General features: G+C 72.5%; 53 protein-coding genes (1 of these 53 cut by a window edge). 21 read left to right on the forward strand and 32 right to left on the reverse strand.

Annotated features, from left to right (window positions below):
• Positions 1-136 precede the first annotated feature (136 nt).
• Positions 137-1,177: an amidohydrolase family protein gene (locus tag ABZ193_RS16420; RefSeq protein ID WP_354710424.1), complete on the reverse strand. Its 1,041-nt coding sequence runs from the start codon at positions 1,175-1,177 to the stop codon at positions 137-139.
• A 255-nt stretch (positions 1,178-1,432) separates the two neighbouring features.
• On the opposite strand from ABZ193_RS16420, the gene rho reads away from it, so the two are divergent.
• From rho to ABZ193_RS16435, 3 genes are read left to right on the forward strand one after another with little or no spacing between them, the layout of a single operon-like run.
• Positions 1,433-2,482 (forward strand): transcription termination factor Rho, encoded by a 1,050-nt coding sequence (gene rho / locus ABZ193_RS16425; protein ID WP_354710425.1) that lies wholly within the window; start codon positions 1,433-1,435, stop codon positions 2,480-2,482.
• 53 nt (positions 2,483-2,535) lie between these two features.
• Complete coding sequence (locus ABZ193_RS16430) at positions 2,536-3,378, forward strand: GNAT family N-acetyltransferase (protein WP_354710427.1); 843 nt, start codon at positions 2,536-2,538, stop codon at positions 3,376-3,378.
• 18 nt (positions 3,379-3,396) lie between these two features.
• Complete coding sequence (locus ABZ193_RS16435) at positions 3,397-4,209, forward strand: class I SAM-dependent methyltransferase (protein ID WP_354710428.1); 813 nt, start codon at positions 3,397-3,399, stop codon at positions 4,207-4,209.
• On the opposite strand, the gene ABZ193_RS16440 is transcribed toward ABZ193_RS16435, so the two are convergent.
• On the reverse strand, positions 4,197-4,400 hold the full coding sequence (locus tag ABZ193_RS16440; RefSeq protein ID WP_354710430.1) for a hypothetical protein: 204 nt from the start codon (positions 4,398-4,400) through the stop codon (positions 4,197-4,199). The two genes, ABZ193_RS16435 and ABZ193_RS16440, sit on opposite strands and share 13 nt — an antisense overlap.
• Positions 4,401-4,547: 147 nt before the next feature.
• The gene (locus tag ABZ193_RS16445) at positions 4,548-5,597 is read right to left on the reverse strand and encodes a hypothetical protein (RefSeq protein WP_354710431.1); all 1,050 of its coding nucleotides are present in this window, start codon (positions 5,595-5,597) and stop codon (positions 4,548-4,550) included.
• Positions 5,598-5,695: 98 nt separating this feature from the next.
• Between ABZ193_RS16445 and ABZ193_RS16450 the strand changes: the two genes are divergently transcribed.
• The 4 genes from ABZ193_RS16450 (at position 5,696) to ABZ193_RS16465 (ending at position 11,150) form a co-directional block, all read left to right on the forward strand.
• The gene (locus ABZ193_RS16450; protein WP_020419158.1) at positions 5,696-6,151 is read left to right on the forward strand and encodes a Fur family transcriptional regulator; all 456 of its coding nucleotides are present in this window, start codon (positions 5,696-5,698) and stop codon (positions 6,149-6,151) included.
• A complete protein-coding gene (katG, locus tag ABZ193_RS16455; protein WP_354710432.1) occupies positions 6,152-8,428 on the forward strand; it encodes a catalase/peroxidase HPI in 2,277 nt (758 codons plus the stop codon).
• A 171-nt stretch (positions 8,429-8,599) separates the two neighbouring features.
• A complete protein-coding gene (locus ABZ193_RS16460; RefSeq protein ID WP_354710433.1) occupies positions 8,600-10,093 on the forward strand; it encodes an HD domain-containing phosphohydrolase in 1,494 nt (497 codons plus the stop codon).
• Between the two features lie 55 nt (positions 10,094-10,148).
• On the forward strand, positions 10,149-11,150 hold the full coding sequence (locus tag ABZ193_RS16465) for a nitronate monooxygenase (protein ID WP_020419161.1): 1,002 nt from the start codon (positions 10,149-10,151) through the stop codon (positions 11,148-11,150).
• Here the strand turns inward: ABZ193_RS16465 and ABZ193_RS16470 are convergent.
• From ABZ193_RS16470 to ABZ193_RS16500, 7 genes are all read right to left on the reverse strand, one after another.
• Positions 11,065-12,453 carry a 2-polyprenyl-6-methoxyphenol hydroxylase-like oxidoreductase gene (locus tag ABZ193_RS16470; RefSeq protein WP_354710434.1) on the reverse strand — a complete coding sequence of 463 codons (1,389 nt, stop codon included), beginning with the start codon at positions 12,451-12,453 and terminating at the stop codon, positions 11,065-11,067. The two genes, ABZ193_RS16465 and ABZ193_RS16470, sit on opposite strands and share 86 nt — an antisense overlap.
• Positions 12,454-12,689: 236 nt before the next feature.
• On the reverse strand, positions 12,690-13,655 hold the full coding sequence (locus ABZ193_RS16475; RefSeq protein WP_020419163.1) for an ABC transporter substrate-binding protein: 966 nt from the start codon (positions 13,653-13,655) through the stop codon (positions 12,690-12,692).
• A 19-nt stretch (positions 13,656-13,674) separates the two neighbouring features.
• Positions 13,675-14,670, reverse strand: coding sequence for an ABC transporter permease (locus tag ABZ193_RS16480; RefSeq protein ID WP_237335029.1), 996 nt, complete (start codon positions 14,668-14,670; stop codon positions 13,675-13,677).
• Positions 14,667-16,244: a sugar ABC transporter ATP-binding protein gene (locus ABZ193_RS16485; RefSeq protein ID WP_354710435.1), complete on the reverse strand. Its 1,578-nt coding sequence runs from the start codon at positions 16,242-16,244 to the stop codon at positions 14,667-14,669. The genes ABZ193_RS16480 and ABZ193_RS16485 overlap by 4 nt, the downstream gene beginning before the upstream one ends.
• Positions 16,241-17,089 carry an amidohydrolase family protein gene (locus ABZ193_RS16490; RefSeq protein WP_354710436.1) on the reverse strand — a complete coding sequence of 283 codons (849 nt, stop codon included), beginning with the start codon at positions 17,087-17,089 and terminating at the stop codon, positions 16,241-16,243. The genes ABZ193_RS16485 and ABZ193_RS16490 overlap by 4 nt, the downstream gene beginning before the upstream one ends.
• On the reverse strand, positions 17,086-18,033 hold the full coding sequence (locus ABZ193_RS16495; RefSeq protein ID WP_354710438.1) for an aldo/keto reductase: 948 nt from the start codon (positions 18,031-18,033) through the stop codon (positions 17,086-17,088). Before ABZ193_RS16495 ends, ABZ193_RS16490 begins: the two co-directional genes overlap by 4 nt.
• Positions 18,026-19,303, reverse strand: coding sequence for an L-fuconate dehydratase (locus ABZ193_RS16500; RefSeq protein ID WP_354710439.1), 1,278 nt, complete (start codon positions 19,301-19,303; stop codon positions 18,026-18,028). The genes ABZ193_RS16495 and ABZ193_RS16500 overlap by 8 nt, the downstream gene beginning before the upstream one ends.
• A gap of 149 nt (positions 19,304-19,452) precedes the next feature.
• On the opposite strand from ABZ193_RS16500, the gene ABZ193_RS16505 reads away from it, so the two are divergent.
• The 4 genes from ABZ193_RS16505 to ABZ193_RS16520 all read left to right on the forward strand — a co-directional run bounded on the left by ABZ193_RS16505 (position 19,453) and on the right by ABZ193_RS16520 (position 22,563).
• Entirely contained in the window at positions 19,453-20,310 is an 858-nt protein-coding gene (locus ABZ193_RS16505; RefSeq protein WP_354710441.1) for a fumarylacetoacetate hydrolase family protein, read from the forward strand.
• Positions 20,310-21,044 (forward strand): SDR family oxidoreductase, encoded by a 735-nt coding sequence (locus ABZ193_RS16510; protein WP_354710442.1) that lies wholly within the window; start codon positions 20,310-20,312, stop codon positions 21,042-21,044. The genes ABZ193_RS16505 and ABZ193_RS16510 overlap by 1 nt, the downstream gene beginning before the upstream one ends.
• 85 nt (positions 21,045-21,129) lie before the next feature.
• Positions 21,130-21,504, forward strand: coding sequence for a hypothetical protein (locus ABZ193_RS16515; RefSeq protein ID WP_354710443.1), 375 nt, complete (start codon positions 21,130-21,132; stop codon positions 21,502-21,504).
• 9 nt (positions 21,505-21,513) lie between these two features.
• The gene (locus ABZ193_RS16520; protein ID WP_354710444.1) at positions 21,514-22,563 is read left to right on the forward strand and encodes a hypothetical protein; all 1,050 of its coding nucleotides are present in this window, start codon (positions 21,514-21,516) and stop codon (positions 22,561-22,563) included.
• Between the two features lie 15 nt (positions 22,564-22,578).
• On the opposite strand, the gene ABZ193_RS16525 is transcribed toward ABZ193_RS16520, so the two are convergent.
• The 5 genes from ABZ193_RS16525 to ABZ193_RS16545 form a co-directional block, all read right to left on the reverse strand.
• Positions 22,579-23,256 (reverse strand): FadR/GntR family transcriptional regulator, encoded by a 678-nt coding sequence (locus ABZ193_RS16525; RefSeq protein WP_354710445.1) that lies wholly within the window; start codon positions 23,254-23,256, stop codon positions 22,579-22,581.
• Between the two features lie 5 nt (positions 23,257-23,261).
• The gene (locus tag ABZ193_RS16530) at positions 23,262-23,597 is read right to left on the reverse strand and encodes an L-rhamnose mutarotase (RefSeq protein ID WP_354710446.1); all 336 of its coding nucleotides are present in this window, start codon (positions 23,595-23,597) and stop codon (positions 23,262-23,264) included.
• Between the two features lie 52 nt (positions 23,598-23,649).
• Positions 23,650-24,330, reverse strand: coding sequence for a hypothetical protein (locus tag ABZ193_RS16535; RefSeq protein ID WP_354710447.1), 681 nt, complete (start codon positions 24,328-24,330; stop codon positions 23,650-23,652).
• A 37-nt stretch (positions 24,331-24,367) separates the two neighbouring features.
• Positions 24,368-25,999, reverse strand: a complete 1,632-nt coding sequence (locus ABZ193_RS16540; protein WP_354710478.1) for a DNA polymerase ligase N-terminal domain-containing protein — start codon at positions 25,997-25,999, stop codon at positions 24,368-24,370.
• A gap of 437 nt (positions 26,000-26,436) precedes the next feature.
• Positions 26,437-27,615, reverse strand: a complete 1,179-nt coding sequence (locus ABZ193_RS16545) for an MFS transporter (RefSeq protein WP_354710448.1) — start codon at positions 27,613-27,615, stop codon at positions 26,437-26,439.
• 172 nt (positions 27,616-27,787) lie between these two features.
• Between ABZ193_RS16545 and ABZ193_RS16550 the strand changes: the two genes are divergently transcribed.
• The gene (locus ABZ193_RS16550; RefSeq protein WP_237335017.1) at positions 27,788-28,696 is read left to right on the forward strand and encodes a LysR family transcriptional regulator; all 909 of its coding nucleotides are present in this window, start codon (positions 27,788-27,790) and stop codon (positions 28,694-28,696) included.
• A gap of 9 nt (positions 28,697-28,705) precedes the next feature.
• Here the strand turns inward: ABZ193_RS16550 and ABZ193_RS16555 are convergent, their stop codons facing one another.
• Genes ABZ193_RS16555 through ABZ193_RS16565 form a run of 3 tightly spaced genes read right to left on the reverse strand, consistent with a single transcriptional unit; the run spans position 28,706 to position 31,621 of the window.
• Positions 28,706-29,311: a hypothetical protein gene (locus tag ABZ193_RS16555; RefSeq protein WP_354710449.1), complete on the reverse strand. Its 606-nt coding sequence runs from the start codon at positions 29,309-29,311 to the stop codon at positions 28,706-28,708.
• Entirely contained in the window at positions 29,308-30,636 is a 1,329-nt protein-coding gene (locus ABZ193_RS16560; RefSeq protein ID WP_237335015.1) for an aromatic acid/H+ symport family MFS transporter, read from the reverse strand. The genes ABZ193_RS16555 and ABZ193_RS16560 overlap by 4 nt, the downstream gene beginning before the upstream one ends.
• A 37-nt stretch (positions 30,637-30,673) precedes the next feature.
• Positions 30,674-31,621 carry an amidohydrolase family protein gene (locus tag ABZ193_RS16565; RefSeq protein WP_354710450.1) on the reverse strand — a complete coding sequence of 316 codons (948 nt, stop codon included), beginning with the start codon at positions 31,619-31,621 and terminating at the stop codon, positions 30,674-30,676.
• A gap of 138 nt (positions 31,622-31,759) precedes the next feature.
• On the opposite strand from ABZ193_RS16565, the gene ABZ193_RS16570 reads away from it, so the two are divergent.
• Both ABZ193_RS16570 and ABZ193_RS16575 read left to right on the forward strand, forming a co-directional pair.
• Complete coding sequence (locus ABZ193_RS16570; protein ID WP_027936046.1) at positions 31,760-32,884, forward strand: NAD(P)-dependent alcohol dehydrogenase; 1,125 nt, start codon at positions 31,760-31,762, stop codon at positions 32,882-32,884.
• Between the two features lie 3 nt (positions 32,885-32,887).
• A complete protein-coding gene (locus ABZ193_RS16575) occupies positions 32,888-34,333 on the forward strand; it encodes an aldehyde dehydrogenase family protein (RefSeq protein WP_354710451.1) in 1,446 nt (481 codons plus the stop codon).
• Between the two features lie 53 nt (positions 34,334-34,386).
• On the opposite strand, the gene ABZ193_RS16580 is transcribed toward ABZ193_RS16575, so the two are convergent.
• A complete protein-coding gene (locus tag ABZ193_RS16580; RefSeq protein ID WP_354710452.1) occupies positions 34,387-35,853 on the reverse strand; it encodes an NAD(P)/FAD-dependent oxidoreductase in 1,467 nt (488 codons plus the stop codon).
• Positions 35,854-35,867: 14 nt separating this feature from the next.
• On the reverse strand, positions 35,868-36,758 hold the full coding sequence (locus tag ABZ193_RS16585; RefSeq protein WP_354710453.1) for an alpha/beta hydrolase: 891 nt from the start codon (positions 36,756-36,758) through the stop codon (positions 35,868-35,870).
• A gap of 134 nt (positions 36,759-36,892) precedes the next feature.
• Here ABZ193_RS16585 and ABZ193_RS16590 point away from each other — a divergent pair, with 134 nt between their 5' ends.
• From ABZ193_RS16590 to ABZ193_RS16600, 3 genes are read left to right on the forward strand one after another with little or no spacing between them, the layout of a single operon-like run.
• On the forward strand, positions 36,893-38,497 hold the full coding sequence (locus ABZ193_RS16590) for a bifunctional 3-(3-hydroxy-phenyl)propionate/3-hydroxycinnamic acid hydroxylase (protein WP_354710454.1): 1,605 nt from the start codon (positions 36,893-36,895) through the stop codon (positions 38,495-38,497).
• 29 nt (positions 38,498-38,526) lie between these two features.
• The gene (locus ABZ193_RS16595; protein WP_354710455.1) at positions 38,527-39,456 is read left to right on the forward strand and encodes a VOC family protein; all 930 of its coding nucleotides are present in this window, start codon (positions 38,527-38,529) and stop codon (positions 39,454-39,456) included.
• Between the two features lie 7 nt (positions 39,457-39,463).
• Positions 39,464-40,288: a fumarylacetoacetate hydrolase family protein gene (locus ABZ193_RS16600; protein ID WP_354710456.1), complete on the forward strand. Its 825-nt coding sequence runs from the start codon at positions 39,464-39,466 to the stop codon at positions 40,286-40,288.
• A 4-nt stretch (positions 40,289-40,292) separates the two neighbouring features.
• On the opposite strand, the gene ABZ193_RS16605 is transcribed toward ABZ193_RS16600, so the two are convergent.
• The 9 genes from ABZ193_RS16605 to ABZ193_RS16645 form a co-directional block, all read right to left on the reverse strand.
• Positions 40,293-41,084 carry an IclR family transcriptional regulator gene (locus ABZ193_RS16605; RefSeq protein WP_027936048.1) on the reverse strand — a complete coding sequence of 264 codons (792 nt, stop codon included), beginning with the start codon at positions 41,082-41,084 and terminating at the stop codon, positions 40,293-40,295.
• 20 nt (positions 41,085-41,104) lie between these two features.
• Positions 41,105-41,935 (reverse strand): 3-keto-5-aminohexanoate cleavage protein, encoded by an 831-nt coding sequence (locus tag ABZ193_RS16610; RefSeq protein WP_354710458.1) that lies wholly within the window; start codon positions 41,933-41,935, stop codon positions 41,105-41,107.
• Between the two features lie 13 nt (positions 41,936-41,948).
• A complete protein-coding gene (locus ABZ193_RS16615) occupies positions 41,949-42,722 on the reverse strand; it encodes a cyclase family protein (RefSeq protein ID WP_020419195.1) in 774 nt (257 codons plus the stop codon).
• 12 nt (positions 42,723-42,734) lie between these two features.
• A complete protein-coding gene (locus ABZ193_RS16620) occupies positions 42,735-44,030 on the reverse strand; it encodes an MFS transporter (protein WP_354710459.1) in 1,296 nt (431 codons plus the stop codon).
• A gap of 34 nt (positions 44,031-44,064) precedes the next feature.
• Positions 44,065-45,090: an amidohydrolase family protein gene (locus tag ABZ193_RS16625; RefSeq protein WP_354710461.1), complete on the reverse strand. Its 1,026-nt coding sequence runs from the start codon at positions 45,088-45,090 to the stop codon at positions 44,065-44,067.
• A 97-nt stretch (positions 45,091-45,187) separates the two neighbouring features.
• Entirely contained in the window at positions 45,188-46,147 is a 960-nt protein-coding gene (locus ABZ193_RS16630) for a LysR family transcriptional regulator (RefSeq protein ID WP_354710462.1), read from the reverse strand.
• 18 nt (positions 46,148-46,165) lie between these two features.
• Entirely contained in the window at positions 46,166-46,861 is a 696-nt protein-coding gene (locus ABZ193_RS16635) for a VOC family protein (RefSeq protein WP_354710463.1), read from the reverse strand.
• On the reverse strand, positions 46,785-48,044 hold the full coding sequence (locus tag ABZ193_RS16640) for an MFS transporter (protein ID WP_354710464.1): 1,260 nt from the start codon (positions 48,042-48,044) through the stop codon (positions 46,785-46,787). Before ABZ193_RS16640 ends, ABZ193_RS16635 begins: the two co-directional genes overlap by 77 nt.
• The gene (locus ABZ193_RS16645) at positions 48,041-49,537 is read right to left on the reverse strand and encodes an aldehyde dehydrogenase family protein (RefSeq protein ID WP_354710465.1); all 1,497 of its coding nucleotides are present in this window, start codon (positions 49,535-49,537) and stop codon (positions 48,041-48,043) included. Before ABZ193_RS16645 ends, ABZ193_RS16640 begins: the two co-directional genes overlap by 4 nt.
• Positions 49,538-49,680: 143 nt before the next feature.
• Here ABZ193_RS16645 and ABZ193_RS16650 point away from each other — a divergent pair, with 143 nt between their 5' ends.
• Together ABZ193_RS16650 and ABZ193_RS16655 are read left to right on the forward strand one after the other, a co-directional pair.
• Positions 49,681-50,040: an STAS domain-containing protein gene (locus ABZ193_RS16650; protein ID WP_354710466.1), complete on the forward strand. Its 360-nt coding sequence runs from the start codon at positions 49,681-49,683 to the stop codon at positions 50,038-50,040.
• Positions 50,041-50,112: 72 nt separating this feature from the next.
• Positions 50,113-50,547, forward strand: a complete 435-nt coding sequence (locus ABZ193_RS16655; RefSeq protein WP_020419203.1) for an ATP-binding protein — start codon at positions 50,113-50,115, stop codon at positions 50,545-50,547.
• Positions 50,548-50,726: 179 nt separating this feature from the next.
• On the opposite strand, the gene ABZ193_RS16660 is transcribed toward ABZ193_RS16655, so the two are convergent.
• From ABZ193_RS16660 to ABZ193_RS16670, 3 genes are read right to left on the reverse strand one after another with little or no spacing between them, the layout of a single operon-like run.
• On the reverse strand, positions 50,727-51,392 hold the full coding sequence (locus ABZ193_RS16660; RefSeq protein ID WP_020419204.1) for a DNA alkylation repair protein: 666 nt from the start codon (positions 51,390-51,392) through the stop codon (positions 50,727-50,729).
• A gap of 9 nt (positions 51,393-51,401) precedes the next feature.
• A complete protein-coding gene (locus ABZ193_RS16665; protein WP_020419205.1) occupies positions 51,402-52,985 on the reverse strand; it encodes an amidohydrolase in 1,584 nt (527 codons plus the stop codon).
• Positions 52,986-52,999: 14 nt separating this feature from the next.
• Positions 53,000-54,937: a primary-amine oxidase gene (locus ABZ193_RS16670; RefSeq protein WP_354710468.1), complete on the reverse strand. Its 1,938-nt coding sequence runs from the start codon at positions 54,935-54,937 to the stop codon at positions 53,000-53,002.
• Between the two features lie 20 nt (positions 54,938-54,957).
• Here ABZ193_RS16670 and ABZ193_RS16675 point away from each other — a divergent pair, with 20 nt between their 5' ends.
• Positions 54,958-55,545, forward strand: coding sequence for a TetR/AcrR family transcriptional regulator (locus tag ABZ193_RS16675; protein ID WP_020419207.1), 588 nt, complete (start codon positions 54,958-54,960; stop codon positions 55,543-55,545).
• 99 nt (positions 55,546-55,644) lie between these two features.
• Positions 55,645-56,674 carry the 5' portion of an MFS transporter gene (locus tag ABZ193_RS16680; protein WP_020419208.1) on the forward strand. Its footprint extends 350 nt past the window's final position, so only the first 1,030 of its 1,380 coding nucleotides appear in the window; the start codon lies at positions 55,645-55,647; its stop codon lies off the right edge, out of view.

Genomic DNA, 56,674 nt, shown 5'->3' on the forward strand with positions numbered 1-56,674 from the left:
CGCTCCGGCGCGAACGGGAACTCCGCCTGCGGGCCGAACACGTGGCAGTGCGCGTCCACGGTGCCCGGCGGCAGCCGGAAGCGCGGGGTGGACGGGTCGGCGTGCCAGTCGAGCCAGCCCGGGGTCTTGGGCGCGGTCACCGGCCCTGGCCCTTCAGCAGCGCGTCCAGCCGGGGGTAGACCCGGCGGGCGTTGTGTTCCCGGATGGCGGCCCAGTCCTCTTCGGACAGCTTCGCGGCCTCGGCGTAGCGCCGGGTGTCGTCGAAGTGGTGGCCGGTGCGCGGGTCGACGCTGCGCACCGCGCCGATCATCTCCGAGGCGAACAGGATGTTGCGTGCCGGGACGACCTCGAAGAGCAGGTCCGACCCCGGCTGGTGGTAGACGCAGGTGTCGAAGAAGACGTTGTTCAGCACGTGCTCCTCCAGCTCCGGCTTGCCCAGCGCCATCGCCAGGCCGCGGAATCGGCCCCAGTGGTAGGGCACCGCGCCGCCGCCGTGCGGGATGACCAGCCGCAGGTCCGGGAAGTCGCGGAACAGGTCGCCCTGCACGAGCTGCATGAACGCGGTGGTGTCGGCGTTGAGGTAGTGGGCACCGGTGGTGTGGAAGGCGGGGTTCACGCTCGTGCTCACGTGCACCATGGCCGGGATGTCGTACTCGGCCATCTTCTCGTAGACCGGGTACCAGGAGCGGTCGGTCAGCGGCGGGGCGGTCCAGTGGCCGCCGCTCGGGTCGGGGTTGAGGTTCAGCGCGACGGCGCCGTACTCCTCGACGCAGCGGGTGAGCTCCGGGATGCAGGTCGCCGGGTCGACGCCCGGGGACTGGGGGAGCATCGCGGCCGGCACGAACCGCTCCGGGTAGAGGGCGCTGACGCGGTAGCACAGCTCGTTGCAGATCGCGGCCCACTCGGCGGAGGTCTCGAACCCGCCGATGTGGTGGGCCATGAACGACGCGCGCGGGGAGAAGATCGTGACGTCGATCCCGCGCTCGTCCATCAGCCGCAGCTGGTTGGGCTCGATCGTCTCCCGCAGCTCGTCGTCGCTGATCCGCAGGCCGGTGCGGGCCGGCGCGGGGCCGGAGCCGTCCAGCGCGGCGATCTGCTGGTCGCGCCACGCCGCGAGGGCGGGCGGGGCGGTCGTGTAGTGGCCGTGGCAGTCGATGATCAAGATCGTTCCTCGCACGTCGTCGTTCGCTGCCGAGTAGCCTAACCGTCGACGAAATTGTTGACAATCTCTTCGTCAAAATTGGTGCGACGGGCTTGTCTCTTGCGGAGTGAGCCGAGCCTGGGCTACAGTGCGCTTGATCTCCCGGATGCCGGCCCAGCCGCCCGCGGGATCGTCCTTCCTCTCTCTGCGACTCCCTCTCCCGGCGAACCGCGAGTCCGGGTCGTCCCGTTCCGGCGCTTTCCGCGCCGTCTTCCCTTTTGGAGCACCACCATGCCCAGTCACGGCATTCTCGACATCCACGGCAAGACCGCCACCCTCGGCGGCACCACTGTCCCCTTCGGACTCGTTCGCGCGCACGGCCTCCGGCGCGGCGACGAGATCCTGCTGGAGGGCCAGGAACTGATTTCGGTCAACGGCGCCGATCCCAGCGGCCGGCGTCCGGAGTTCGACCGGCTCACCCCGGTCCACCCGGACGAGCGGCTCGTGCTGGAAACCGGCCGCCACCAGCTCACCACCCGCGTGCTCGACCTCGCCGCGCCGATCGGCAAGGGGCAGCGCGCGCTCGTCGTCGCGCCGCCGCGCACCGGGAAAACCTCTGTCCTGCAAGCGATCGCGCACGCCGTCGCCACCAACCACCCGGACGTGCACCTGATGGTGCTGCTGGCCGACGAGCGGCCGGAGGAAGTCACTGACCTCCGCCGGTCCGTGCGAGGTGAGGTGATCGCGTCCACCTTCGACCGCGCGCCGGCCGAGCACACCGCCGTCGCCGAACTGGCTCTGGAACGTGCGAAACGCCTGGTGGAGACCGGGCGCGACGTCGTGCTGCTGCTCGACTCGCTGACCCGCCTCGGCCGGGCGTACAACCTGGCCGGACGGGCCTCCGGGCGCATCCTGTCCGGCGGTGTCGACGCGGGCGCGCTGAACCCGATGAAGAAGATCCTCGGCGCCGCCCGCAACGTCGAGGACGGCGGCTCGCTCACGATCATCGCCACGGCGCTGGTCGGCACCGGTTCCCTTGCGGACACGGTGTTCTTCGAGGAACTCAAGAGCACCGGCAACGCCGAGCTCCGGCTCGACCGCGCCCTCGCCGACCACCGCGTCTACCCGGCGATCGACCTGTTCGCGTCCGGCACCCGTCGCGACGAGCTCCTGCTGTCGCCCGCGGAACTGACGGTGATGACGGAGGTCCGGCGCGCGCTGGCCGGCCAGGATCCGCGGCGCGCCACCGAACAGTTCCTGGAGCAGCTCCGCACGACGCGGTCGAACGCGGAGTTCGTCGCGCGGGTGTCGGCGACCCTGCGCACGCCCGCGGCGGCCTGAGCGCGCCGGAAATGGGAGGAACTCCGGCGGGCCCGCCCGCTACGCTCCCGGCCGTGAGCGCACTGTTCTGTGATTTCCCGCTGGCCGAGCGCATCGAACGCGCCGAAGCGCGGCGGATGGCCGAAGCCACCGAGAAAGCGCGGAAGCGGCCCGGTTCGGCCGCGTTCGTGCTGCCCGTCGCCGGGGGAGTGGCGACTTTCGCCGAGGCCGGGTCGCCGTTGAACAAGGTCGCCGGCCTCGGGTTCGGCGGCGTGCCGGACGCGGAGACCCTGGCGGGCGTCGAAAAGGCGTTCGCCGCGGTGGGGAGCCCGGTGCAGGTCGAGCTCGCGCACCTCGTCGATCCCGGGATCGGGGCGGCGCTCACCGCACGCGGGTACCGGCTGGAGTCCTTCGAGAACGTGCTGGGCCGCGACCTCCGCGGCGCCGCGGACCGGGTCCTGCCGGAGGGTGTGGAGATCCGGCCGAGCGGTGACGAAGACTTCGCCGCCTGGCTCGATGCCGCGACGGACGGCTTCGGCCACCCGGACGACCAGGATCCGCCATCGGACCACCAGTTCCCGCGCGAGGTCCTCACGCGGGCGATGCGTGACCTGTCCGAGGGGAACGTGCGTCGGTACGTGGCGCTGTGTGACGGGGTCGTCGCCGGTGTCGCCAGCATGTGCGTGGTGGACGGCCTGGCCCAGTTCACCGGGGCCGCGACCCGGCCCGGCTACCGGCGGCGGGGCGTGCAGACCGCGCTGTTGTCCGCCCGGCTCGCCGACGCGGCCGGGGCGGGCTGCGACCTCGCCGTCGTGACCACCCAGCCGGCGTCCCGGTCGCAGCACAACGCCCAGCGGCAGGGGTTCGAGCTGCTGTACACCCGCGCGGTGCTGGGTACAATCTTCACAAACTTGTGAAGTGTCTGAAGGAGCGCGATGCCCGGGGTGCGGTTCACCGAAGAGCAGTCCACCAACCTGGCCACCCTCTACGGGCGGGCCCTCGACGCGCGCTCGGCGAACCCGCTGCTCGGCGACACCGCCGCGGCGGAGGCGCTGGAGCGCATCGACTACGACTTCGGCAAGTTCGGGATGAACCGGAACCTCGCCCTGTCCGTGGCCGCCCGGGCGAAGGTGTTCGACGACCTGTTGCGCGACTTCCTGCGCTCGCACCCGCGCGCGACCGTGCTGCACCTGGGCGCGGGCATGGACAGCCGGGTGTTCCGGCTGGACCCGGGCCCGGAGGTGGCGTGGTTCGACATCGACTACCCGGACGTGATCGCGCTGCGCGAGCAGGTGTACCCGGCCGGCCGGCCCGGGTACCGCACGATCGGCTCGTCGGTCACCGACACGCGCTGGCTGGCGGAGGTGCCGGCGGACCGCCCCGCGGCGATCGTCGCGGAGGGGCTGACGATGTACCTCGACCCGGACGAGGGCAGGGCCATGTTCCGGGCGATCGTGAACCACCTGCCCACGGGCGAGGCGATCTTCGACGCGTTCAGCCCGCTCGGCATCCGGCTGCAGAAGCTGAACCCGGTGGTGCGGCGGTCGGGCGCCCGGCTGCGCTGGGGAATCGCCGACCCACGCGAGCTGGAGGCGACGGGCTTGGAGCTGGCGCAGGTGCTCTACGCGCCGGAAATGGCCGCGCCGATGCGGGACCGGGCTTCCCTGACGGTGCGGGCGCAGCTCGCCGTCCTCGAACGGATCCGCCTCTTCCGCGAGATGGGCAGGCTGCTGCGTTACCGCTTTTGAGCGGATGCCGCTTCGGCGGGCGCTGCCGGTGGCGGCGCCCAGGGCACCGGCTGCCCGTCGCCCGCCCATCCGCCGGGGCCGAGGACAGCCTGGTAGGAGCCGGTGTAACCGAGCCAGTGCAGGATGAGGAGGTTGAGGTAGTGCCGGGTGAGCAGCCAGGTGTCCCGGACGAGACCGTCGAGGTGGTACACCTCGTCCTGAGGCGCGTTCGGGTGAACGAGCCTGTTGCGGATGGTGCTGATCGCGCTCGGCCCGTCCAGTGGCGCGCCCGTTCTTCTCTCCGCTCTGGCGAAGGCGGCAATGGCGGGTTGGCGCCGCTCGTCGATACGCGTGTCAATTCACGCCGCCTCGAGCATCGTGCGGATGCGCCCGTGCGCGCGGAGGGCGCCGTACTGGTTTTTGCTCATTCCGCCGGTGAGTTTGAGGACGACCCAGGTCAGCAATTCGAGAGCGGAGAACGCGGTCATCGTGCGTTGTTCGACCCGGCCCGCACGATTGACCTCGACGGCCATCGACAACAGCAGTTTGAGGGTGTGACTGCGATCGGGATCGGCGAACGCATCGTAGGTGCGGGACAGAAAATCGCCGAGGTCGTGGCTGTCGGGGTAGTGCAGCCACGCCAGGCCGCCGTCGCGCCCGGGCTCGCAGAAGACGCTGGCCCAGTGCCGCCAAACCATCGCCCCGGCGGAGTCGAATCCGACCGGAGCGGCGGGCGCCACCCAGCGCCCGAAGGCGAAGGACATCCCGAAGTGCAGAGCGAGCTGCAAGGGTTCCAGTTCTTCAACGGTGAAGTCGGCACCGTCGGCCCTGCTGACCTGCATGACGTGGGTCATCGCGAAGTTGTGCTCGCTAGCCAGCGTTTCCCAAATCCTCGGGTGGTCGCTTCGCCTGTCGAGGGTGAGCTGCCACGGACCCAGTTCGAGACGCGATCGGCCGGTCCATGTCGATCTGCCATCACGGCCGCGTCGCCGCAGCAAACCCGGGCTGTGGACCGGTGGGAGGTTCATCCAGTGGTAGAGCACCCGGCGCAGGGCCGTCTCGTCACTGCCGATGGACTGGGCGTGCAACGTTCCCTCGGTCAGGGTTCGCCGTAACCCGGCCACTTCGTGACGGTCAGGCCCTTGCCGGATTTGCAGGTGGACGTCGGTTTCCCTCAGCGCGTTCCATGCCCAGCGGTCGGAGGGGATCTCGTCGAGTCGCCAGACGACGGCGAGGCGGGATCCGCACGTCAGCAGGATACGGCCGCGCCACTGCTGATCATCTGCTTCGACCAAGGGACCGGCGTAGAGCTGGATGTCCGCACCCGGCTCGTTGTACGGGTAGACGGGAACCAGTGGTTCCTCACCCTGGTCGTCCGTCGGGACTGTGGGCATGGTCCATCGAACCACGGCCCGATCCCCGCGAACCGGACACCGGCCGACCCCCTCCCGCACGGAGGTGGACCCTAACTTGATTTGTTCCAGACAAGTGCTCTAGGGTCTGCCGCGTGACGTCGGAGGACTTCGAGGCGCAGCTGCGGGCTGTCTCGTTGCGTGTGACCCGGCCCCGCCTGGCGGTGCTGTCCGCGCTGCGCGACCACCCGCACGTCGACACCGAGAAGGTGATCGAGCTGGTGCGCGCCGACCTCCCGACCGTCTCGCACCAGGCCGTCTACGACGTCCTGCGCGCACTCACCGACGCCGGCCTGATCCGGCGCATCCAGCCGGCCGGCGCGAACGCCCGCTACGAGTCCCGGGTGGGCGACAACCACCACCACGTCGTCTGCCGCTCCTGCGGTGCGATCGCCGACGTCGACTGCACCGTCGGCCACGCCCCCTGTCTCACCGCCTCGGACGACCACGGCTTCGTGATCGACCAGGCGGAGGTCGTCTTTTGGGGCGTGTGCCCCGACTGCTCGGCCGCCGCAGTTCCCAACGAAACCGCCAGCTCGGAAGGCAAGTAGATGAGCGACACCCAGGACAACACCCCCTCGAGCGCGCAGGGGGTGGACAAGAAGGCGGCGGCCGGGTGCCCGGTCGCGCACGACTCGGTGACCTCGCACGGCAGCGAGAGCGAGAACCCGGCCATCGACTCGCCGACCCCGAAGTCGAGCGGGCGTCCGCGGACCAACCGCGACTGGTGGCCCAACCAGCTCGACCTGTCGGTGCTGCACGCCCACGACTCCAAGAGCAACCCGCTGGGCAAGGACTTCAACTACGCCAAGGAGTTCGCCAAGCTCGACGTCGACGCCCTCAAGCGCGACATCGAGGAGGTGCTCACCACCTCGCAGGACTGGTGGCCCGCCGACTTCGGCCACTACGGCGGCCTGATGATCCGCATGAGCTGGCACTCCGCGGGCACCTACCGCATCCACGACGGCCGCGGCGGCGCCGGTGACGGCGCGCAGCGCTTCGCCCCGCTGAACAGCTGGCCGGACAACGCCAACCTGGACAAGGCGCGCCGCCTGCTGTGGCCGGTCAAGCAGAAGTACGGCCAGAAGATCTCCTGGGCCGACCTGCTCGTGCTCGCAGGCAACGTGGCGCTGGAGTCGATGGGCTTCAAGACCTTCGGCTTCGGCTTCGGCCGCGAGGACGTCTGGGAGACCGAGGAGGTCTACTGGGGCCCCGAGGACGACTGGCTGGGCGACGAGCGCTACGTCACCGACTCGGAGATGGTGCCCGAGCTCGGCGCCACCGAGATGGGCCTCATCTACGTCAACCCGGAGGGCCCGCGCGGCAGCGCCGACTACATGGCGGCGGCGCACTTCATCCGCGAGACCTTCGGCCGCATGGCGATGAACGACGAGGAGACCGTCGCCCTCATCGCCGGTGGCCACACCTTCGGCAAGACCCACGGCGCCGGCGTCGCCGACGACCACGTCGGCCCGGAGCCGGAGGCCGCCCCGCTGGAGGCGCAGGGCCTCGGCTGGCTGAGCACCCACGGCAGCGGCAAGGGCCCGGACACGATCACCAGTGGTCTCGAGGTGACGTGGACCGACAAGCCGACCCAGTGGAGCAACCGCTTCTTCGAGATCCTGTTCGGCTACGAGTGGGAGCTCACCACGAGCCCCGGCGGCGCCAAGCAGTACGTGGCGAAGGACGCTCCGGAGATCATCCCGGACCCCTACGACCCGAACAAGAAGTACAAGCCGACCATGCTGACCACGGACCTGGCGCTGCGGTTCGACCCGGTCTACGGCAAGATCTCGCGCCGGTTCCTGGAGAACCCGGACGAGTTCGCGCTGGCGTTCGCCAAGGCCTGGTACAAGCTGCTGCACCGCGACATGGGCCCGATCAGCCGCTACCTCGGCCCGTGGGTGCCCGAGCCGCAGCTGTGGCAGGACCCGGTGCCCGCCGTCGACCACGAGCTCGTGGGCGAGTCCGACATCGCCGCGCTGAAGGCGAAGGTCCTGGAGTCCGGCCTGACCACCCAGCAGCTGGTCACCACCGCGTGGGCGTCGGCGGCGAGCTTCCGCTCCACCGACAAGCGCGGTGGCGCGAACGGCGCCCGCATCCGGCTCGAGCCGCAGCGCAACTGGGAGGTCAACCAGCCCGAGCAGCTCGCGCCGGTGCTGGAGAAGCTCGAGGCCATCCAGCGCGAGTTCAACGAGGCGGGCGGCGCGAAGATCTCGCTGGCCGACCTGATCGTGCTGGCCGGCTCGGCCGCCGTCGAGAAGGCCGCGCGTGACGCGGGCGTCGAGGTGACCGTGCCGTTCCACCCGGGCCGCACCGACGCCAGCCAGGAGCAGACCGACGTCGAGTCGTTCAAGGTGCTGGAGCCGCGCGCCGACGGGTTCCGCAACTACCTGCGGGCCGGGGAGAAGCTCCAGCCGGAGGTGCTGCTGGTCGACCGCGCCTACATGCTGGACCTGACCGCGCCGGAGATGACCGTCCTGGTCGGCGGCCTGCGCTCGCTGGGCGCCAACTACGGCGGCGCCAAGCACGGTGTGCTCACCGACCGGCCGGGCGTGCTCACCAACGACTTCTTCACCAACCTGCTCGCGCCGGGCACCCGGTGGAAGGCGTCGGAGTCGGAGGAGAACGTCTACGAGATCCGCGACGTGGCGACCGACGAGCTGAAGTGGACGGCCACCCCGGTCGACCTGATCTTCGGCTCCAACTCGCAGCTGCGGGCCCTCTCGGAGGTCTACGCCAGCGACGACGCGCGCGAGAAGTTCGTCAACGACTTCGTCGCGGCCTGGACGAAGGTCATGGAACTGGACCGGTTCGACCTGGCCTGATCCGGTCTCCGCAGCGGCGAGCCCGGCTGATCCTCCGGATCGGCCGGGCTCGTCCCGTTGTGCCGAGGTTCGCCGGACCGGGCTGGGCGAGGTCGCCCCCCGACGGCCGGCCCGTCGTCACCTCAAGCGCAGAAGTAGCGGACCGGCGCCCCGGCGCGTCAAGCTGGGGGAGTGACGGACGGGCGGATCCGGCTCGCGGAGGTCCTGGCGGCGTTGTCGATCGCCACGGACCTCGGGCTCGGGCAGCCCGCCGGGCACGCCGCCCGCACCTGCCTGCTCGCGATGCGGCTCGCCCGCGCGCTCGGCGTCGGCGGCGCCGAACTGTCCGATGTCTACTACGTGTCGCTGCTGCGGTACATCGGCTGCACCGCGGACGCGTTCGAGGTGGCGGCGCTGGCCGGCGACGAGATCGGCATCGCCGCGGCGGTGGGCCCGGCCGTGATGGGGGAACCGGCCGAGGAGGCCGCCGCCGTCGCGCTGCCGGGCGGGAACGCGGCCAAGGCCGTGGTGATGGCGACGCACTGCGAGGCCGCCGAGTTGCTGGCCGGACGGCTGGGGCTCGGCGCCGGGGTGCTCACCGCCCTGCGGCACGCGTTCGAGCGGTGGGACGGCCGGGGCAACCCGGCCGGGCTGGCCGCGGAGGCGGTGCCGCTGCCGGTCCGCGTCGCCGTCGTCGCCCGGGACGCGGAGCTGTGGCACCGGCGGGCCGGGTACGCGGCGACAGCCGAGGTGCTGCGTCACCGTCGCGGCCGCGCCTACGACCCGGCCGTGGTCGACGCGATCCTCGGCGGCGGCGAGCCGATGCTGGCCGGGACCGCCGTGCCCCCGTGGGAGGAGGTCCTGGCGGCCGAACCGGCTCCGGTCCACATCGGAGGCGACCGGCTGGACACCCTGCTGGCGGTGGCCGCCGACTTCGCCGACCTGAAGATCCCCTACGCGCTCGGGCACTCCCGCCAGGTGGCGCGGCTGGCCGAAGCCGCCGCCCGCGACGCGGGACTCGGCGACGAGTGCGCGGTCCGGCTACGGCGCGCGGGGCTGCTGCACGATCTCGGCCGCACCGGCATCAGCAACGTCGTCTGGGACCAGCCCCGGCCGCTGTCGGCCGACGAGTGGGAACGCGTCCGCCTGCACCCCTACCTCACCGAACGCATCCTGGAGCGCACCGCGTTGCTGCGCCCGCTGGCCCGCCTGGCCGGGGCCCACCACGAGCGGCTCGACGGCGGTGGCTACCACCGCGGCAGTCCCGGTTCCGCGCTCGGCATGGCCGAGCGGGTCCTGGCCGCCGCGGACTGCTACCAGGCGATGCTCCAGCAGCGGCCGCACCGGCGGGCGCGAACCCCGGCGGAGGCGGCGCGGGAGCTGGCTGCCGAGGTCGCCGGCGGCCGGCTCGATCCGCGGGCGGCGGCCGCGGTGACGGCGGCGGCCGGGCAGACCTCGGTGCGGCTGCCGTCCCGCTGGCCCGGCGGCCTCACCGACCGGGAGGTGGACGTGCTGCGGCTGGCCTGCCGCGGACTGTCCAAGCCGCAGGTCGCCCAGGCGTTGTGCATTTCGGTCAAGACGGTGGGCCGTCACCTGGAGAACAGCTACGCGAAGATCGGGGTGTCCAGCCGCGCCGGAGCGGCCCTCTACGCCGTGCACCACGGCCTCCTCGGCGAGACCGGGTGAAAGATGGGGCGATCGCCCGAGGCGAAGACCGGGCCGCCCGCGCAGACTTTCCCCCATGCGAACCACACTCTGCGATCTGCTCGGCATCGAGGTGCCGATCATCAGCGCCCCGTTCGGCCCGTTCGACTCGGTCGGCCTCGCGGCCGCCGTGTGCGAGGCCGGCGGCCTGGGCAGCCTGGGCACGGCGATCCGGCCACTGCCCGACCTGCGCGAGCAGTGGCGCCGGCTGCGGGAACGCACCGCGCGGCCCTTCGCCATCAACCACACCACCCGGCCCTTCGACGAGGAGGTGTTCGCCGCGAGCCTGCGGGCGCGGCCGTCGGTGATCTCCTTCCACCTGGGCGACCCCGGCGACCTCGTGAAGCGGGCGCACGACGCCGGTTGCGCCTGGGTGCAGCAGGTCATGGACGTCGACCAGGCGCGCCAGGCCCTCGACCGCGGCGCCGACGTGCTGATCGCCCAGGGCACCGAGGCGGGCGGGCACAGCGGCTTCATCGGAACACTGGCGCTGGTCCCGCAGGTGGTGGACGTCGCGGGGGCGGTGCCCGTGGTGGCCGCGGGCGGGATCGCCGACGGCCGCGGCCTGGCCGCGGCGCTCGCGCTCGGCGCGCAGGGTGTGGCGATGGGCACCCGGTTCCTCGCCACCACCGAGATGGCGATCAGTCCCGAGTGGAAGCAGCTGCTCGTCGAGGCCGGTTCCCGCGACGCGGTGCACGAGGACCTGCTCGACGTGCTGCTGCCGCCGTACAACCGGCCGCGCCACCCCGCGCAGGGGCGCCTGCTGCGCACCCCGTTCCTGCGCGAGTGGGCGGACCGGCGGGACGAGCTCCCCGAACGGATCGGCGAGATCGGCCGCGAGGTGGTCGCGGCCGTCCTGACCGGGCGGGGCCACGAGTACCTGCCGTTCGCGGGGCAGTCCGTCGGCCTGATCGGGGATGTCCGTCCCGCGGCGCAGGTCGTGCGTGACGTCGTCAGCGAGGCTGAAACGATCCTGTCCGCGCTGGGGCGGGACCGGGCACCGCGGCCGGCCGCGGGAGCGCCCGTCCCGTCCCGGTGACGCGTGCCAGGATCGACGGCCGCATCAGGGCGGACGGCGGGTCCAGGAACGCGCTCACCCGCATGAACTGCGCCGCCACCACCGGATCCTCTTCGGCGGCGGTGAGCACCTTCGCCACGTACCGGTTGACCAGCCGCACGGGCAGCGGTCGCGGCGCCTCGATCTGCGGCAGCGCCAGGTCGCTGCCCACCGACAGCTTCCACGCCACGCCGATCGGTTTCGCCGCGGCGCGGAAGAACCGCCGGGCCAGGTGCCGATCGCCCTGGCGCAGGCCGTCCCGCAGCGCCAGCGCCTCCAGCGCGGCGACGGACATGCCCTGCCCGTAGATCGGGTTGAAGCTGCAGATCGCGTCGCCGAACACGAGCAGGCCGTCCGGGAAGCGGCGAAGCTTGTCGTAGCGGCGCCAGCGGCTCGCCGGGAAGGCGAAGGTGGCCACGTCGGACAGCGGCTCGGCCGTCCGCAGCGCCTCGATCAGGTGCGGGGGCGCGCACTGGGCGGCGAAGTCGACCATGGCGTCGTACCGGGGTGACGGGTGGTCACCGGCGTAACCGGCGACGGTGAACAACCAGGTGTCGTCCTCGTAGGCGAACAGCGCCATGCCGTTGGGCCGCTCCGGGGTGGCGCCGACGACGACCAGCGTCTCCGGGACCGCACCGGGCCGCAGCCGCACCAGGCGGCTGGTGTACCGCAGCTGCACCGGGACCTCGACCTCGGCCGGCCGCCGGTAGCCGAGCTCGGCCAGCCAGGCCGGCGTGCGCGCGCCGCGGCCGAGCGCGTCGACCACCAGGTCCGCGCTCAGAACCTCCTCGGGGCTGCCCGGCACCCGACGCTGGAGGCGCACGCCGGTGACGCGGTCACCGGCCGCGGTGGCGGTCAGGCCGGTCACGTCGCAGCCGTCGCGAAGGTCAACAGTGGACAGTCGCCGGACCCGGTTGCGCACGTGGGTCTCGAGGAACGGCCTGCTCGGCTGGTGCATCGGCGGCAGCTCCATCTCCGGCGACAGCCGGTGCCCGCCGGGGGAGAAGTGCAACCGCGAGTAGTCGGTCAGCACCGTGCCGCCGTCGGCGACGAGCTCGCCGAGCAATCCGGGGAACAACTCCTCCACGATCTCCCCGCCGCGCGGCAGCAGCGCGTGGACGTGCCGGCCCTGCGGGATGCCGCGCCGGTGCGCCACCGTCTCGCCGAGGTGGTCCCGCTCGACCACGGTCACCCGGTCGTAGAACCCGGCGAGCACGCGGGCCGCGAGCAGCCCGCCCATCCCCGCGCCCAGCACCACCGCGTGCGTCCGCTCCTGCGTCGTCATCGTCCCGCGCCTCCTCCGTGGTCGCCCGTTTCCTCCGGCCAGCGTGACCGGATCGCCGGGGCGATGCATGGAGGAGAGGTGGGGAAAGTGTGGAGACTCCGCGGTGGCCGTCGTCCACACCGGACTCGCCGAACTCGCGGGTTTGTTGTCCACGCGGTGCGGCCGCGACCTGGGGGGCGCCCACGGCGAGGGCCGTGGACGGCCCCGTCGTCACCGTCCACGGCCCTCGCCCGCGGTCACTGGTACAGCGCCGCCTGGATCTTGGGGTCGTTGATGTTGCTCTTGTCGTACCAGTAGTACGCCGTGTCGATCCGCTTCGGCAGCTGCTCGCCGTTGATGGCCTTCAGCGAGGCGTCCACCAGCTGCCTGCCCATGTCCACCGGGTCCTGCGTCACGGCGCCCGCCATCAGGCCGCTGTTGATCGCGTCGATCTGGGCCTTCCCGGAGTCGAACCCGACGATCGTCAGGCCCTGCCGCCCGCTCTCCTGCACACCCTTGATCACGCCGATCGCCGAGCCCTCGTTGGAGGCGTAGATCCCCTTCAGGTCCGGGTTGGCCGCGATGATCGACTTGGTGATGTTGGCCGACTCCAGCTGGTCGCCGCCGCCGTACTGGGGCGCGAGCACCGTGATGCCCGGCGCGTTCTTCGCCATCCAGTCCAGGAACCCGTCCCGCCGGTCCTTGCCGGACAGGCTGGTCTGGTCGTGCACCACGAGCGCGACCTTGCCCTGCCCGCCGATCTGCTCGGCCAGGTGCTTGGCCGCCTCCGCCGCCGCGGCCTTGTTGTCCGTGGCCACCGTCGTGACCGGGATGTCACTGTCCACACCGGAGTCGAACGCCACCACCGGGACGTTCTGCGCCTTCGCCTGCTGCAGCAGGGGAGCGGCGGCGCGGGAGTCCAGCGCCGCGAACCCGAGCGCCTGCGGCGACTTGGCCAGCTCGTTGGTGAGCATGTTGACCTGCTGCTCGACGTCCTTCTCGGTGGCCGGGCCGACGAACGTCGTGCGCGCGCCCTTCGCGGCGGCCTCGTCCTCCGCGCCCTTCTTCACGGCCTGCCAGAACTGGTGCTGAAAGCCCTTCGACACGATGGCGATGAGCGGCCCGTTCCCGCCGCCCGCGGTGCCGCCGCCCTGGCCGCACGCGGTCATCGTCAGCGCCAGCACGGCGCCGGCGACCGCCGCGACGATCTTCTGCGTCCTCATCAAGAACTCCTTTGTTCTCTCAGGCTTCCCGTTTCCGGATCCGGTCGGTGTAGACGGCCACCAGGATCACGCAGCCGAGGATGACGTTCTGCCACTCCTGCGGAATCGACATGATCTGCAGCCCGTTGTTGAGCACCGAGATGATCAGCGCGCCGATCAGGGTGCCGATGATCGACCCCTTGCCGCCGGACAGCGACGTCCCGCCGATCACCACCGCGGCGATGGCCTGCAGCTCGTAGCCCATGCCGGTCGCCGGCTGCGCCGACCCGAGCCGGGCGGAGATCATCACCCCGGCCAGGCCGGTGAACAGCCCGGCGAACGCGTAGATCCCGACCTTCCACTTGCGGACGTCGATGCCGGACAGCGCGGTCGCTTCCTCGTTGCTGCCGATCGAGTAGGTGTAGCGGCCGAGCACCGTCTTGGTCAGCAGCACCCCGGCGATGATCGCGATCGCGGCGAGGATCAGCACCGCGTTCGGCACGTTCGGGATCAGGTTCCCGGCCGAGATCTCGATGTAGCCGGGCGAGTCGCTGAAGTAGATCGGCGTGCTGTTGGACAGCACCAGCGCCAGCCCCTCGGCGACCAGCATCATCGCCAGCGTCGCGATGAACGGCGGGATCTTCAGCAGCGCCACGTTGATCCCGTTGACCAGCCCCATCAGCCCGCCGAACAGGATCGCCAGCGGCACGCCGATCCCCAGCGGCAGCCCCGAGTTCACGATGAACACGCCGGACATCACCGCGCACAACGCCATGCCGGTGCCGATGGACAGGTCGATGCCGCCGGTGATGATGACGAACGTGGTGCCGATCGCGAGCGTCCCGATCACCACCGTGGAGAACAGGATCGCGATGAAGTTGCCGTAGGAGAAGAAGAACGGGCTGACGATCGAGAAGAACGCGTAGATCACGATGAGGCTGGCGAACGCCAGCAGCTGCTGCAGCCTGCTCCTGATCGCGCCGGTGACTCCGCCGGCCCGCTGCCGCTCCGTCACCGGAGCCTTCACCGTGGTCATGACCGACCTGCCTTCTCTTCGGGGGCGAGACCGAGCTCGGCGGCGTCGGCCGGGTTTTCGTCCGGCCGCAGGGTGGCGTAGTGCATGATGTTCTCCTGGGTCGCCTCGGCGGCGTCGAGCACGCGGGTCACGCGGCCCTCGCTCATCACCACGACGCGGTGGGACATGCGCAGGATCTCCGGGAGCTCCGAGGAGATCATGATGATCGACTTGCCCTGCCCGGTGAGTTCCCGCAGCAACTGGTAGATCTCCTCCTTCGCGCCGACGTCGATGCCGCGCGTCGGCTCGTCGAAGATGAGCACGTCGCAGTCCTTGGCCAGCCACTTGGCGATGACGACCTTCTGCTGGTTGCCGCCGGAGAGGTTCTTCGTGGTCTGGTCGAGCGACGGGGTCTTGATGCGCAGCGCGCCGATGTAGCGGCCGGCGGTCGCGCGCAGCGCGCCGTCGCGCACGAACCCGGCCCTGGTGAACTGGTCCCGCAGCGCCGACAACGCGATGTTGGCCTTGACGTCCTGGTCGAGCAGCAGGCCGAACCGCTTGCGGTCCTCCGACAGGTAGCCGATGCCGAGCTTCGCGGCGTCGGCCGGGTTGCCGATGCGGACCGGCTTGCCGTGCAGGGTCACCGTGCCCGCCTCGGTCTTGTCCGCACCGACCAGCGCCCGCGCGACCTCGGTGCGGCCGGCGCCCATCAGCCCGGCGAAGCCGAGGATCTCGCCCTGCCGCAGGTCGAACGACACGTCCTTGAGCAGGTCCCGGGTGCGCAGGCCGTCGACCCGCAGCACCACCTCGCGGTCCGCGCGCACGCCCTCGGGACGGGCCTCGGTGTCGATGGCCCGGCCCACCATCAGCGCGATGATGTCCGGGGTGGCGGCGGTGGCCATGTCGAGCGTGTCGATGTACTCGCCGTCGCGGATCACGGTGACCCGGTCGGCGATGCGCTTGATCTCCTCCATGCGGTGGGAGATGTAGATGACGCCGGTGCCCGGCCGCACGAACCGGCGGATCAGCTCGTGCAGGGTCGCGACCTCGGCGTCGTTCAACGCGGCGGTCGGCTCGTCCATGATCAGCACACGCGGGTCGTAGGACAGCGCCTTGGCGATCTCCACCATCTGCTGGTTGGCCACGGTCAGCTCTCCCACCACGGCCCGCGGGTCCAGGCGCAGGTGCAGCCGGTCGAGCAGCTCGGCGGCGTCCGCGTTGAGCTTGCGCTCGTCGAGCAGCAGCCGCCCGCGGCGCGGCTCCCGGCCGATGAAGATGTTCTGCGCGACCGTCAGGTGCGGCACCAGGTTGAACTCCTGGTGGATGATGCTGATGCCCAGCTCCAGCGCGTGCCGCGGGCCCGAGGGCTGGTAGGGCTCGCCGCCCAGCCGGAACCGGCCCGCGTCGGCGGTGTGGATGCCCGACAGCAGCTTCATCAGCGTGGACTTGCCCGCGCCGTTCTCGCCGACCAGCGCGAGCACCTCGCCGGAGCGCAGCTCCAGCCGCATGTCGTGCAGCGCGCGCACGCCGGGGAAGCTCTTGTCCACGCCTTCGACTTCGAGCAGTGGTTCCGTCATCGTCGCGACCTCGCTCATCGCACCCGCTCCGGCACCCCGTAGACCGCGCTCGCGGTCCCCGACAGCACCCGCGCCCGGTCGGGCGCGGGCAGTTCGCCGATCAGCGCCGACAGGACCTCCCACGCCCGGCCGTACCCGCCGTGCGGGACGGTCATCGGCCAGTCCCCGCCGTACATCAGCCGGTCCGGGCCGAACAGCTCGACCGCCGCCTCCACCGCGGGCCGCGCGGACTGCACGGTCAGCGGCTCGCCGGGCCGCTGCAGCCCGGAGATCTTCGCGACCGTGTTCGGGTGCGCGGCCACCGTTCGCAGCGTCGCCAGCCATTCGCGAAATTCATCGGGGGCGGCGGGCGGCTTCCCGAGGTGGTCGACCACGATCGTCAGCTCCGGCAGGGCGGCCGCGAGGTCCGCGACCTGGCGGAGGTGCCGCGGCCAGGCGTCGGGGACGTCGAAGGGCAGGCCGCGTTCGGCGAGCAGGGCCAGCGAGCGGCGCACCGCAGGCAGGTCGAGGAAGTCCGCGCGCGGGTCGTCGTGCACCAGGTGCCGCACGCCGCGGAACGCCGGGTGCCGCTGCCGGCGGTCGAGCTGACGGCGGGCGGTGTCCGGGTCGTCGAGGCGGACCCAGCCGACCACGCCGGCGATCCAGTCGTGTTGGCCGGCCTTGGCGAGCATGAACTCGGTGTCGGCCTCGGAGTCCTCGGCCTGCACCAGGACGGCGGTGGCGATCCCGGCGGCGTCCAGTTCCCGCCGCGCCTGTCCGGCGGTGAAGGTCCGGTGCAGCGGGCTGCCGGGCGGCAGCCACGCGTAGTCGCTGACCGTGAGGTCCCACAGGTGCAGGTGGGTGTCCACGACGTGCTCGGTCATGTCCGGATCAGCCCCTTGTCCCGCAGGGTGGTCCACAGGTCGGCGGGCACGGCGGCCGTCAGCCGCGCGGCGTTCTGCCGGACCTCGTCCGGGGTGGCCGCGCCGGCGACCACCGCGCGCACCGCCGGGTCCCGCAGCGGGAAGTGCAGCGCGGCGGTGGGCAGGTCGACGCCGAACTCGTCGCAGATCCCGGCGATTTCCCGTGCGGTGTCGACAACGTGCAGGGGAGCGGTGGCGTACTCGTAGCGGCCGGCGGGTTCGGGCGTGGCGAGCAGGCCCGAGTTGAACACGCTCGCGACCGCGACGCCGATCGAGCGGGTGTGGCACTCGGGCAGCACCTCGTCCAGCGCGGACTGGTCGAGCAGCGTGAACCGGCCGGCGACCATCAGCAGGTCGACGATTCCGGTGCGGGCGGCCGCGGCGAGCGCGGCCACCGATTTGGAGCCGACGCCGATCGCCTGGACGACGCCCTCGTCGCGCAGGGCGGCGAGCGCGGGCAGGCCGGACGCCAGCGCCGGTCCGAGGTCGTGCTCCTCCGGATCGTGCAGGTAGAGGATGTCGACGGAGTCCAGTCCGAGGCGGGTCAGCGAGTCGTCGAGGCTGCGCCGCACCCCGTCGGCGGAGAAGTCCCACACCCGGCGGTGGCCGGCGGGCACGGCGAAGTGGTTCGCCTCGTCGAGGCGGTTCGCGCCGTCCGGATCGGGCACCAGGAGCCGGCCGGCCTTGGTGGACACCACGAACTCGGCGCGCGGCTTGCCGGCGAGGAAGGCGCCCAGCCGGCGTTCGGACAGGCCGAGGCCGTAGTGCGGGGCGGTGTCGAAGTGCCGGATCCCGCTGTCCCACGCGGCTTCCAGCACCGCGTGCGCCTGCTCGTCGCTCATCGGCGCGTACAGGTTGCCCAGGTTCGCGGCGCCGAGCGCGAACGGGCCCGGAACCTCAGCCATGGGCATACTCCCGCAGAGATGCCGCGTGCATCTCGGTGCCCGCGCCCGGGGCCTTCGGCGCGAAGTAACGTCCACTGTGGACGTCGACCGGAGTGACGAAGTGCTCGTGCAGGTGGTCGACGAACTCGATCATCCGGTCCTCGGTGGTGCCGGACACCGCGACGAAGTCGAACATCGCCAGGTGCTGCACCGCCTCGCACAGGCCGACCCCGCCCGCGTGCGGGCAGACCCGGACGCCGAACTTGGCGGCCAGCAACAGGATCGCGATGTTCTCGTTGACCCCGGCCACGCGGGTGGCGTCGAGCTGCAGCACCGACAGCGCCTTGGCCTGCAGCAGTTGTTTGAACAGCACCCGGTTGGCGCCGTGCTCGCCGGTGGCGACCGGGATCGGCGCGACCGCCTCGGCGATGGCGGCGTGGCCGAGGATGTCGTCCGGGCTGGTGGGCTCCTCGATCCAGGCGAGGTCGAACGGGCGCAGCCGCTCGATCCAGGCGATCGCGTCGCCGACGTCCCAGCGCTGGTTGGCGTCCACCGCGATCCGCACGTCCGGCCCGCACACCTCGCGCGCGATCCGCAGGCGGCGCAGGTCCTCGTCGAGGTCGGCGCCCACCTTGAGCTTGATCTGGCGGAAGCCGTCGTCCACCGCTTCCCGGCACAGGCGCGCGAGCTTGTCGTCGTCGTAGCCCAGCCAGCCGGGGGTGGTGGTGTAGGCGGGGTAGCCCTCGCTGAGCAGCCGCGCTTCCCGCTCGGCGCGGCCGGGCTGGGCCGCGCGGAGGATCTCCAGCGCCTCGTCGCGGGTCAGCGCGTCGGTCAGGTACCGGAAGTCGACGAGGTCGGCGATCTCCTCCGGGGTGAGCGAGGACAGCAGCTGCCACAACGGTTTGCCCTCCCGTTTGGCGCGCAGGTCCCACAGCGCGTTGACGGCCGCGCCGATGGCCATGTGCATGATCCCCTTCTCGGGGCCGAGCCAGCGCAGCTGCGAATCGTGGACCAGTTCCCGCCACAGCCCGCCCAGGTCCGCGAGCGTGGTTTCCACGTCGCGGCCGAGGAGGTGGCCCTCCAGTGCGCGGAGCGCGGCTACCTGGACGTCGTTGCCGCGGCCGATGGTGAAGACGAAACCGTGGCCCTCCAGGCCGTCGCCGGCGTCGGTGACCAGCCGCAGGTAGGCGGCCGAGTAGTCGGGGTCCGGGTTCATCGCGTCGGAACCGTCGAGCGTCTGCGACGTCGGGAACCGGACGTCGTGCGTGTGCAGGGCGACGATGCGTGCCACGGACCCACTCCCTTGTACGCCTCGGTGACGACGCCGACGATAGAGATCCGATGTCTGCGCCGTCAAGGCTCGCGCGTGGCGGGAAGGGTGGCCTAGGATCTTGGCGAGCTCGATGAAGAGACCCGACCAATACCGTGAGGAAGTGAACCGTGCACCTCGTCCGCCTCGGTCCCGCCGGCCAGGAACGACCCGCCGTCGTCGCCGGCGGCACGACCTACGACCTGACCGGGCTGACGGCCGACATCGACGGCGCGTTCCTCGCCGGAGGCGGTATCGCGGCGGTCCGGGCCGCGTTGGAGGCCGGCGAGCTGCCGGAACTGCCGGACGCGGACGCCCTGCGGGTGGGCGCGCCGATCACGCGGCCCGGCGCGATCATCTGCATCGGGATGAACTACGCCGAGCACGCCGCCGAGTCGGGCTCGGCGCCGCCGGACGTGCCGATCATGTTCCTCAAGACGCCGAACACGCTCGCCGGGCCGCACGACCCGGTGACGATCCCGCCCGGCAGCGAGCGCACCGACTGGGAGGTCGAGCTCGGCGTCGTGATCGGCAAGCGGGCGCTGTACCTCGACTCGCCGTCGCAGAGCCTCGCGCACGTCGCCGGTTTCGTGCTCGGCAACGACGTCTCGGAGCGGCAGTACCAGCTCGTCGATTCCGGCGGGCAGTGGAGCAAGGGCAAGTGCGCGCCCGGGTTCAACCCGCTCGGGCCGTGGCTGGTGACGCCGGACGAAGTGGACCACGCCGGGCTGCGGTTGCGCAGCTGGGTCAACGGCGAGCCGCGCCAGGACTCCACGACCGCGGACATGATCTTCGGGGTCGAGCACCTGGTGTGGCACCTGAGCCGGTACCTGGCGCTGGAACCGGGTGACGTGATCATGACCGGCACGCCGCAGGGCGTCGCGCTGTCGGGGAAGTACCCGTACCTGCGGCCGGGCGACGTGGTGGAGCTGGAGATCGAGGGCCTGGGCAGGCAGCGGCAGGAGTTCGTCGCGGCGGAGGTGGCGTGATGGGCGAGTTCGACGGGCTCGTCGCCGCAGTCACCGGCGGGGCGTCGGGGATCGGCGCGGCGATCGTGGCGGCGCTGCGGGAGCGCGGCGCGCGGGTGGCGGCGCTGGACCTGACCGAGGTCGAAGACGGCGTGCGGGTCGACGTGAGTGACGACGAGTCGGTGCGGCAGGGGATTTCCGCGGTGGTGGACCGGTTCGGCGGGCTGGACATCGTGGTGAACAACGCGGGCATCGGGGCGCAGGGCACGGTCGCCGACAACGACGACGCCGAGTGGCTGCGGGTGCTGGACGTGAACCTGCTCGGGATGGTGCGGGTGAGCCGGGCGGCGCTGCCGCACCTGCGCCGGTCCCGCGCCGCGGCGATCGTGAACGTCGGCTCGATCGCGGCGACGGCCGGGCTGCCGCAGCGGGCGTTGTACAGCGCGTCGAAGGGCGCGGTGGCGGCGTTGACGCGGGCGATGGCCGCCGACCATCTGCGGGAGGGGATCCGGGTCAACTGCGTGCACCCGGGCACGGCCGACACGCCGTGGATCGGGCGGCTGCTGGAGCGGGCGGAGGACCCCGAGGCGGAGCGCGCGGCGCTGGAGGCGAGGCAACCCCACGGGCGGCTCGTGTCCCCGGCGGAGGTCGCGCACGCGGTGGTCTACCTGGCGAGCCCGCTGGCGACGTCCACGGCCGGGGTGGGCGTGGCCGTGGACGGCGGGATGCAGGACCTGCGGCTGCGGCCGCGCTGACAGGGTTTCCAGGAAACGGCGTACAAGGCCCCTCGGTCGGCGCTAGTCTCCCCTTGTCCGGATTCCGCTGGGGGAGGGGAGTTCCGTGGACCTGGTTGTGGACGCGCCGGAGCTGCGCAGGTACGCCACGAGCGTGCTCGGCGGCGAGGGCGCCGGTGGCGGGGTGGTCGATTTCCTGCGGGACGGTCATGCCCTGCTGCGCGACGTCGCGATCGAGGCGGAGCAGGGTGTCCTGCAGGGCGGGTGGGGCAAGACCGGGCAGTTCCAGGAGGGGCTGCTGCGGTTCGCCCGCGAATTCGCCGCGAAGGTGACGGAGTTCGTCAACGAGGAAGGCGATTTCATCGCGTTCCTCGACGGGCTGCGTGAGCGGATGCTCGCCTCCGCGGACGCCTACGAAGGAGTCGAGGCGGAGAACGTCCAATCGCTGAGCTCGATAGCCAAGGCGCTGAATCCGGAGTAGGGGGACGACATGGCGCAGCGGTGGTACTCCGAGGACGCCGGTGGTCCGGTCGCCGATCTCGACCCGGTGTTCCGCGACGGTTACGCCCCGGCCTTGCACGGCATGCTGAAGGCGCTGAGCGTGGTCGACCCGCAGGGGCCGCCCTGGGGACCGGTGTGGGCGCACACCGAGGACCTGCTGGAGCAGTCGACGGAACTGCGCTCGACGGACAACAACCTGGGGCCCTCGTTCAACTACCGCGTCGCCCCCGGGGTCACCCTCTACCCGATCATGCAGGGCTCGGTGCACGGCGATGGCAGCCGGGACCTCAGCGTGGAGGAGTTCTTCAGCCACGCGGAGATCCTCAGCGGTCAGGACGTCGGCAAGGTGAAGGGCAACGCCGGCCGCGACCCCGCCGCGCTCGCGCTGCAGGACGGCGGCTGGATCGAGCGGGCGGGCAGCGCGCTGGAGAACACCCGGGCGTCCGGCCGATCGCTGTCCGAGTACGGCCGCTTGGAAACCCTGCAGGTGGGCAACGGGTGGTGGGCCGCGCACTGGAGCGGACCGCCGGGCTCGGTGCCGCACGAGGCGCAGGCGCGGTGCTCGACGATCAACGAGTGGTACGACCACTTCCGCGCCTCCGCGCTCACCGTGCTGGCCGAGTCGCTCACCCGGTTCGGCGCGATCGTCCACCGCGCGCGGTTCAACCTGAACAGCCTGATGGGCGCGTGCGTGGAGCAGCTCGAGAAGTTCGACGCGCAGGGCGAGGTGAGCCCGGGCCTGTCGACCGGGTGGAAGACCTACCGGGGGATCGTCGACCTCGCGACCGCCGGCCCAATGGCCCCGTTCACGATCACCGACAAGATGATCGAGGTGCTCCAGGCCAACGGCACGGAGAACCTGGACGGCGGCGGGTTCTACGGCACCCTCTACAGCTTCCTGCAGAAAGCCGACGCGCTGATGCACCGCACGGTGGACGAGGTCGACACCCTGATCAGGGAGATGAACGCGAAGTTCGTCATCGCCGATGCCGACCTGCACGCCCCGTCCTGGACGGGACCCGCGCCGGGGATCGCCTGAGCTGGTCCCCGGCCGCTACTCGACCAGGGTCTGGCGCAGCCACTGCTCCACGCCGGCGATGTGGACCGTCGCGGCGGCGCGGGCGACGTCGGGCTGCCGGGCGGCCAGTGCGTGCAGGATGGCGCGGTGCTCGGCGAGCGTCCGCTCCGCCACGCCCTCCTGCGTGATGCCCCGCCACGTCCGCGCCCGCTGCGTGCGCCCGGACAGGCTTTCCAGCAGCGAGGCCAGCACGGAGTTCCCGCAGCCGCCGGCGATGCGGCGGTGGAACTCCAGGTCGTTCTCCACCAGCTGGTCCACCGTGGGCCGGTCGCCGAGCGAGTCGAGCAGCTTCGCGAGGTCCTCGAGGTCGGAGTCGGGCATGTTCCGCGCCGCCATCTCGGTCACGGCGGGCTCGATGACGCGGCGCGCCTCCAGGAACTGCAGCACGGTGTCGTCGCGGTGGAAGTCCACCACGAACCCCATCGCGTCCATCAGCAGCGACGGCTCCAGGCTCGTCACGTACGTCCCGTCGCCGCGGCGCACGTCGAGCACGTGGATCAGCGACAGCGCGCGCACCGCCTCGCGCAGGGAGTTGCGCGACAGGCCGAGCCGGTCGGCGAGGTCGGCCTCCCTGGGCAGGCGGTCGCCGGGGCGCAGCTCGCCGTCCACGATCATTTGCTTGATCGCCTCGATGGCGTCGTCGGTGACGGACATGCCGCTCAGCGGTCCTTCCCGGCCAGCTGCCCGGCGAGGCTCCACACCATCGGCAGCCCGTCGTCGGCGCCGGAGTAGTCGTCCGGCGTGGCGTGCAGTGGCCCGACGGTCTCCTGCCAGCGGACGTTCGCCGGGTGGTCGCGCAGCGCGTGCCGCATCCGCCGGTAGTCCTCGACCTCGACGAGGTGGAACAGGTGCGTGCCGTCGCGCCAGATCCGCCAGTTCCGGACGCCGCTGCCGACCAGCGCGGCCGCCACATCGGAGGGGATGGACCGGTGCACGGCCTCGTAGTCCAGCTCCGAGCCCGGCTTCAGCTCCGTGTGCAGCGCGATCTCCGGCATACCCGCTCCTTGTCCACGACGTAGAGGCAGGATACATCGGATCTTTCGCGGATCAGTGCAGGATGTTCACGGCCCGCGCGACGACCAGCACCACCAGCACGAGGGACACGACCGACTGGGCCAGCATGGTGAGCTTCGCCCACGGCCTCAGCGGCAGCACGTCGGTGGGGCTGAACGCGGTCGCGTTGGTGAAGGCCAGGTACAGGTAGTCCACATAGGCCGGTTCCCAGTCGCGCGGCGCCAGCCCGGGGCTGGTCATCTGGGGGAACAGCAGGTCCGGGTACTCCTGGGTGCCTGCCGCCCGCGCGGCCGGGCCGCCGCGGTCGAACTCCCAGTACCACAGCGAGAACACCACGACGTTGGTGAGGTACACGCCCGCCCCGGCGGCGAGCAGCGGGCCCGCCTGGTCGCCGATCGAGCCGTCGAGGATGTGGCCGACCAGCAGCACCGCCGAGCCGGCGTTGCCCGCGCTCACCACCAGCAGCAGGGACAACGCCACCTTGCGCGCGTGCCGGTGGTCCCCGGCCGCGCGGCCGGGCCCGAGCGCCACCAGTGTCAGCAACAGCAGCGCCGACAACCCGGGCAGCAGCCAGTCCGGCTGGATCACCAGGCGGTCGGGCAGGAGCACCTGGACGCCGATCACCGCGCCGATCGTGACCGCGGCAGGCCACCGGTGCGCCCCCGCGGTGGCGCGCCGCCACGCCGGCGGTTCACCGCTGTCGTGCGAACTCATGCGCGGATCATCCCCCACCGGCCGCGGTGGTTCCGGTTCAGCTCTCCAGTTCGGGCAGCTGCTGCGGCAGGCCGATCAGCGGGGCGAGCGGGTCGCCCGCCTCGGCGACGCGGTCGAGGACGGTGCGGACGGTCCAGCGGTCCGGGCGCAGCGCCGGGTCGTCGAGCTCGTCCCAGGTGATGGGGACCGAGACCGGCGCGCCGGGAGCCGGGCGTGGGCTGAACGGGGCGACCAGGGTCTTGTTGATCGCGTTCTGGGTGTAGTCGAGGCGGGCGAGACCGCCGCGCTCGTTCTTGTACCACCGCCAGCTGACCAGGTCGGGCAGCACGCGGCCGACGACCCGGGACAGCGTCTCGACCCAGTTGCGGGTCTCGGTGAAGGTGTAGCCGGGGGCGACCGGCACCCAGATCTGGATGCCGCGCTGCCCGGTGACCTTGGGCATGCCGCGCAGGTCCAGGTGGTCCAGCGCGGTGCGGTAGAGGCGGGCGAGTTCGACGATGTCGTCGAAGCCGGTGGTGGTGCCCGGGTCGATGTCGATCAGCGCCCAGGTGGGCTGGTGCACGTCGGGCAGCCGCGAGGTCCACGGGTGCAGCTCGACGCCGCCGAAGTTGGCCATCCACACCAGGGCGGGCACGCTGTCCAGCACCGCGTAGCACTGGGTCTCGCCGGGGTCGGCTTCGGTGTTGTGCCAGCGGTTGAGCCACTCCGGGGCGTGGCCCGGCACCTCCTTGTGCCAGAAGCCGGGCCGGTCCACGCCGTCGGGGTAGCGGTGCGCGTTCACTGGACGGCCGGCGAGGTAGGGCAGCATGAACGGGGCGATCCGAGCGCTGTAGCGGATGAGGTCCCGTTTGGTCACCGGCGGTTCGCCGCCCGCGCCGGGGAACAGCACCTTGTCCAGGTTGGTGAGCTTGAGGCGGCGCCCCGCGATCGTCCAGGTGCCGGACTTGCCCATCTCGTCCAGCGCGGCGAGCTCCTCGTCCGACGGGGGAGTCCACTGTGGAGCCAGCGGCACCTCGGCCTCGGCGGCGGGCACGCCGCTGCGCCACATCGCCTCCGGCGCGGCGGCGACCTCGTCGTTGGTGCGGCCGGACTTGACCGACCGGGGCAGCTCCTCGGGATCCCAGTCCGGCCGGGCGTCGTCGTCGTGCTTGTGGATCAGCAGCCACTGCTCCTTGCCCCGGCGTTCCGTGCGGACCAGGGCGAACCGGCCGGCGAGCTTCTCCCCACGCAGGTCGAAGTGCAGCTCGCCGTCGTCGATCGCCCGGGCCGGGTCGGCGCCGTCGGCGGGCTCCCAGGTGCCCCGGTCCCACACGATGACGTCGCCGCCGCCGTACTGGCCCTTCGGGATGACGCCCTCGAAGTCGGCGTATTCGAGCGGGTGGTCCTCGACGTGGACGGCGAGCTGACGCACCCCGGGGTCCAGGGTCGGCCCCTTCGGCACCGCCCAGCTCGCGAGCACGCCGTCGACCTCCAGGCGGAAGTCGTAGTGGAGCCGCCGGGCGCGGTGCCGCTGCACGACGAACCGCCGCCCGGACGCGCCGCCCGCCGCGGCCCCGGCAGGCTCCCCGGTGACCGAGAAGTCCCGCTTGGCCCGGTACGAGGCGAGCCGGTCGGTCTTCCGTCGGGCAGGGCTCACGTCAGGTGAGTACCCAGGCCGGGGCGCGCCCATGCTCCAGGCTCCGCGATCAGGGCGAGCATCGGCACCAGGAAGCGGCGCGCGATGTCCCGCAGCTGCTCCCTCGTCGTCCAGGTCGACGAGCAGGCTCGGGGTGACCAGGAACGACGCGGAGATCCGCACCATGCGTTCCGCGACGAGCTCCACCTCGGCCTCAGGGGACACCGTTCCTGCGGCCTGTTCGCGGCGCAGCTTGCCCGCCACGAAGCTCCGCAAGGTCGCCATCGTGCGGCCGCCGTTGCTGACAAGGGGCGGCGCCACGACCTCCGGTTCGACGTCGGCACGGGCGTGGAACGGGCCGCGTCCATCCCATGCCGACCTCCCGCGTGCGGGCGGCCTCTGGACATCGCCGGCTGTCCCGGCGGGGCGGGCGAACTCGCGGCCGTCGCGCCGCGGCCACGGCCGCGCCACCGGGAGGATCCGCTCCGTGATCAGGGCAGCGGCGCGGCGGAGGTGACCACCGGCTCCGGCGGGCGCAGCAGGCCGGGTCGCGCGGCGGCGAGCCCGCACACCAGCTCGGGCACGACCAGCAGGAGCAGCAGCCAGATCGAGGCGTGCCAGCCGCCGGTCGTGGTGTGCAGCAGGCCGAACGTCAGCGGGCCGGTGGCGGCGAGGAGGTAACCACCGGACTGCGCCATGCCGGACAGCCGCGCGGTGATCTCCGCCGTGGGGGACCGCAGGTTGAGCAGCGTGAGGGCGAGCGGGAAGGCGCTGCCGGTGGCGACGCCGAACACCACCGTCCACAGCCACCCCGCCCCGGGCGCCACCAGCAGGCCGCCCAGTCCGAGGACCATCAGCGCGGCCACCGCGAGGACGAGCGGCCGCTGGTCCCGCATCCGGGCGGCGAGGACCGGCACGGCGAACCCGAGCGGGATCCCGATGACGATGATGACCGAGTTCATCGTGCCCGCCGTGGCGGCCGGGAAGCCGTGCTCGCGCATGATCTGCGGCAGCCACGACGTCAGTGTGTAGAACATCAGCGACGCCATGCCCATGAACACCATCACCGACCAGGCCAGCGGCTCGCGCAGCAGCGAACCCGCGGCCTGCTGAACGGGTTCGGCGGCGCGACGGCGGGTGAGCGGGCCCCACGCGAGTGCCGCGACGAGCGCCGGGACCGCCCACGCGACGAGCGCGAGCCGCCAGCCGCCCGCCTGCTCCAGCGGCACCGCCAACCCCGCGGCGGCCGCGCCGCTGACGGACATCAGCATCATCGCCAGGCCGGTGAACGTGCCCGCGCGGCCGGGGAAGGCGTGCTTGACGACCGCGGGCACCAGCACGTTGCCGGTCGCGACACCGGCTCCGGCCAGCACGGTCCCGGCGAACAACGCCGCCCGGCCGGGGATCGCGCGCAGCAGGAGCCCGGCCGTGAGCACCACGAGCGCCGCGGTGATCGCCGCCTCGGTGCCGATCCGGCGGGCCAGCGCGGGCGCGAGCGCGGAGAACAGGCCCACGCACAGCTCCGGCAGGGTGGTGAGCACGCTGACCTCGACGCCGGTGAGGCCGAACTCCTCCCGCAGCTCGCCGAGCACCGGCGGGACGCCGGTGATGGCCGCGCGCAGGTTGAGGGTCAGCAGCACCAGGCCGACCGCTAGCCAGATCGCCCTCACCGGCGGGCGGACCAGCGGACGAGCGCGGCGGCGATTCCGGTCGCCACCACGGTTTCGGCGAACAACGACAACCACACGGTGATCATGCGGGCACCTCCTGGTTCCAGCGTGCGTCGCCGGACCGGGTAGGTCCAGGTTGTGTTTCCGGACATGACCGTGAAGAATCAGCTACATGATCGACCTGCGGCGGCTCCACGTGCTCCGCGCGGTGGACCACTACGGCACGGTGCGGGCGGCGGCGGAGGCCCTGCACTTCACCCCGTCGGCCGCATCGCAGCAGATCCGCCAGCTGGGGCGGGAGCTCGGGGTGGCGCTGCTCGAACCCCACGGCCGCCGCGTGCGGCTGACGCCGGCGGCGCAACGGCTCCTGGCGCACGCGGACGAGATCCAGGCGCGCTGGGAAGTGGCCGAGCGGGACCTGCGCGCCGACGACGACCAGCCCGCCGGGCTGCTGCGGCTGGCCGGGTTCCCGGGCGCGGTGAGCGCGCTGCTCGCCCCGGCCGCCGCCGCGCTCGCCGCCCGTCACCCGCGGCTGACCCCGCGGATCCGCGAGGCCGAGGCCGGGAACTGCTTCGACCTGCTGTTCGACGGCGACGCGGACCTGGCAGTGGTGGAGGCCAAACCGGACGAGCCGCCCCGCGACCGGGCCCGGTTCGACCAGCGTCCGCTGCTGGACGACCCGTTCGACCTGCTGGTTCCGGCCGGCCACCGGCTCGCGGCCCGGGAACGGGTGGAGCTCGCCGAGGCCGCGGACGAGCCGTGGATCGTGCCCGGCGCGCCGTGCACGTGCCGCACCCACGTCCTGTCCGCCTGCGGCGCGGCCGGTTTCACCCCGCCGGTCGCCCACGACGCGGTCAACTGGGAGGCGACGATCGCGCTGGTGGCGCACGGGCTCGGGGTGGCGCTGGTGCCGAGGCTGGCCCGGGTCCCCGAGACCGCCCCGGTGGTCCGGCTGACGTGCGCGGAGGAGCCGCGGCGCAAGATTCTGACGGTCACCCGGCCGGGCGCGCGCGGCGCCGCTGGGGTGGCCGCGGCACTGGCGGAGCTGGAGCGCCTGACGCCCGCCCTGCTCACCCGGTGAGCGGCTGGCTCAGCCCTGACCGGGGTGGGCTGCGATCACGGGGGCGAGCAGCTCGGCCGCCCGTCCCGGGGGGATAACCTCCGCGGGCGTCAGCTTCCGCGTCGTGACGCTGCCCGGATCCTCGTACACGTGCTCGCCTTCGAGCCTGCCCTGCTCGTCGTACGGCCAGATGAAGGCCGCGCGGCAGCTGACCAGGTAGGTCGCCGCCGGATCGTCCACGTCGGCGCCGGTGCGGGCCAGGAAGCGGCCGGGCAGCTGGCGGTGGAACCAGGCCTCGGCGGCGAAACCCCAGTCCGCGACGGCGGGCCGGAGCGCGGTCGTCCACAGCACGAGGGCTTCCGCCCGCCGCACCTCGTCGTAGAACCGCCCGATCTCCTCCAGCCCGGTGAGGACGATGTTCGCCCGGCCCTCGCCCAGGCGGTAGACCGGCTCGGCGGCCATCATCGCCGGTGTCAGGAACTCGTGGTGGCGCCCGGCCACTTCGAGCAGGACGTGCTGCCGGAAGTTCAGCAGGATGCGCCGGTGGTGGGGGTCGGCGGTCCGGGTCAGGAGTTCGTCGACGGCGTCCATCTGGTGCACGAGCTGGTGCTCGTGGCCGGTGAGCACCGCGGTCACGACGCGGCCCGCCCGGGGACGCGGGGCCCGAAGGTCAGCACCAGCGCGGCCACCACGGGGGCGAGCGCGAAGGCCAGGAACCCGGTGGCGGTGCCTGCGCCGGAGGCGACGATGAGGCCGCCGTAGATCGGGCCCACCACCCCGCCGATGCGGCCGAACGCGAGCGCCAGCCCGAGCCCGCTGCCGCGGTTGGACGGCGGGTAGTAGGTGGCCATGTAGGAGTTGAGCAGGTTCTGCGTGCCCGCCCCGCCCGCGCCGACGAAGACCACCAGCAGGTACACCAGGGCGGGCGCGGGCTGCTGGGACAGCGCGGCCAGCGCCAGCGCCGCGGAGCAGAAACCGGCGATCACCACGTACTTGGGGCCGACCCGGTCGGCGACGGCCGCGCCGGCGAGCGAACCGAGGACCGCGCCGAGGTTGAGGAACACCAGGAACGACAGCGCGGAGCTGATGCCGTACCCGGACTTCATCATCAGCGAGGGCAGCCACGTGTTGGTGCCGAACATCAGCAGCAGGCACAGTGCCGTGCCGATCCAGAAGACCACGGTGGCGCGCAGGTGCCGTCGCCCGAACAGCGACCCGGCCGCGGCGAACGGGCGCTCCCGTCCCGTGACCGGCTGCGCGCCCGGGATCTCGGTGAGCTCCAGCGGCAGCCGGAACCGGTGGATCTGCTCGCGCGCGGCCGCGATCCGTCCTTTCGAGACCAGGAACGACACGGATTCGGGCAGCCTGCGCAGCGCGAACGGCAGCAGGATCAGCAGGGGCAGCACCCCGATCCAGAACAGCGCGCGGTAGCCCCAGGCCGGCACCAGCCAGATGCCCAGCAACGCCGAGAGGATGCCGCCGAGCCCCACTCCGACGAGGGCGAGGGAGACGTTGAGGTTGCGCCTGCCCTCCGGCGAGAACTCGACGACCATGGACAGTGCCGTGGGCATGAACCCGCCGCCGCCGATGCCCACGATGAGCCTGCCGACGAGCAGCACTTCGGGGGTGGGCGCCACGGCGCACAGCAGCATGCCGAGCGAGAAGACGGTGACGGTGGCCAGGTAGATGCGGCGGCGGCCGATGATGTCGGTGAACATGCCGGCGACGAGCGCGCCGAGCAGCATGCCGAACACGGCCGCCGAGCCGATCACCCCGGCGTAGCCCGGGCTCAGCGTCCACCCGGGGTGCTGGAGCAGCGAGGGCACGGCGACACCGAAGACGTAGATGTCGTAGCCCTCGAAGATCAGGGCCGCGCCGCACAGCAGCATGATCGCGGGCGACGTCCGGGTCACGGTGACCCTGGCCGCGCCGTGGCCGACGGTGGTGGGCGTGGTGCTCACTTGGACCTCCTTGTGCAAGCGAACAGGTCGGGGCCGGCTAGCGCAGGGCCTTGGTGTTGCGGCGGAACAGATCGAGCCAGCTGCCACCGGCCGGGCAGGCGCCCGCCTTTTCGATCTCGCCGATCCCGGCCAGCACCTGGGCGGGCCGGGTGAAGCAGTAGTCGGTGCCGAAGAGCAACCGGTCGGTGCCCACGACGGAGGCGAGTGTGGACAGCGCGGTCGGCATGGGGGTGCCGGCGCAGTCGAACCACAGCTTGCCGAGCTGTATGCGGGCGCTCTCCGCGGGATCGCCGTCGCCGATGCCGAGCGCCCTGCCGCGGAACAGTTCCACCCGGTCCATCAGCAGCGGCAGGACACCGCCGCTGTGCGTGAACACGAACCGGATGCGCGGGTGGCGGAGCAGGACGCCGGCGAAGATCAGGTCGACGACGGTGCGGGCCGTGTCGAACGGGAACTCGATCATCGGCAGCGGCCGTCCCAGCGCGACCGCGTCGGCGTTGAGCGGTTTCGTCGGGTGCACGAACAACACGGCCTCGTGCCGGTCGAGTTCGGCCCACAGCGGCGCGTACCGCGGGTCGCCCAGGTACACGCCGTGCGCGTTGGACATCACCGAGAACCCGGCGACCCCGCTTTCGGCGCGGACCCGGCGGATCTCGGCGATCGCGCCGTCCACATCGGGCAGCGGCAGGGACGCGAACAGGCCGAAGCGGCCGGGGTGCGCCGCGGCCACCGCGATGCCGAAGTCGTTGACGTGCCGGGCCACGTCCCTGGCGGTGTCGTCGTCTCCGAAGTGGACACCGGGGGAGGAGATCGACAGCAGTGCCTGGCCGATCCCGGCGTCGTCCATCAGCCGCAGGTGCTCCTCCGCCGACCAGGACGGCCACCCGGGCATGCCGTCGGGAACGTCGTGCCCCGCCTGCCGGGCCGCCGCGATGTAGTCGCCGGTGACGAAGTGGGAGTGCACGTCGACGAGTGATGAGGTCATTTCCGCCCTTCCGGGTCAGTGCGCGGACCGGGGAACCGGGTGCGCGGCTGGACATCGACCGCGCTCGCCACAGTATAGTCTCGTATCACAGGATACAAGACCTGATAATCAGGACTCAGCTACTCTGGAGGGGCGACGATGCCCGTAGTGACCTCGGCCGCGGTGGTGTCCGGTCCGGACAGTCCGTTCCGGCTCACCACCGTCCACCTGGACCACCTGCGACCCGGCGAAGTCCTCGTGCGGATGCGGGCAGCCGGGATGTGCCACACCGATCTCAGCGTCCGCTCCGGCGTCATCCCGTTCCCGCTGCCCGGCATCCTCGGGCACGAGGGCGCGGGCGAGGTCGTCGCGACCGGCGGCCACGTCACCCGGGTGCGCCCGGGGGAGCGGGTGCTGCTCACCTTCACCTCGTGCGGCCGGTGCGCCGCGTGCCGGTCCGGCCACCCCGCGTACTGCGCGCAGCACCTGACGGCCAATCTGCTGGGCGGGGCGCGCGCCGACGGCTCGCCCACCGTCCGGGACGCCGCCGGCCGGCCGCTGCACGCGCACTTCTTCGGACAGTCGTCCTTCGCGGAGATGGCGATCGCCGACGAACGCAGTGTGATCCCGCTGCCTCCGGACACCTCCGACGACGAGCTGATCACGCTGGCGCCGCTGGGCTGCGGTTTCCAGACCGGCGCGGGCGCGGTGCTCAACGTGCTGCGGCCGCGGCCGGGCGCCTCGCTCGTCGTGGCAGGCGCCGGCGCGGTCGGGCTCGCCGCCGTCATGGCCGCCGCGTCCACGGCGGCGGAGCGGATCATCGTCGTCGACCGGGTGCCGTCCCGGCTGGACCTGGCTCGTTCGCTCGGCGCGACCGAGACCGTTCACGCGACCGGGCAGGACCTTAGGCAGGACCTGCTCGACCGCACCGGCGGCGCCGGGGTGGACCTCGCGATCGAGACCACCGGCAACGTCGCCGTTCTGGAAGGGCTGATCGGAGCGCTCGCGGTGCGCGGCACCTGCGCGGTGATCGGCGCCCCGCACGCCGGGTCCACCGCCGCCTTCGACGTCAACGCCCTGCTGCCCGGACGGCGGATCGTCGGGGTGACCCTCGGCGACAGCGAGCCCGAGTCGTTCGTGCCGCACCTGATCGCCCTGCACCGGGCGGGCCGGTTCCCGCTGGACCGGCTGATCCGGCGCTACCCGTTCGCCGACATCGAGACCGCCGCGCGGGATGCCGCGTCGGGCGAAACGATCAAGCCCGTCCTGGTCTTCGGAGCGTGACCCGTGCGCACTGACACCCTCACCCCGCTCTGGTACGGCCGAGAGCACCACCCGGCCGCCGGTGGCACCTTTCCCGACATCTCGCCCGTGACGGGCGAACCGGTGGCGACCGTCGCCGCGGCGACCGCGCGCGACGCGGAAGCCGCCGTCACAGCCGCCGCGGCAGCGCAGCGGGCCTGGGCCGCGACCGGCGTCGGCGAACGGCGGCGCGTCCTGCTGACGGCCGCGGACATCCTCGAACGCGACCTAGATGCTCACCGGCACACGCTGGCCCTGGAGACGGGCGCGGTCCGCGGGTGGGCCGACATGAACGTGCGGGAGGCGGCGGCGACCCTGCGGGAGGCGGCGGGCCTGGTCACCGTCGCCACGGGGGAGATCCTGCCCTCCCACGACCCGGGGACCGTCACGTTCTCGCGGCGCGAGCCGGCCGGGGTTGTGCTCGCCCTGGTGCCGTGGAACGCGCCGGTGATCCTCTGCGCCCGCTCGATCGCCATCGCTCTCGCCGTGGGCAACGCGGTGGTGGTGCGGCCCAGCGAGCACGCGCCGATCGCCGCGGGGCACCTGCTGGCCGGCGCGCTGCACGAGGCCGGCCTGCCCGCGGGCGTGGTCGGCGTCGTCACGACCGACGCCGCTGCCGGGCCGGAGGTGACGGCCGCGATGATCGCGCATCCGGACGTGCGGCGGGTGGTGTTCATCGGCTCCACGCCGGTGGGCCGGTCGATCGCGGAACTGGCCGGCAGTGCCCTGACTCCGTCCGTGCTGGAGCTGGGCGGCAAGAACGCCACCATCGTGCGCGCCGACGCGGACCTGGAAGCGTGGACGCCGGCGTTGGTCACCGCGTCGTTCGCCAATAGCGGGCAGGTGTGCATGTGCACCGACCGCATCATCGTGCACGCCGACCGCGCCGGAGAACTGGTGGCGCGCCTGTCCGCGGCGGCCGAGGCCCTGGTGACCGGGGATCCCCGCGACGAGCGCACCGATCTGGGGCCGCTGATCGACGGGCGGGCCGCGGAGCGGTTCCGCGCGCTGGTCGCCGACGCGGTCGGCAAGGGTGCGCGCGTCCGGTCGGGCGGCCCCGACCTCGACGGCGGTCTCGCCCGCCCGACCGTGCTCACCGGCGTGGGCCCGGACTGTCGCCTGTGGACCGAGGAGGCGTTCTCCCCGGTGGTGTCGGTGCATCCGGTGGCCGGCGACGAGGAGGCGGTCGCGCTCGCGAACTCCTCCGAGTACGGCCTCATCGCCAGCGTGATCACGGCGGACGCGGCGGCCGCGGAGCGCCTGGCCGGGCGGTTGCGCACCGGCGCGGTGCACCTCAACGGTCCGTCGGTCGGGGACGAGCCGCACGTGCCCTTCGGCGGGCTCGGCGCGTCCGGGTTCGGCCGGCTCGGCGGTCTGGAGTCGGTGCGCACGTTCACCGAGCAGCGGACGTTCTACCGGCACCAGGCATGACGGAAGGAGCCGCCCAGGCGTGCCTGGGCGGCTCCTTCCGCGTGTTCGCCCGGTCAGGCCGGGGAACCGACCGTGCGGTACTCGGCCGGGTCGAACCGCGCCGTGCGGGCCTTGTACGCGTCGACCGTGCCCCACCAGTTGGTCACCACCCGCCCGCCTTCGCCGACGTACCAGCTCGAGCACCCGGTGGCGAACGCGCTGCGGGCGAGGTCCTGCTGCAGCCGGTCGTTGTAGGCCGCCACCACCTCCGGGCGCACGTCCAGGGCCGGGGCGTCCGGGCCGAGCCGCGCGAAGGCCTGCAGCAGGTAGTCGTACTGCGCCTCCAGCATGGCGATGATCGAGTTGTGGTTGAGGTTGGTGTTCGGCCCGTAGAGGATGAAGAAGTTCGGGAAGCCGGGCACCGCCATCCCGAGGTAGGCCTGCGGCGACTCGCGCCACGCCTGCTCGTGCAGGTCCGTCCCGCCGCGGCCGGTGACGCGCAGCCCGTTGAGGAACTTCAGCGACTCGAACCCGGTCGAGTACACGATCACGTCCACCGGGTGCAGGGCGCCGGTGGCGTCCCGCACGCCGTCCGGTTCCACCCCGGCGACCCCCGCGGTCACGAGGTCCACGTTGGGCCGGGTGAACGCGGGCAGGTACTCGTCGCTGATGACGGGGCGCTTGCAGCCGAACGCGTAGCCGGGCCACAGCTTCTCGCGCAGCACCGGATCGGCGACCTGCGCCTCCAGGTGCTCGCGCGCGATCCGCACGGTCTCGCGCGCCACGTCCGACCCCGGCTCCAGCGCCCAGAACTGCCGCTCCCGTTCGGCGTACTGTTCGGCGCGGCTCTTGGCCAGCGCCTCCGGGTCCTCCCGGAACGCCCGCAGCTCCGCCTCGGTGTACGGGCGGTCCTCGCGGGGCAGCACGTAGGGCGCCGAGCGCTGGAACACGGTCAGTTTCGCCGCGACCGCGGCGATCTCCGGGATCAGCTGCGCGGCGCTGGCGCTGCTGCCGACGCAGGCGACTCGCTTGCCCGTCAGGTCGACGTCGTGGCGCCAGCGAGCGGAGTGGAAGGAAACCCCGGTGAACCGCTCGCGCCCGGCGATGCCGCGGTAGCTGGGTTCCGCCAGCTGCCCGCAGGCGGAGACGAACACGCGCGCGGTGATCGTGCCGCCGTCCGCGGTCGTCACCCGCCAGTGCAGGTCCGCCTCGTCCCAGTCCGCCGCGACGACCCGCGTGTTCAGCCGGACGTGCCCGAGGACGCCGGTGCGTTCGGCGAACTCCCGCAGCCGCGCGAACACCTCGCCCTGGCTCGGGTAGATCCGGCTCCAGTCCGGCGGCTCCTCGTCGAAGGAGTACCAGTACAGGTGCGACGGCACGTCGCACGCGCACCCGGGGTAGGTGTTGTCGCGCCACGTGCCGCCCACCTCCGCGGCCCGCTCCAGCACGAGGAAGTCGTGCTGCCCGCGGGCCTTGAGCCGGGCGCCGAGCCCCAGCCCGGCCACGCCCGCCCCCATCACCACCACGTCGTAGTCGGTCATCAGCACACCGCCTGTCAGTCGAAACGGGACGCGAGGAAGGCCGCCGCGGCGCTGAGCGCCTGCCTGCCTTCGTCGAGGAACGCGGCGAAGGTCTGCCACACGTGCGGCATCTCCGCCCGGATCTGCAGGTCCACGTCCACGTCGGCGCGCGCCGCGGCGGCGGCCAGGCCGACCGCGTCGTCCAGCAGGATCTCCGCCGTGCCTGCCTGGATCAGCAGGGGCGGGAGGCCGGTCAGGTCGGCGAACACGGGGCTGGCCAGCGGCGTGCGCGGGTCCTGCCCGCCGAGGTAGTCCGCGGCGCGGGTGCTCAGCGACCGCGCCGTGAGGGCCGGGTCGGCGTCGGCCTTGCTGATCAGCGAGCCGGCCGACAGGGTCAGGTCGGCCCAGGGGGAGAAGACCGCGGCCGCGGCGGGCAACGGCAGTCCCTCGTCGCGTGCGGCGACCAGCGTCGCGATCGCCAGCCCGCCGCCGGCGGAGTCGCCGGCCAGCGCGAGGCGGCCCGGGTCGATCCCCTGGTCCAGCAGGGCGCGGTAAGCCGCGAGCGCGTCGCCGACGGCCGCCGGGAACGGATGTTCCGGGGCGAGGCGGTAATCCGCGGCCACGGCCCGGCAGCCCGCCTGCGCGGCCAGCGCCGCGACCACCGCGCGTGCGCTGCGCGAGCTGCCCACGACGTAGGCGCCACCGTGCAGGTAGAGGATCGCGGCGTCGCGGGCCGCCCCGGCCGGCTCGGCGGCGAGGGCGGGCACCGCGCCGAGCCTGGTCTCGGACAGCCGCACGTCGTCGGGGACCGGGAGATCGGCGTGGATCGCCTCGAACATCCGCCGGGTCTCGGCGACCGGTCCGCCGATGTCGAGCGGGCCTTCACGGAGGTTCTTCTTCAGTTGCTCGAGCTGTTCCGAACTCACAGGGGAGCTCCTTGTCTTCTCCGGCGCTGTCCCGCCGAACGGTACTGTCCTGAAAAGCGCAACACAAGTTCTTGTATCCAGGACACCGGTGGCTTAGCGTGAACGAGCACCACCTGGGGAAGGGAGGAGACTTCGTGCAGACACAGCAACCGCCGCCCGCCGCGGAGACCGACTGCGAGGTGGCGGTCGTCGGGGCCGGGCCGGTGGGCATGACCGCGGCGGCGCTGCTGGCCGCCCGCGGCGTCCACGTGGTCGTCCTGGAGCGCGAACCGCGCACCAGCGACGAGCCGAAGGCGATCAGCATCGACGACGAGGCGCTGCGCGTGTACCAGTCGGCCGGGCTCGCCGGCCGTCTGCTGCGCATTATCGTTCCCGGCACCGGGACCAGGTACTACGACGCGACCGGCCGTCCCGTCTTCCACGCGGGCAGCCCGTGGCCGTTCCGGCACGGGTACCCGTTCAAGAACCCCTTCGCCCAGCCCGACCTGGAACGCGAACTGCACGGCCACCTCGTCGAAGCCCCGGGCGCCGAAGTCCGGATGAGCACGACGGTCACCGGCCTCGCCGGGTGCCCCGACGGCCGGACCGGGCTGCGGTGCCGGCAGGACGGCACGACGTCGCTGGTCCGGGCCCGGTACGTGCTGGGCTGCGACGGGGGCCGCTCCACCGTCCGCGAATTGCTGGGGATCGGCATGACCGGGCGCAGCCACGACGAGGTGTGGCTGGTGGCCGACGTGCTCGGCGACCACCACGACCAGCGGTACGGGATGCACCACGGCGATCCGGCGCGCCCGCACGTGATCGTGCCAGGGCGGGACGGCCGGTGCCGCTACGAGTTCCTGCTGCACCCGGGCGAAGGCAGCCCGGGACAGCGGCCGGACTTCGCGCTCGTGCGCCGCCTGCTGGCCCCCTACCGCGACATCACGCCCGGCCAGGTCGAGCGGGCCGTGAACTACCGGTTCAACGCCGTGGTCGCCGACCGGTGGCGCGACGGTGCCGTCTTCCTGCTCGGCGACGCCGCGCACATGATGCCGCCCTTCGCCGGGCAGGGGCTCAACTCCGGGGTGCGGGACGCGGCGAACCTGGCCTGGAAGATCGCCGACGTGCTCGCCGGGCGGCTCGGCGAGTCCGCCTTGGACACCTACGAGACCGAGCGGCGCCCGCACGTCGAGGCGACGGTCCGGCTCTCGGCCCGCTTGGGCCGGGTGGTGATGACGACCAGTCCCCGGCTCGCCCGGCAGCGGGACCGGCTCATCGGCGCCGCGATGCGCACCGAGCATGGCCGCGCCTACTTCGAGCACATGCGGTACCGCCCGCCGCACGTCTACACCGAAGGCCTGCTGGCGGGGGAACCCGGGCTCGCCGGGCGGATGATCGGCCAGCCGCGGGTGTTCGACACCGCCGCGCACCGCATCCGGTTGCTCGACGAGGTTCTCGGCACCGGGTGGGCCCTGCTCGGGGTCGGCGTCGATCCGGGGGAGGCGGCGGCGCTCGCCGGCCCGCTCGCGCCGGCCGTCGCGGAAGTGGCGGTGGACGACCGGATGCCGTCCACCCGGGGGCACCGCGTCCTCGTCGACGTCGACGGCGGGCTGGACGCCGAGCTCGCCGGCTACCGGGGCCGGGTCGTCCTGCTGCGGCCGGACCGGTTCGTCGCCGCCGCCTGGCGGCCCGCCGAGCCGCCCGCGCTGGCCGGCCCGCTGCGCCTGGCGCGCCGCCCCGTTCCCGAACCGGTCGCCTGACCATCCACAGTGGAGAGAGGAAGAAGCCCGTGCCCACACCCGAACGCGTGATTCTCGCCGAGCCCGGCGCCGCGGGCAGCCTGCGCCGGACCGCGGTGTCCCACCTGGGCCTGCGCGTCCCCGACGTGGCGTCCACCACCGACTTCTACGGCCGGGTCCTCGGCCTGGTGCCGCACGACGACCTGCCCGGTGGTGGCCGGCGCCTGGGATGGGGGAGCGGCCACCACGTGCTCGACCTCCTGCCCGGCGAAGCGGGCCTGGACCACATCGCCTTCGAGGTCCGCGACCCGGACGGCCTGGCGGGACTGGAGAAACGGCTCACCGCGGCCGGTCACCACGTCAGCACCCTGGACGAGGCGTACCTGACCGAAGCGGTCACCGGTGAGCCGGGCCTGGTCTGCACCGACCCGGACGGCAACACGGTCCACTTCCACGGCCCGGTGCGCCGCGGCGGTGAGCACGCCGCCGACACCGGCCGCCGCCCGGTCAAGTACCAGCACGTCACCCTGTCCACGCGCGACGTCGCCGCGATGGCCGGGTTCTACGTGGGGATCGCCGGGTTCCGCATCTCCGACCAGCTCGCCGACGGCCGGTTCGCGTGGCTGCGCAGCGACCGCGACCACCACACCCTCGCCGTCGTCGCCGGCGGCCGGCCGGGACAGCTCGACCACTACTCCTACGACCTCGCCGAGTGGGCGGACTTCAAGGCCTGGTGCGACCGGCTGACCGACGAGGGCGTGGACGTGGTGTGGGGTCCCGGGCGGCACGGGCCGGGCAACAACCTGTTCGTGTTCTTCGACGATCCGGCGGGCAACCACGTGGAGCTGTCCGCGGAGATGGAGAAGTTCCACGACGACCGCGTCACCTACGTGCCGCGCCGGTGGGATCCGGTGCCGCGCAGCGTGAACCTGTGGGGCGGTCAGCTCGCGAACTGGCGCACCACCTCGGAAGGGCAGTGAGGCGGCCATGCCGTACGCGACCTACGAATTCCGCGGCGCCCGGCGAGTCGGCCGGGTCGAGGGGGACCGGCTGATCCCACTCGACGGGCTGCCGGAGCTGGGCCGGGACACCCCGTCCGACGTGCTGTCGGCGGCCCGCGAACGGCCCGCCGAGGCCGTCCCGGTGGCCGCGGTGCGGGTGTGCCCGCCGGTGCCGAACCCGGACAAGATCGTGTGCGTCGGCCTCAACTACCACGCGCACGTCGGCGAAACCGGGCGCGACCTGCCCACCTATCCGGTGCTGTTCACCAAGTTCGCCTCCAGCCTGATCGGCCCGTACGACGACATCGTGCTGCCGCCGGAGTCGGCCCAGGTCGACTACGAAGCCGAGCTGGCGGTCGTCATCGGGAAGGCGGGCCGGCGGATCCCGCCGGAGAAGGCCGTGGACCACGTGCTCGGCTACTGCGTGGCCAACGACGTCACCATGCGCGACTACCAGTACAAGACGCACCAGTGGCTGCCGGGCAAGGCGTGGGACCGCTCCACGCCGCTCGGGCCGTACCTGGTCACCCCGGCCGAGGCGGACCTCACGGCCGCCCGCGTGACCACCGTGCTGGGCGGGCGCGAACTGCAGAGTTCGGACACCTCCCGGCTGATCTTCGGCATCCCCACGCTGATCGCGGCGATCTCGGAGTTCACCACGTTGCTCCCCGGGGACGTCATCCTGACCGGCACCCCGGGCGGCGTGGGTTTCCGCCGCGATCCGCAGGTGTTCCTGCGCGACGGCGACGAGATCACGGTCTCGGTCGAGGGGATCGGCACGCTCGTCAACCGGGTGCGCGCCGAGGGCTGACCGGTCAGCCGTTCATCAGGGCGAGGCGGCCGCCGATCTCGGCGGCCGCCGAACGCACCTGCTCCACGATCGGCGCCTCGCGCTTCTTCGGCACCCGCGACGCCAGGGCCGCGACGCTGATCGCGGCGACCACCCGGTCCTCGTCGTCCCGGATCGGCGCGGCGATGCCGAGCACGTCGGGGTCGAGCTCGCCGCGGGTGACGGAGAAACCCTGCTCCCGGATCTCCGCCAGGCGCCGCATCACGGCGTCGACGTCGGTCAGCGTCGCCGGGGTGAACCGCTGCAGGGGCGCCGACTTCAGCACCGCGCGGGCCTCGTCCGGATCGCTCCACGCCAGCAGCACGAGGGCGGACGCGCCGGCGTTGAGCGGGAGGGTGCTGCCGCGTTCGTAGGACAGGCGGACGTGGTGCGCGGGTGGTTCCTCGCGGTCGACGCACACGACCAGCTCGCCGACGCGACGGGTCAGCAACACCGTTTCCCGCACCGCTTCGCTCAGCTTGGCCATCACCGGCGCGGCGGCCTCGGACAGCCCGTAGGAACGGCGGGCGATGCGGCCGAGTTCCAGCACGCGCAGGCCCAGCCGGAAGCCGCCGCCCGGAGCCTCCTCCAGGAAGCGGCTGGCCACCAGGCTCTGCAGGTAGCGGTAGGCGGTGGAGCGGGCGACCTCCAGGCGGGCGGCGACGGCGGCGCCGGAGAGCACCCGCTCCTCGTCGGTGAACATCATCAGGATGTCGAGGGCGCGGTCGGCCGTGGAGTTGCGCTCCCGGTACGACCCGGTACGCGGTTGTCCTGACATGCGGACGACCATACCGCTTTTCAGGTCTTCGCGGGCTCCGGGTGGAGGCCGAGCAGCCGCGCGGTCTCCTCGACGCCGGCCACGCTCAGGTCGAGCTCCCGCGCGAGCCGGGCCGTGCGCTCCACCAGCGGGAGGTTCCCCGGGCTCAGTTCGCCCTTGCGCAGGTACAGCGTGTCCTCCAGGCCGGCGCGCGCGTTGCCGCCCAGGGCGAGCCCCATCGCGGTCAGCCGCAGGTTCGCCCGGCCGATCGCGATCACCTGCCAGACCGCGCCCTCGGGCAGGCGCCGCACCATCGTCAGCAGGTTCTCCGGGGTGGCGGCCATCCCCCCGGCGACGCCCAGCACCAGGGAGAACTGCATCGGCTCGTCGTCGAGCAGGCCCTCGTCCCGCAGCCGCAGGCAGGCGTCCAGGTGGCCGGTGTCGTAGACCTCCAGTTCCGGTTTCACGCCCAGCTCCCGCATCCGGGCCGCGAGCCGCCGCACCGCGTCCGGCGGGTTGCGGAACTCGCCCGCCCCGAAACTCATGCTGCACGGGTTCAACGTCGCCATCCGGGGCCGCAGCTCGACCAGCGCGGCGCGCTCTTCGAACGGCACCGTCAGCCCCACCCCGGTGGAGAGCTGGACCAGGATCGGGCACCGCTGTGCGATGAGGCCCATCGTGCGGCGCGCGATGTCCGGGTCGGCCGTCGGCCGTCCGTCGGCGTCGCGCAGGTGGATGTGCGCGACCGACGCCCCGGCCGAGTAGGCCGCGGCCACGGCGTCGGCGATCTCCTCCGGCTGCGTGGGCAGGTGCGGGTTGTCGGACTTGGTGGCGATCGGGCCCGTCGGCGCGACCGTGATCACGACGCTCACGAACAGTTCTCCTTCACTCGTCGAAAATCGCCACGGCGCGCGTCCATCCCGCGGACGCGGCATGGATCTTGACTGGGAAGCAGGCGATGGAGAACCCGTCGGCGGGCAGGTCCTCGAGGCCGTGCAGCTTCTCCAGGTGGCAGTAGCCGATGTCGCGGCCCGCGCGGTGGCCCTCCCAGATCACCGACGGGTCCCGCTCGCGCGCGTAGCGCTGTGCCGTGTGGACGAACGGCGCGTCCCAGCTCCACGCGTCGGTCCCGGTGAGCCGCACGCCGCGCTCGAGCAGGTACAGCGTCGCCTCCCGGCCCATGCCGCACCCGGCGGAGACGTAGTCGTCCTGCCCGTACCGGGCTCCGGCCGCCGTGTTGACCACCACGATCTCCAGCGGCCGCAGGTCGTGACCGATCCGCGCCAGCTCGGCCTCGACGTCGGCGGCGGTCGCCACGTACCCGTCGGGCAGGTGCCGGAAGTCCAGCTTCACCGCGGGCTGCAGGCACCACTCCAGCGGCACCTCGTCGATCGTGACGGCCCGCGCGCCACCGTCCATCGTGGACGCGAAGTGGTAGGGCGCGTCCAGGTGCGTGCCGTTGTGCGTGGTGACGCGCAGGCGCTCGATGGCCCAGCCTTCGCCGTCGGGCAGGTCGTCCACCGTGGCCCCGGGGAAGTACGAGACCACCTCCTGCGCGGTCTCGGCGTGGGAGTAGTAGTCGATCTCGGGCAGCAGGCCCGGCGGGTCGGAGGCGATGCCCGCCCGCAGCGGCACCGACAGGTCGACGATCCTGGTCATGGAAGTCCTTTCTCAGCGGGCCAGACCGGCCCGGCCGGTCTCCCTCGTCATGGCGATCACGAGCAGGCCGAGCAGGGCGCACGCGGTGCCCCACAGCCCCGGTGCCGCGCCCCAGCCGGTCCACGCGACCAGTTGCCCGCAGAGGAACGGGCCGAGGCCGGCGGCCACGATGGTGCCGAGGTTGAAGCCGATCGACGTGCCGGTGTAACGGGTCCGGGCGGGGAACAGCTCGGCGAAGGTCGTGTAGACGGCGGCGGAGACGAACGGTTCGATCGCGGCGAACACCAGCACCACCGGCAGGATCACCGCCAGGCTGGACGTCCCGTCGACGACGAGGAACAGCGGCAGCGACAGCACGGCGAACGCGGCGAACCCGGCACGCGCGATCGGCCGGCGCCCGCGCCGGTCGCTGACCTGCCCCATCACCGGGAACAGCGCCGCCGTCGCCAGCAGCACCACGCCGAGCAGGCCGTAGACGGTGGCCGGCCGGAAGTCCTTGACCTGCACCAGGTGGATGCCCAGGTACAGCTTGGCGAGAAAACCCGGGCCGAGGGTCGCGACGGTGAGCGCCGCGACCCGCAGCACGTCGCGCAGGTGCCCGCGCAGCACGTCCCGCACCGGGGTCCGGGTCCGCTCGGCCTTCGCCACGATCTCGGTGAACTGCGGCGGATCCTCCAGCCGCAGGCGCAGGAACAGGCACACGATCGTCAGCGGCAGGCACAGCAGGAACGGCAACCGCCAGCCCCAGTCGCTCAGCTGCTCCGCGGTCAGCACCGTGCTCAGCAGCGCGACGACGAGCGAGGCGACGCCGAACCCGAGGCCGATCCCGAGCGCGGGCAGGGAGCCCAGCGCGCCCCGCCGCCGCGGCGGCGCCATCTCCACGATGTAGGTCTGCGCCCCGGTGAACTCGCCGCCCGCGGACAGGCCCTGCACCAGCCGCAGCACCAGCAGGGCCAGCGGAGCCACCAGGCCGGCCTGCGCGTAGGTGGGCAGCACGCCGATCAGCGTGGACGCGCCGCCCATCAGGAAGATGGTGGCCATCAGCACCGACCGCCGTCCGATCCGGTCGCCCAGCGCGCCGAACAGGATCCCGCCGAGCGGCCGCGCCAGGTAACCGCCGCCGAACACCGCGAGCGCGGACAGCGTCGAGGCCGCGGCGTCGCCGGAGGGGAAGAACAGCGGCCCGAACACGACCGCCAGGAAGCCGTAGATGGTGAACTCGTAGAACTCGACCGCGCTGCCGACGGTGCTGGCGACCGCGGCGCGGCGCAGCGCCACCGGCCTGCCGGTGGTGGACGTGGTGGTCATGGGATTCCTTCCTCGTTGAAGGCGGGGGAGAACGTCAGGAGCGGGCGGCCACCGCCGCGGGCAGGAGGCCGAGGCGCTGGGCGTTGCCGCCGGTGACGGCGGCGGTGGCGGCCGGGTCGAGCCCGGCGGCGCGCACCCGCGCGACCGGGTCGGCGACCCCCATGTCGAACGGGTAGTCCGAGCCGAGCAGCACCCGGTCCGCGCCGGCGGCGGCGACGAGGCCGCGCAGGGCGCCGGGCGTGTAGACGAGCGAGTCGAACCACAGCCGCGGCAGGTACGAACTCGGCGGCTCGGCGCACCCGCGCGCGTCCGGGCGGTGGTGCCAGGCGTGGTCGGCCCGCCCCAGGCACAGCGGCAGGTAGCCGCCGCCGTGCGCGGCGATCAGGCGCAGGCCAGGGAACCGGTCGAGCACCCCGCCGAACACCAGGTGCGACAACGCGACCGCGTGCTCGACCGGCTGCCCCACCGAGTTGGACAGGTACCAGCGGTCCAGCCGTTCGTCCAAAGTGCACCCCCAGGGGTGCAGGAACACCACCGCGTCCAGCTCGGCGGCCCGCTGCCACAGCGGGTCCAGCGCGCGGTCGGAGAGCTCCACGCCGGGGGCGTGCGAGGAGATCTCCACGCCCTTGAGCCCGTGCCCGAGCACGGCGTCGTCGAGTGCCGCGACCGCGAGGTCGGGGTGGCGCAGGGGCGCCACTCCCAGGCCGGCCAGCCGGTGCGGCGCCAGGGCGCAGTGCGCGGCGATCCCCGCGTTGGTGGTCGCGGCGATCTCGGCGGCCAGGCCGCGGTCGGCCCAGCTGTGGTACTGCGTCGGCACCACCGACACCACCTGGACGTCCACTCCGGACTCGTCCATCAGGGACAGCCGGGTGGCCACGTCGGTGAGCCGGGGCCGCCGCCGCGCCGCCTGGTCCGCGCTGACCGCGGCGGACGCGGTGCCCGCGCGGCGCAGCTCCAGCTCGTTGTGGTCGCGGTAGCCGGGCCGTCCGGCGGCCAGTGCCTCGACGTCGTCCAGCCAGACGTGCGCGTGCACGTCCACAGTGGGCGGTCGGCTGTTCATCGGTGAGCCTCCAGGGAAGAGCGGGGACCCTGCCGATTCTTCGGCCGCGGGCATTCCGAAGGAAGCCAATACTTCCGATGCCGGTTATGGACGGACTCTATGCGTCCGGCCGCAGTCCGGTCAGGCAGCGCCGCAGCCAGGCGTGGCCGGGATCGTCGTCGTGGATCGGGTGCCACCAGAACGCCTCGACGAGCGGGATCGCGTCGAACGGGCACTCCAGGATCCGCAGTCCGGGCACGTCCGCGACCAGCGCGGCGACGCGTTCCTGCAGCAGCGCGATCGCGTCGCACGCGCGGACGAGCTGCGGCATCGCCAGGAACGACTCGGCAGTGGCGCACACCCGGGGTACCACGCCGAGCATCTCCATCTGCCGCCAGGCGGGCGCCCGGCCCAGCGGGTCGCCGAACGTCGCCACCCAGGGCAGCTCCCGCAGGTGGTCCATCGTCAGCCGGTCGCCGATCCGCGTGTTGGCCGCGGACGCCACGCACACCCAGCGGTCGGTGTAGAGGTCGATGTTGCGGGGCAGGTCGAGGTAGCCGTGCGGCATCAGCACGCCGTCGACCGTGCGGTAGAACTCGTCCTTGCGGCTGATGGATTCCGGGGTGACCGGCACGAACCGGACGCGCGCGCCGGGCGCCTCCTGCGCGACGCGCGCCACCAGGAGCCCGCCGACGACGCTGATTCCGTTGTCGGAGGACACGATGGTGAACTCGCGGCTCGTCTCGCCCGGGTCGAACTCGGCCTCGGCGCTGAACACGCGCTCGACGGCGGCCACGGCCACCCCGGTAAGCGGGCGCAGCTGCTCGGCGAACCGGGTGAGCACGTAGTGGTTGCCGGACCGCGTCAGCAGGTCGTCGCCGAAGTGCCGGCGCAGCCGGGCGAGCGCGCTGGACAGGGTGGGCTGGCTGCGGCCGAGGCGGATCGCCGCGCCGGTGACGCTGCGCTCGGCGAGCAGGGCGTGCAACGCGTGCAGCAGCGGCAGGTCCAGTCCGGACAGCCGCAGCTCGCCCTGGTCGGCAGGCTCCATCCCGGTTCCCTTCGCGCGATCGGCGGTCACCCCGGAATCGTAGGTCGCTCAGCTCCCGCGCCCGGCGGGCTCCGGCTGGGTGACGGCCGTGCGCCGGATGACGATCTCCCCGTCGGCCGTGGTCACCGCGACCGCGTAGAGGCCCGGCCGGTCGCCGTTGTACCTCAGCGGCAGCCCGGCCGCCTCCGGCCCGAGCCAGCCGACCATGTCCTCCCGGGTGCCGCCGACCTCCATCCACGCGATCCCCCGCGGCGTCACCGCGGACGGGCAGGGCTGCGCGGCCGGGTGCACGCTCAGGTCGGGGAGGTGGAAGACGTTGGGCAGGCCGCGGCTCCAGCACGACACGGTGTCCGGGGTGCGGGCGGGCGCGCTGAGGCTGCCGTCCGGCCGCTGCCGCAAGCCCGTTTCGATGATGCCGGTGTCCAGGCGCGCGGCGACGGCTTCGAGTTCGGCGCGGGTGTCCACCCGCAGGCACCAGCCGAGGTAGACGTCGCCGCCGCGGATCTGCTCGTAGAACCAGCGGTCGGAGGCGTTGTGCTCGGGCGAGTAGGCGTCGATGACGCTTTCCACCTCGATGTACTGGTCCGGCCCGAGCGGGACGATCCGGTTGGCGATGCCCAGACCGGGGAACCAGCTGCCCTCGTACTGCCCAGCCCGTGCGCCGCGCTCACCGTCCTGGCCGGCCCCATCCGCGTGAAGGGGGCCTGATTCTCGCCACCGACCACGTTTCCCTGGTACCCGCAACCTGTACGAGGGCAGTGAGCGGCTCTGCCCGGAGGCTGCCCACCGCCACCGCCGGGCCGGGCCGGAGGTGGCCGATGGGCAGTTGCCACATCAGCGACAGGCTGGCGTAGATGCCCGCGGTGAGCAGGACGGTGCCGATCAGGGTGACGACCAGGCCGTTGCCGTTGATCGCGACGAGCACGCCGACCGCGGCGAGCAGCGCGCCCGCCGCCGAGTGCCACACCCGTTCGGCGCGCCGGTCGGAGTGGCGCGCCCAGAAGAGCGCGACGCCGATCGCGGGCAGGTAGACGAGCGCGGTCACCAGGCCGGTCTGCACGAGGCTCAGCCGGGTGTCGTAGGACTCGGCGAAACCGGCGATGATCAGCGGCAGGAACGCGGTCAGCGCGGCGAACCCGACCCACAGCAGCCCGGTCGCGAAGGCGAAGGTGAGCAGCCGCGCGTCCCGCAGCCGCCCGGTGAGGTCGGCGAGCCGGATGCGCGGACGGCCGCCCTCGGGCGGGGGCACCTCGGCCAGCACCGCCGCGCGCTCCCGCGGGGTGAGCCAGCGCGCCTTCTCCGGCCGGTCGGTCAGCCACACCAGCACGAGCAGCCCGATCAGCACCGACGGCAGGCCCTCCAGGATGAACATCCACCGCCACCCGGTGAGCCCGCCCAGACCGTCGGTGCCCTGCAGGATCACCGCCGACAGCGGCGTGCCGATCACCGCGTACAACGGCAGGCTCGCGATCACGCTGATCAGCCCGCGCCTGGCCGGGGCGAACCAGTAGGTGAGGTAGAGCAGCATGCCGGGCAGGAACCCGGACTCGGCGGCGCCGAGCAGCACGCGCAGGGTGATCAGCGAGCCCCCGCCCTGCACGAACCCGGTGCAGGTGGCGACCGCGCCCCAGCACACCATCAGCAACGCCAGCCACCGGCGCGGGCCGACCCGCTGCAGCGCCAGGTTGCTCGGGATCTGCAGCGCGATGTAGCCGGCGGAGAAGATGCCGGTGGCGAACCCGAACGCGGCCGCGGACAGCCCCAGGTCGGCGTTCATGGTCAGGGCCGCGGTGCCGAGGTTGACCCGGTCCAGGAACGCGGCCGTGTACATCAGCAGGACGAGCGGGACCAGGCGCCACGCGACCTTGCGCAGCGCCCGGCGCCGGACCTCGGGCGGGACCGCCGTGCCGGCGGCCGCCGTCGTCACCCGTTCCGCCCGGTGACTTCGAGCGACGGCGCCCAGCGGGGGATCTCGCTGGTGCCGGACGGCAGCCGGATGCTCTTGCTGTAGCCGAACTCGTGCAGGGTTTCCAGCGCGTGCTCGCGGCCGTAGCCGCTCGCGCCGACCCCGCCGAACGGGGTGCCGGTGAAGGCGCGGTTGTAGTTGTTGACGAACACCATCCCGGCGCGCAGGGCGCGGCTGACCCGCAGGGCGCGCTCGGAATCGCGGGTGAACACCCCGGCGACCAGGCCGAAGTCGGTGCCGTTGGCGATGCTGACCGCCTCGGCCTCGTCCTGGAACGGGATCAGGGTGACGACCGGGCCGAAGATCTCCTCGGTGGCGATGCGCATGTCCCGCCGGACGCCGGTGAACAGGGTCGGCGGGACGTAGAAGCCGCCGGCCAGCCGCGGGTCGGCAGGCAGCGGCGCCTGGGCCGCGACCGTGGCGCCTTCGGCGATGCCGACGTCGATGTAGTCCAGGACCCGGCGGCGCTGGGCCTCGGTCACCATCGGGCCGACGTGGGTGCCGGGGTCCGCGCCGTCGCCGACCCGCAGCCGCGGCACGGCTTCGGCGTAGCGGCGCGCCACCTCGTCGTGGACGCCGGCCTGGACCAGGACCCGCGACGCGGCCGTGCACGCCTCGCCCTGGTTGAAGAACCCGCCTTCGATCGCCCACGGCAGGGCGCTGTCGAGGTCGGCGTCGTCGAAGACGATGAACGGGTTCTTGCCGCCGAGCTCCATCAGTGTCGGGGTGAGGTTGTCCGCGGCGGTCTTGATGACCGCGGTCCCGGTGCTCGGCGCGCCGGTGAACGAGATCTTGCCGACGAGCTCGTGCGCGGCCAGCCGGGCCCCGATGCGGCCGGTGCCGGGCACGACGTGGACGACGTCGTCGGGCAGGATCGACTGGGCGATCTCCACGACGCGCAGCACCGACAGCGGCGCCTGCTCCGGTGGTTTGATCACCACCGCGTTGCCGACCGCGAGCGCGGGGGCCAGCTTGCCCGCCGCGTGCAGGGGCGGCCAGTTGAACGGCACGATCGCGGCGACCACCCCGTACGGTTCGAGGGTGGTGATGTCCAGCGTGCTGCCCGCGTCGCGGACCTGGTTCGGCATCGCCTCGCACAGGCTCGCGAACAGCTCGAAGATCGCGATGGCCGCCTCCAGGTCGAACTGGCGCGCCTGGGACAGCGGTTTGCCATTGTCGGAGGTTTCCAGCGCCGCGATCTCGTCGGCGTTCTCGCGCACCGCCTGCGCGATCTTCCACAGCCAGCGGCCGCGTTCCCGCGGGCTGCGGGCCTTCCACGCGAAGTGCGCGTCGTAGGCCGCCTGGACGGCGAGGTCGGTCTCCTTGACCCCGGCGCCCTGCACGACCGCCACCGGTTCGCCGGTGGCCGGGTTCTCCACGGTGAACCGGTCGGCGTCGTCCGAAGAGGACCACCGGGTGCGGATCACGTCCCCTGGGCTGCTCGTTGTTGTCACGTCACGCTCCCATCTGGCTTCGTGCGACACATCGTGAGCCGGGCGCGATCCACAAGGAAGCCAATTCTGGCTATGCCGGAAATCGAGAGACTCTATGTGCGGAGGGTGCGGGCGGTCCGGGGAGGGTGGATGATGGCGGCACCATGCCGACCTGCTTCGACCATCCGCCCCGGGCCCTGTGCCGCGTCCAGGTGCGGCGCACCGGCAGCGGGCTGGTGCTGTCGGTGCACGGCGAAGTGGATCTCGAGGCGATGCCGGTGCTCGAGGACGCGCTGGCGACGGCGCTGCGCGAGGCGCCCGGGGTGCTGGTGGTGGACCTGACCGGGGTCGGTTTCCTGGCGGCCTGCGGTCTCCGGGCCCTGGTCGAGACGCACCTGCGCGGCGGCACACGGCTGCGGATCGTGGCGGACGGCATCTCCCGGCGGGTTCTCGAGCTGAGCGGGCTGACCGGCACGCTCGCTGTCTACACCGACATCGCGCACGCCGAGGCCGGCGTCGCCTGAGTTGCGGTTTTGGCGTCCGGCCAGCAGGGTGGTCGTCGGCGACCGTCTTGAGCAGACAGGACGGAGTTGGGGATGGTGACCACGCAGCCGATGTCGGAGATCTCGGAACCGCTGACGTTGGACCTCGAACCGGGCACGGTGCCGCCGCTGGTGGCGGTGCGGCGGTGGGCGGCCAGAGCGCTGTCGGATCTCGGGGAGGACCACCTCGTCGCTGTTCAGCTGGTCGCCACCGAGATCCTCACCAACGCCCACGAGCACGCGGGCGGCGCCGGGCAGCTGCGGCTGTGGCGGGAGCGCGACCCGTGCCGGATCCGCGTCGAGGTGGACGACCCCTCCCCGCGGCGACCGGAACTCCGCAGGCCGGACCCGGCCAGTCCGCGTGGCCGGGGCCTGGCGATGGTGGCCAAGCTGACCGGGGATTGGGGCAGCCGGCGCCGCGGCGACGGTGGGAAGACGGTGTGGGCGGCGATCGACTGCACGAGCTATCCGTGGGGCCGCTGCCCCTGACGCCGGGCCAGGCCAACCGCCTCACCCCGGGCTGGCCAACTGCCGTCGCACCATTTCGGTGATCCACCCCTTGAGCACTTCCAGGCGCTCGGCGATGCCGATGGGCGTGGTTCCGGTGCTCCGGTGGGGGCGGTCCGGGCGGCTCGGCCAGGCAACCGCGCCGCTGCCTCATCCCGAGCTCACCCCGGGCTGGCCTCCTGCCGTCGCACGATCTCCGTGATCCACGTCGGTGCGTAGGGGGATGTGCAGTTCGGTGGCGTGGGGTAGTCCTTGAGCACCTCCAGCCGCTCCCCGATGCCGATCGCCCGGTCCCGGTGCTCCGCGTGGGAGATCCCGATCTGCGCCAGGCAGTGGTTCATCGCCCACTGGAGGCGGTCCGGGGCGTCCTTCATCTCCGCCTCGATGACCTCCAGCAGCCTCCCCAGGTCGAGCCCCCCGGGCCGCTTCGCCACGCGGTCCGTCGTCAGCGCCCACCCGGCGCTCGCGACCACCGGGTCCGCGTCGGCGAGCCAGGACAGCCGCAGGTCCTCCGCGTGCGGGCTCTTCTTCACCACGTAGTTCACGAGCCAGTCGTGCACCTTCGGCGCCCGCGCCTCGCGCAGCATCGCGTCCAGCTCGGCGCGCTCGAACGCCCTCGGGCGGCAGATCAGCAGCGCCAGCAGCCGCGCGGCCGTGTCGCCCGTCGCCCACAGCTCGCGCGCCAGGTCGTGCTGCGTCTTCAGCCGCTTCGCGATCGCGCGCAGCTTGCCCAGGTTCACACCGTGGTCGTCACCGTGCTTCTCGTTGACCGCCCGCGCCTTCGGGTCCTCCAGCGCGGCCAGCTCGGCCATCACCTCCGCCACCATCACGCCACCCTACCGGCGCTGGTACACCCGGCGGCCCGCGAACCACGTCTCCTCGGCCCGCGTGCCGGCCAGCTGGTCGGCGGGCACGGCGAACGGATCGCGGTCGAGCACCACGAAATCGGCCGACTTGCCCGCCACCAGCGAACCGGTGACGTCGTCGACGCCCATCGCCCGAGCCGCGCCCAGCGTGTAGGCGTGCAGGGCCTCCTCGAGGGTGAGTGCCTGCTCCGGCCACAGCTCGCCGGGATGCGTGCCCGTCGGGTCGGCCCGCGTCACCAGTCCCTGGATGCCCGGCCACGGGTTCGGCGAGGGCACCACGGGCCAGTCCGAGCCGCCGGCGATCAGCACCCCGGCGTCGACCAGGTTCCGGTTCGGGTGCAGCTTCTCCGCCCGCTCCCGCGGCACGCACGCGCAGATCGCGTCGAAAATGACGCCGGGGAACCACAGCGCGGGCGACAGGTCGGCGGTCACCCCGAGTTCGGCCAGGCGCGGCACGTCCTCCTCGGCGACGTACTGGCCGTGCGCGATGTGAAACTTCGCGTCCTCGTGCCCGGCGGCGCGCACCGCGGCCACGGCGTCCAGCGTCATCCGCACCGACGCGTCCCCGGTGCAGTGGATCTTCGCCGACATCCCCTGCGCCGCCACCCGCAGCAGCCAGCCGGTCAGCTCGTCGGCGGTCATGGTGGTCTCGCCGCGCCAGGACGGGCCGTGCACGTCGTCGGGCAGGTACGGGCGCAGGAACGCGGCGGTCTTCGACGTCGGCACCCCGTCGAGGAAGATCTTGACGAAGTCCGGCCGGTGGTGGCCGCCGCGGTAGTCCTCCCGCAGGTCGATGAGGTCCTGCCCGAGCGGGTGGGTGCCGAAGATCTGGTCGTTGACCTGCAACGACGTCACCACCCACGCGTCCAGCCGCCCGGTGTCGTCGAGGTGCTTGAGCGCCCGCAGCATCGGCAGCGACGCGGCGGCGTCCTGGAAGGCGGTGATCCCGAACGAGTGCAGGATCTCGATGCCCCGCAGCGAAGCCCGGGCGTCCTGCTCCACATCGGACGGTGCCGACGCCGCGTACGCCCGCTCGACGGGGATCAGGGCGGACTCGATGAGCAGCCCGCTGTCCGCCGAAATTCCCGCGCGTTCCAGTGCGGCGGAGGACACCCAGCGGTTGTGGCAGCTGTCGTCACGCAGCAGCACCGGCCGTCCGCCGCAGGCCTCGTCGAGCGCCGCCAGAGCGTCCGAAGTGGACAACTCGGGAATGAGCGTGCTGCCCCATCCGCCGCCGACCACCCACCCGTCCGGCGGCAGCTCCGCCGACCACTTCCGGATGGCGCTCAGCAGGCCGGGCAGGTCCTCGGTGCCGTCGAACTGCAGCTCGAACAGGTCGGCCCGGCCCGCGGTCAGGTGGTGGTTGTGGACGTCGGCGAGCGCGGGCATCAGGAACGCGCCGCCGTGGTCGACGACCTCGCCGTCGTGAGCCGCCAGCAGGTCCTCGCCGCCGGCCGCGGTGATCACCCCGTCGGTGACGACGAGGACCGAGGCCTCCGGCCGCGCCGGGTCGAGCGTGCGGATGCGGGCGTTGCGGTGGATCTGAACGGACACGGGAATTCCTCCACTCAGTCGCAGCAGTGTGATCCGCGGGCCCGCGGCACGTCGAGGGCGGGGTTGCGGTCGAAGAACCCGACCGGCTTGAGCTTGAAGCCGGTGTAGTCGACCGGCATGATCGGCCAGTCCTCCGGGCGGGGGAAGTGCGTGAGGCCGAAGGTGTGCCACACGACGAGGTCCTGCCCGTCGAGGTCGCGGTCACCGGCCACGTAGGCGGGCAGCCCGGCACCGCCGGGGTGTTGGTTGACGAAGTCGCCGGCCGCGTAGCGCTGCGCCGGGTCATAACGGGTGACCCACAGGTGCTTGGTGGCGAACGTGGCGCGAGCGTGGATGGACGACGCGTCGTCCGCGAGCAGTTCCGGGTTGCCCTCCGGGACGAGCGCGTAGGCGACGGGATCGCCGAGCCGGTTGCGGGACTCCGGGTTGGTGATGTGCCAGATCCGGCCGCGGCGGTTGTCGGCGAGCCGCTGCGCTTCGGATTCCTTCCGCAGCGGCGTCTTGCGGAGCGTGAAGGCGTTGCCGCGCGGGTTGTCCGGCCCGATCGGCACCCGCTCCACGTCGACCTCTTCGACCAGGTTCGCGGTCCCGTCCACGGCCATGTCCAGCCGGGCGCTGAACAGGTGCTGGTGGTACGGGGCGCCGAGACCGGGTGCGAGTTCGGAGGCGTACGGGTAGCCCTTGCCGGGGTAGGCGGAGGTGAACACGACGCCGGTGGCCTTGGCCTCGCACTCGATGGTGCCGTCCAGGTAGAGGTACCAGTAGAAGCCGTAGTCGTAGTTGCCGATCGTGGTGAAGAACGAGATGACCATGCGGCGCTGGCGGCGGGTCTCCGCCGAGCCCGCCCAGAGGTCGGTGTGCTTCCAGAGGATCCCGTAGTCCTCCTCGTGCAGGCAGATCGCGTTGGGCAGGACGCGGGGGTGGCCGAACTCGTCGGCGATCACCGCTTCCAGGTAGGTGATCTCGCCGAGGCAGTCGCAGCCGAGTTCGAGCGCGTTGGCGTAGCGGCCGATGAGGTACTCGCCGGTGTCGAAGTAGTTCTGCCACGAGCGGATGGGGGAGGGGTCGGCGTAGGGCACGACCATCTCGGAGATCGAGGCGCGGCGCACGATCGGCCGGTCCCGGTCGCCGTCGCGGAACGAGATCTCGTGCAGGACAAGGCCTTCGCGGGCGTCGAACCCGATCCGCAGCGACCAGTTCTCCCACCGCAGCAGGTGCCCGTCGAGGGTGAAGCTGGGGCCGTCCGGTTGCGTGATCTCCAGCGGCTTCTGGGTGGTCCGAAGTGGACCGGTGACGGCCGGGTCGTCGAAGTTGCCCGGTTCGGCCGGGATAGGCACCGGGCCGAGGTCGATCACCCGGGTGACCTCCCTGGCCAGGACGTCGACGAACCCGACGAGCCCGTCGACCGGGTGCGCCCACGCGTGGTCCGCCGGGTGCTCCTGCACGAACGCCAGACCGCGCAGGATGCGCCGCCCGGTCTCTTCCGGGTAGTCGAACACCCCGGCCGACAGCGGCGCGACCCGCACCTTCGCCACGTCCAGGTCGCGGGCGGCCAGCGCCGCCAGCCACCGCTCGTCCTTCGCGAGCACCTCCTCGACCAGCGCGAACTCCTCGTCCAGCACGGGCAGCTGCCCGTCCACGGCCGGGTCGAGCGCGCGCCGCGCGACGACGGACTCCGCGGTGAGCGACACCAGCACGTCCTGACCGCCGGTGACGTCGTGCAGGAGGATCCGCGCCACGCGATCGGGGCGGTCGGTGTCCCTGGCGGGTTCTTCGAGGCCCAGGTAGACGACCCGGGCGGTGCCGGGGAGGAGGCCGGCGTCGGCGAGGACGCGGCGGGCGGTGGTGATCTCGTCGGCCGTCAACGGGTCGAGCGGGTGCGGAGGCATCGTCGGGCTCCTTTTTTCTCCACGTGTAGACGAAAGGGTGAGGCATCTTCGCCGCGAACGCAAGAGCCCGTTACCGTGAAGGCATGCCGAAGCAGGTCGACCACGCCCAGCGCCGCGCGGAGATCGCCAACGCCGCGTGGCGGGTGATCGCCGAGCGCGGCATCGACGCGGCCACCATGCGGGCCATCGCCGACGAGATGGGCATGGCCAACGGCGCGCTCAAACACTACTTCCCCGGCAAGAACGCCGTCATCCGCACGGCGTTCACCCGCGTGGTCGACAACACCGACGCCCGCGTGCGGGACCGGCTCGGCGACGCGACCGGGCTGGCCGCGCTCCGCGTGTTCTGCCACGAGGTCATGCCGGTCGAGGACGTCACCCGCCAGGAGGCCCGCGTCGTGCTGCCGTTCTGGCAGCGCGCGCTCGCCGACGCCGAACTGGAGTCGGTCTACGACGCCGCGATGACCGCCTGGCGCGAGCGGATCGGCGGGTTCCTCCGCGACGCCCGCGCCGCCGGTGAGGTCCGTACGCCCGTGCCGGACGAGGTCGTGGTCGAACAGCTGCTCGCCATGCTCAACGGGGTGCAGGCACTGGCGCTGCTCACCCCGGGCACGACCACGCCGGAGCTGCAGCGCCGGATGATCGACGCCTTCCTGGACGGGCTGGCGTAGGGGAATCCTTCAGCGGGCGACGGGAAACACCCAATGTCGCCCGGATCCTCCCGTGATTAGCGTTTTCCAGCAACGCTGGCGAAATCACGGGAGGCGTTCGTGCCGCTGGACGAAGACCTGTTGCCCGAAGCGCGGAAATCGTATCGTTACCAGTGGTACGTGGTGGCGATCTGCATGCTCGCCTACGTGTTCTCGTTCGTCGACCGGCAGATCCTGTCGCTGATGATCGAGCCGATCAAGCGCGACCTGCACCTCACCGACACGCAGTTCAGCCTGCTCAACGGGCTGGCGTTCTCCCTGCTCTACTCGGTGATGGGCCTGCCCATCGCGATACTGGCGGACAAGCGCTCCCGCCCGCTGATCATCTCCATCGGGGTCGCGTTCTGGAGCCTGGCGACCGCGGCCTCCGGGCTGGCGAAGAACTTCGTGCACCTGTTCCTCGCGCGGATCGGCGTCGGCGTCGGCGAGGCCGCGTTGTCGCCCGCCGCGTATTCCATGTTCAGCGACATGTTCCCGAAGAGCAAGCTCGGGCGCGCCTACGGCATCTACTCGCTCGGTTCGTTCATCGGCGGTGCCGCCGCGTTCATCATCGGCGGGTACGTCATCAACCTGCTGAAGTCGGTGGACGCGGTCACGCTGCCGCTGCTCGGCGAGGTGCGCGCGTGGCAGCTGACGTTCCTGATCGTCGGGCTGCCCGGGATCGTCCTGGCGCTGCTGGTGTTCCTCACCGTGCGCGACCCGCGCCGCCGCGGGCTCCGGCGCGACGCCGACGGCGGCGTGCAGAAGGTCGCGCTGCGCCACGTGATCGGGTTCCTGTGGCGGCACCGCCGCACGTTCGCGGCGCACTACCTGGGGTTCTCGCTCTACGCGCTGGTGCTGCTGGGGATGATGGCCTGGACGCCGGCGTTCTACATCCGCGCGTTTTCACTGACCTCCACCGAGGCCGGCTACCTGCTCGGCGTGGTGGTGCTGGTGGCCAACGGCAGCGGCGTGCTCTTCGGCGGCTGGCTGGTCGACCGGCTGGCGCGGCGCGGCCACACCGACGCGGCCATGCGGGCCGGGGTTATCGGCGCGCTGGGCATGACCGTCCCGGTCGTCGCCTTCACGCAGGTCGGCCAGCTGTGGCTGT

Origin of the sequence: Amycolatopsis sp. NPDC006125 (assembly GCF_040614195.1) — a bacterium.
Taxonomy (GTDB): domain Bacteria; phylum Actinomycetota; class Actinomycetes; order Mycobacteriales; family Pseudonocardiaceae; genus Amycolatopsis_E; species Amycolatopsis_E tucumanensis.

Bases quoted from the DNA above. Each gene is read 5' to 3' on its own strand.
- rho (WP_354710425.1), top strand. From the start codon at position 1,433: ATGCCCAGTCACGGCATTCTCGACATCCACGGCAAGACCGCCACCCTC.
- ABZ193_RS16435 (WP_354710428.1), top strand. From the start codon at position 3,397: ATGCCCGGGGTGCGGTTCACCGAAGAGCAGTCCACCAACCTGGCCACC.
- katG (WP_354710432.1), top strand. From the start codon at position 6,152: ATGAGCGACACCCAGGACAACACCCCCTCGAGCGCGCAGGGGGTGGAC.
- ABZ193_RS16465 (WP_020419161.1), top strand. From the start codon at position 10,149: ATGCGAACCACACTCTGCGATCTGCTCGGCATCGAGGTGCCGATCATC.
- ABZ193_RS16470 (WP_354710434.1), bottom strand. From the start codon at position 12,453: ATGACGACGCAGGAGCGGACGCACGCGGTGGTGCTGGGCGCGGGGATG.
- ABZ193_RS16475 (WP_020419163.1), bottom strand. From the start codon at position 13,655: ATGAGGACGCAGAAGATCGTCGCGGCGGTCGCCGGCGCCGTGCTGGCG.
- ABZ193_RS16480 (WP_237335029.1), bottom strand. From the start codon at position 14,670: ATGACCACGGTGAAGGCTCCGGTGACGGAGCGGCAGCGGGCCGGCGGA.
- ABZ193_RS16485 (WP_354710435.1), bottom strand. From the start codon at position 16,244: ATGAGCGAGGTCGCGACGATGACGGAACCACTGCTCGAAGTCGAAGGC.
- ABZ193_RS16490 (WP_354710436.1), bottom strand. From the start codon at position 17,089: ATGACCGAGCACGTCGTGGACACCCACCTGCACCTGTGGGACCTCACG.
- ABZ193_RS16495 (WP_354710438.1), bottom strand. From the start codon at position 18,033: ATGGCTGAGGTTCCGGGCCCGTTCGCGCTCGGCGCCGCGAACCTGGGC.
- ABZ193_RS16510 (WP_354710442.1), top strand. From the start codon at position 20,310: ATGGGCGAGTTCGACGGGCTCGTCGCCGCAGTCACCGGCGGGGCGTCG.
- ABZ193_RS16520 (WP_354710444.1), top strand. From the start codon at position 21,514: ATGGCGCAGCGGTGGTACTCCGAGGACGCCGGTGGTCCGGTCGCCGAT.
- ABZ193_RS16525 (WP_354710445.1), bottom strand. From the start codon at position 23,256: ATGTCCGTCACCGACGACGCCATCGAGGCGATCAAGCAAATGATCGTG.
- ABZ193_RS16530 (WP_354710446.1), bottom strand. From the start codon at position 23,597: ATGCCGGAGATCGCGCTGCACACGGAGCTGAAGCCGGGCTCGGAGCTG.
- ABZ193_RS16535 (WP_354710447.1), bottom strand. From the start codon at position 24,330: ATGAGTTCGCACGACAGCGGTGAACCGCCGGCGTGGCGGCGCGCCACC.
- ABZ193_RS16540 (WP_354710478.1), bottom strand. From the start codon at position 25,999: ATGGGCGCGCCCCGGCCTGGGTACTCACCTGACGTGAGCCCTGCCCGA.
- ABZ193_RS16550 (WP_237335017.1), top strand. From the start codon at position 27,788: ATGATCGACCTGCGGCGGCTCCACGTGCTCCGCGCGGTGGACCACTAC.
- ABZ193_RS16565 (WP_354710450.1), bottom strand. From the start codon at position 31,621: ATGACCTCATCACTCGTCGACGTGCACTCCCACTTCGTCACCGGCGAC.
- ABZ193_RS16570 (WP_027936046.1), top strand. From the start codon at position 31,760: ATGCCCGTAGTGACCTCGGCCGCGGTGGTGTCCGGTCCGGACAGTCCG.
- ABZ193_RS16580 (WP_354710452.1), bottom strand. From the start codon at position 35,853: ATGACCGACTACGACGTGGTGGTGATGGGGGCGGGCGTGGCCGGGCTG.
- ABZ193_RS16600 (WP_354710456.1), top strand. From the start codon at position 39,464: ATGCCGTACGCGACCTACGAATTCCGCGGCGCCCGGCGAGTCGGCCGG.
- ABZ193_RS16605 (WP_027936048.1), bottom strand. From the start codon at position 41,084: ATGTCAGGACAACCGCGTACCGGGTCGTACCGGGAGCGCAACTCCACG.
- ABZ193_RS16615 (WP_020419195.1), bottom strand. From the start codon at position 42,722: ATGACCAGGATCGTCGACCTGTCGGTGCCGCTGCGGGCGGGCATCGCC.
- ABZ193_RS16620 (WP_354710459.1), bottom strand. From the start codon at position 44,030: ATGACCACCACGTCCACCACCGGCAGGCCGGTGGCGCTGCGCCGCGCC.
- ABZ193_RS16625 (WP_354710461.1), bottom strand. From the start codon at position 45,090: ATGAACAGCCGACCGCCCACTGTGGACGTGCACGCGCACGTCTGGCTG.
- ABZ193_RS16650 (WP_354710466.1), top strand. From the start codon at position 49,681: ATGCCGACCTGCTTCGACCATCCGCCCCGGGCCCTGTGCCGCGTCCAG.
- ABZ193_RS16655 (WP_020419203.1), top strand. From the start codon at position 50,113: ATGGTGACCACGCAGCCGATGTCGGAGATCTCGGAACCGCTGACGTTG.
- ABZ193_RS16660 (WP_020419204.1), bottom strand. From the start codon at position 51,392: ATGGTGGCGGAGGTGATGGCCGAGCTGGCCGCGCTGGAGGACCCGAAG.
- ABZ193_RS16675 (WP_020419207.1), top strand. From the start codon at position 54,958: ATGCCGAAGCAGGTCGACCACGCCCAGCGCCGCGCGGAGATCGCCAAC.